The sequence below is a fragment of the Enterobacter cloacae complex sp. P18RS genome (genome assembly GCF_014982105.1).
In the GTDB taxonomy this organism is placed as follows: Bacteria; Pseudomonadota; Gammaproteobacteria; order Enterobacterales; family Enterobacteriaceae; genus Enterobacter; species Enterobacter hormaechei_C.
The window spans coordinates 1-56,832 of sequence record NZ_JADCKV010000014.1; the positions used below are offsets into that span (position 1 = coordinate 1).

Consider the following 56,832-nt stretch of genomic DNA (forward strand, 5'->3'; position numbering starts at 1 on the left):
CAGCCAGTTCGATGATTTTCGCTTCCCACTCTGCGTCACCTTCCAGCGCTTTCAGCGCGGAACCACGAACGATTGGAGTGTCGTCGCCTGGGAAATCGTACTGAGACAGCAGTTCACGAACTTCCATCTCTACCAGTTCCAGCAGCTCTTCGTCATCAACCATGTCGCATTTGTTCAGGAACACGATGATGTAAGGAACGCCTACCTGACGACCCAGCAGGATGTGCTCACGAGTCTGAGGCATAGGGCCGTCAGTCGCAGCAACAACCAGGATCGCGCCGTCCATCTGCGCAGCACCGGTGATCATGTTTTTAACATAGTCGGCGTGGCCTGGGCAGTCTACGTGTGCGTAGTGGCGAGTCGGGGTGTCATACTCAACGTGAGAGGTGTTGATGGTGATACCACGAGCTTTTTCTTCTGGTGCGTTATCGATCTGGTCGAAAGCACGAGCAGCACCGCCGTAGGTTTTAGCCAGTACGGTAGTGATTGCAGCGGTCAGCGTTGTTTTACCATGGTCAACGTGGCCGATAGTACCGACGTTAACGTGCGGTTTTGTACGTTCAAACTTTTCTTTAGACATCGATTGTCCCTCTAAGACACGGATAAATCGGTGATATCACCACATCAACCAGGCGAAAATGCCTGAACTGTTGAATACATTTACATTGAAACAGAGAGAAAGGGAGGGAGAAGTGAAGTGGTGCTGATACCCAGAGTCGAACTGGGGACCTCACCCTTACCAAGGGTGCGCTCTACCAACTGAGCCATATCAGCACGTATTGGAGCGGGCAGCGGGAATCGAACCCGCATCATCAGCTTGGAAGGCTGAGGTAATAGCCATTATACGATGCCCGCATCCTGAAACTCGGCTACCCAGTTCTTTCTGTAACAAAAAAAGAGATTTCTCTCTTTTCTGTTCGAGCTGGTCAATTTTTCCAACCAGCTCCGGCGGCGTTGTCGCTGCCAGAAAGTGGTGGTGGGGGAAGGATTCGAACCTTCGAAGTCTGTGACGGCAGATTTACAGTCTGCTCCCTTTGGCCGCTCGGGAACCCCACCGGACTTGATGGTGCCGACTACCGGAATCGAACTGGTGACCTACTGATTACAAGTCAGTTGCTCTACCTACTGAGCTAAGTCGGCATCAAGTAGCGCGCATTCTATGGAGACCTGCGCAGTCATGCAACTAAAAAATTGCATAAAACGTTCTTTCGCTCACATTTTATTCGAAACCAGGGCTAACCGCTGTAAATTCATCCGCTCACGGTTAAAAATTCAACATGAACGCCTGATTTCGGCACGCTATAGCCCCAGGTGATGCCTGCCCGGTTAAGCATCGCTTTCCCATATTTTTTCTTATTATTCCTCTCATCTGGTGTTAACCTCCTGCCCATTGTCCAAAATTAACTATGTGATGAGCCCGCACCCGCCGTTTCGTGATGGTTCACAGAAGCATGCTTATGAGCAAAAAAGAGCAAACGTTAATGACGCCCTATCTTCAGTTTAACCGTAGCCAGTGGGCAGCCCTGCGTGACTCCGTCCCTATGACACTGACGGAAGGTGAAATCGCACGGCTAAAAGGGATAAACGAAGATCTCTCCCTGGAAGAGGTGGCAGAAATCTATCTCCCCCTTTCTCGCTTGCTTAACTTCTATATCAGCTCCAATTTGCGCCGTCAGGCCGTACTGGAACAGTTCCTCGGCACGAACGGTCAACGTATTCCTTATATCATCAGTATTGCGGGCAGCGTGGCAGTGGGTAAAAGTACCACCGCGCGCGTGCTACAGGCGCTGCTGAGCCGCTGGCCGGAACACCGCAGCGTGGAGCTGATCACCACCGACGGCTTCCTGCATCCCAACGAGGTGTTGAAAGAACGCGGCCTGATGAAAAAGAAGGGCTTCCCGCTCTCTTATGATATGCACCGCCTGGTAAAGTTTGTTTCAGATCTAAAATCGGGCGTACCTCACGTTACCGCGCCGGTTTACTCGCATCTGATCTACGACCGCATCCCGGATGGCGACAAAACGGTTGTGCAGCCCGACATCCTGATTCTGGAAGGCTTAAACGTCCTGCAAAGCGGGATGGATTATCCTCACGATCCGCATCATGTGTTTGTCTCTGACTTTGTCGATTTCTCAATTTATGTCGATGCGCCGGAAGATTTGCTGCAACGCTGGTATATCAACCGCTTCCTGAAGTTCCGCGAAGGCGCGTTCACCGACCCGGATTCCTACTTCCACAACTACGCCCAGCTCTCTGAAGAAGAGGCTATCAGCGTGGCGACCGGGCTGTGGAATGAGATCAACTACGTCAACCTCAAAGAGAACATCCTGCCGACGCGCGAACGCGCAAGCCTGATCCTCACCAAGAGTGAGAAACACGCCGTCGACCAGATTCGTTTACGGAAGTAGACCTCAGACGTAAAAAAACCGGCTTAACGCCGGTTTTTTTATTTATGCCTGCGGCTTTTCGCCGTTTTCATCCTGATCGACCGCGAAGCAGGCCACCAGCTGTCCGCCATAATCCTTCAGCTGTGGCTGCAACTGCGTGCACGGACCGAAGCGGCGACGGCAGCGGGCGTTGAACGCACATCCCGGCGGTGGGTTAAGCGGGCTTGGCAACTCGCCGGTCAGCTTAATGCGCTCCCGGCGGTCATCCGGGTTCAGTCTCGGCGTTGCAGACAGCAGCGCCTGCGTATACGGATGACGCGGGTTAGTAAAGATCTGATCTTTCGTCCCCTTCTCCACGCAGCGTCCCAGATACATCACCATCACCTCATCGGCAATGTGCTCAACCACGGACAGGTCATGGGAGATGAAGACGTACGACAGTCCCAGATCCTGCTGTAAATCCATCATCAGGTTAAGCACCTGCGCACGTACGGACACGTCAAGCGCTGAGACCGGCTCATCGGCAATCACCACGTCCGGGTCAAGCATCAGCCCACGGGCGATGGCAATACGCTGACGCTGACCGCCAGAGAACATATGCGGGTAACGATCGTAATGCTCGGTTTTAAGCCCCACCTTCGCCATCATCGCCAGCGCTTTTTCACGACGCTGCTCTTTGCTCAGATTGCTGTTAATCAGCAGCGGCTCTTCCAGAATCTGCCCCACTTTTTTACGCGGGTTTAAAGAACCGTACGGGTTCTGGAACACAATCTGGATTTTTTGACGACGCAGCTTCTGCGCCTGCGGATCGTGCTTGAGCAGATCCTGGCCCTGATAGTAAAGCTCGCCGCCGGTTGGCGTTTCGATCATCGTCAGCAGACGGCCCAGCGTGGATTTCCCACAGCCCGACTCCCCTACGACCGCCAGCGTTTTACCGCGTTCAAGGCTGAAGGAGACGCCGTCCAGCGCTTTTACCAGGCGCTCGGGGGCAAAAATCCCCTTCTTCACCGGGTAATGTTTTTTCAGGTCGATAGCCTGCAACAGCGGCTGTTGCGTGGTGGCCTCGTGCGTACTCATAGTGTTGGCCTCCCGGCATCATCGAGTGGGTAGTGGCATTTTGACTGCCGACCATCGGCCAGCAGATTCAGCTCTGGCTCCTCGGCGCGGCATTTATCCGTCGCATACGGGCAGCGCGGATTCAGCAGGCAGCCCTGCGGACGGTCATATTTACCCGGAACCACACCCGGCAGTGACGCCAGACGCGCTTTGTCCTGGGCAAACTCCGGCAGCGCGCGCAGTAACGCCTGCGTATACGGGTGACGCGGAGCGCGGAAGATATCGTGCGAACTTCCGGTCTCCACCACCTGACCCGCGTACATCACGATGATTTTGTGTGCCGCTTCCGCCACCAGCGCCAGGTCGTGCGTAATCAGCACCAGCGCCATATTCTCTTTCTGCTGCAACTCCAGCAGCAGCTCGATGATTTGCGCCTGGATGGTCACGTCCAGCGCGGTAGTTGGTTCATCCGCAATCAGCAGTTTTGGTCGACAGGCAATCGCCATGGCGATCATCACGCGCTGGCTCATGCCGCCGGAAAGCTGATGCGGGTAAACGTCCAGACGCGATGCTGGGTCAGGTATCCCCACCAGGTTCAGCAGATCGATAGCACGCTGGCGACGGGTTTTCTTGTTGCCGCCCTGATGCACCTTAATGGCTTCCATAATCTGGAAACCGACGGTGTAGCATGGGTTCAGGCTGGTCATGGGGTCCTGGAAGATCATCGCCACTTCCGCGCCCACCAGCTGGCGGCGCTGTTTTTCGGAAATGCGCTTCAGATCCTGACCGTTGAACTCCAGATTTTCCGCCATCACGCGGCCGGGGTAGTCAATCAGCCCCATAATCGCCAGCGAACTCACTGACTTACCGGAGCCCGACTCTCCTACAATCCCGACCACTTCGCCCTGATTAACGCTGTAGCTGATGCGGTCCACGGCGCGAAACGGTGTGCCTTCGTCGCCAAAGTGCACGGATAATTTATCTACATTTAATAACGCCATCTCGTGCCTCTTACTGCTTCAGTTTGGGATCAAGTGCATCACGCAGACCGTCACCCATCAGGTTAAATGCCAGCACCGTCAGCAGAATCGCCAGACCCGGGAAGGTGACGACCCACCAGGCGCTTTGCGCGAACTGCAACACGTCGGAGAGCATGGTGCCCCACTCCGGTGTTGGCGGCTGCGCACCCATGCCAAGGAAGCCAAGAGCGGCCATATCAAGAATGGCGTTAGAGAAACCGAGCGACGCCTGAACAATCAGCGGCGCAAGGCAGTTTGGGAAGATATTGATAAACATCTGACGCATCGCACCGGCACCCGCCACGCGAGAGGCGGTAACGTAGTCGCGGTTCACTTCCACCAGCACCGCCGCACGGGTCAGACGCACGTAATGCGGTAGCGCAACAAACGTCAGCGCAAGCGCGGCGTTACCAATCGACGGACCAAAGATCGCCACCAGCACCAGCGCCAGCAGCAGGCTTGGCAATGCCAGCATAATGTCGACGACGCGCATGATGATGTTATCAACAATGCCGCCGAAGTAGCCTGCCACCAGGCCGAGTACGATCCCCATGATCAGCGACAGTACGACAACGAGGCAGCCAACCAGCAGCGACAGGCGTGCGCCGTACATCAGGCGCGACAGCACATCGCGGCCCACGTCGTCGGTGCCCAGCAGGTGCGTCAGGCTTCCGCCGTCCTGCCATGCAGGAGGTGCCAGCAGCGCATCGCGGAACTGATCAGCCGGGTTATACGGCGCAAGGAAGTTCGCAAACACCGCAATCAGGATCATGATGGAAACATACACCAGCCCGACGACCGCGCCTTTGTTGCGCTTGAAGTAGTGCCAGAACTCCTGCATCGGCGTCATTGGCACCGGTGCGGTGACCACTTTATTTTGAGTAACTTGTGACATGATGGCCCCTTACTTCTTATGACGAATACGCGGGTTCACCACGCCGTACAGCAAATCGACCAGCAGGTTGACGAGGATAATCATCGTCGCGACCAGCAGTACACCGCCCTGCACAACCGGATAGTCACGGCGTTGCAGCGCATCAATCAGCCAGCGTCCAAGACCCGGCCAGGAGAAGATGGTTTCGGTCAGGATCGCCCCCGCCAGCAGCGTACCGACCTGCAAACCGATAACGGTTACCACCGGCAGCATAGCGTTACGCAGGGCATGAATGATGATGACGCGCATACGGGTCAGGCCTTTAGCGCGGGCAGTACGGATATAATCCTCGCCCAGCACTTCCAGCATGGAGGAACGGGTCATACGCACGATCACCGCCAGAGGGATGGTGCCCAACACCATTGCAGGCAGGATCATGTGCGCAACCGCATCAATGAAGTTGCCCTCTTCGCCCCAGATCGCCGTATCAATCAGCATAAAGCCGGTTAACGGGTTGGTGTCGTCAAGGAAAACCATGTCGCTGACGCGTCCGGAGACCGGCGTCAGGTTCCACTGCACCGAGACCAGCATGATCAGCATCATGCCCCACCAGAAGATAGGCATGGAGTAGCCGGTCAGTGCCAGGCCAACAGCGGTGTGGTCGAAAATAGAGCCACGCTTAACGGCAGCCAGTACGCCAACGGGGATCCCTACCGCGGTCGCGAAGATCATGGCGCAGATACCGAGTTCCAGCGTCGCTTTAAAGCGCGGCACGAACTCGTCCCACACCGGAAGACGGCTTTTCAGTGAAATCCCTAAATCGCCGTGCAACACACCCCAGATATAGTGGAGATACTGCTGCCACATCGGCTTATCAAGGCCGAGTTCAGCCAGCAGTTGCGCATGACGTTCAGGGGAGATACCACGCTCGCCTGCCATAATCATTACCGGGTCACCCGGGATCATATGGACGAAGGCAAAAGTGAGAAGGGTGATACCGATAAACGTCGGGATAACCAGTCCCAGACGTCGGAGGATGAACTGCAACATAACCCGGATTCTCTCTGATGACGCACGCCCAGTGGCGTGACGTCTGTATTGCTCACAAATGTAAATTCCCTCTCCCTGTGGGAGAGGGTTAGGATGAGGGGATGCATGCACGCCCCTCACCCCTGCCCTCTCCCACAGGGAGAGGGAGAACACCCTACTTATTATTCAACAGATACGTTTTCGAAGTGGTGTTTGCCCAGTGGATCAACCACGTAGCCCTTCACTTCTTTACGCACTGGCTCGTACACGGTGGAGTGAGCAACAATCAGCGCCGGGGCCTGATCGTGCATAACAACCTGCGCTTGCTTGTACAGTTCAATACGTTTGTTGTGATCGTCGGTCGCACGCGCCGGCTGGATCAGGTCTTCAAACGGCTTGTAGCACCAGCGAGAGTAGTTAGAACCGTCTTTCGCTGCCGCACAGCTGAACAGGGTCGCGAAGAAGTTGTCCGGATCCCCGTTGTCGCCGGTCCAGCCCATCATGACCGCCTGGTGTTCGCCCGCTTTGGCGCGCTTCAGGTACTCGCCCCACTCGTAGGTCACAATCTTGGCCTGTACGCCAATCTTCGCCCAGTCAGCCTGAACCATTTCCGCCATACGACGTGCGTTCGGGTTGTAAGGACGCTGTACCGGCATCGCCCACAGCTCGACGGTGAAGCCTTTGTCCTGGCCCGCTTCTTTCAGCAGCGCTTTCGCTTTCTCAGGATCGTAGGTGTAGTCCTTAATGTCGTCGTTATAGCCCCACATGGTTGGTGGGATCAGGTTCTTGGCCGCAACGCCCGCGCCCTGGTAAACGGCTTTGATGATCGCTTCTTTGTTCACCGCGTAAGTCAGCGCCTGGCGCACTTTCACGTCATCGAACGGTTTCTTCTCGGTGTTGAAGGAGAGATAACCCACGTTCAGGCCCGCCTGCTCCAGCAGGTTGATATTTTTGTCCTGCTTCATGCGCGCGATGTCAGCCGGGTTTGGATACGGCATCACCTGACATTCGTTTTTCTGCAATTTTGCGTAACGCACGGATGCGTCAGGCGTGATGGAGAAGACCAGACGGTCGATCTGCGGCTTGGTGCCCCAGTAGCCCGGGAAGGCTTTATACAGAATACGGGAATCTTTCTGGTACTGAAGCAGCTGGAACGGGCCGGTACCGATTGGGTTCAGGTCCACTTTTTCCGGCGTGCCGGCTTTCAGCATGTTGTCCGCGTACTCTTTAGAGAGAATCGAGGCGAAGTCCATCGCCAGGTCAGCCAGGAATGGCGCTTCCGGACGCGTCAGCACAAACTGAACGGTTTTATCGTCCACTTTTTTCACTTCAGCGATCAGGTCTGGCAGACCCATCCCTTCGAAGTATTCATAGCTGCCGCCAGACACTTTATGGTACGGGTTCTGGGCATTTTTCTGACGGTCGAAGGAGAACACAACGTCGTCGGCGTTAAAGTCGCGCGTAGGTTTAAATTCTTTGCTGTCCTGCCACTTCACGCCCTGGCGCAGGTGGAAGGTATAGGTTTTACCGTCTTCGCTGACATCCCACTTTTCAGCCAGGCCAGGAATTACTTCCGTGGTGCCGGTTTTAAATTCAACCAGACGGTTATAGATCGGTACAGAGCTTGCGTCGTAAGTCGTACCAGAGGTAAAGAGCTGTGGGTTAAAGCCTTCCGGAGAGCCTTCAGAACAGTAAACCAGGGTTTTTGCCTGTACGCTTGCTGCAACGGTCATGGCCACCAGGCTCAGACCAAGCTTCAGCATCCCTGACTTCTTCAAGGAAATACTCATTATTGTGCTCCAATGTGATGTTTTGCTTTGTTGTGTTACGCCGCCTGACCTTTATTTATTTTTTACCCGGTCCGGTCGGTGATGCCCGAAGGCGTTAAAAGGGATAGAGAATCCTTTCAGAAGAGCGTTTGAGTTGCAGCGCAGATCCTCCCTGAAATGCCCCTCGTGCCCTACAATCTGTCAACAGAATGTGAAAACGTCAATACAGGTGGCGGGGATTTACGTGGAGTGTGAGAAACCGCAAACAAAGATTAAAAAAACCCTGACCGTGAGTTTTCAGCAGAGAAATTTATGCTACTCGCCATGATGCAGCACAATTATCTTCATATTTCGCAACACTCAGTGATTAAGTTTTATTCAGAATGGGTAAATTTTCTTACAGAATGGTGATTATCTGAGCACTAAATACCGCGAACGTTAAAACGCACAGCGAAAAATGCTGAGGTTATCCATAAGCAACGCGAAAAAAGATCAAACTATATATAAAAAAATACAATGGATTATGTCACAAAACCGCAAGCAGGCAGGGGGAAGCAGGGCTAAGGGGTATTTTGAGGACTCGTGCGGGGTAACGCGTTAATGCAAAAAGGGCTAACCTTGCGGTTAGCCCTTTTTAGAATGTGGTCGGCGAGAGAGGATTCGAACCTCCGACCCACTGGTCCCAAACCAGTTGCGCTACCAAGCTGCGCTACTCGCCGAATGCGGAGCGCATCTTACTGCTGAGGTGCGCCCCCGTCAATCCCTTATTTTCAAAAAGCCATTCAACTGGCGATATTCTCGCCAGACCAGCTACTGCGCGGCTTTTGTGGTGTTATCAGGGAGTTTACACCAGTTGTTGTTTTCGTTAATCCCACCGTTCGGTGAGGTATAGCCGAGACAACCCATAATGGTGTCGTACAGCTCAACGTGACGGCGCGGTACCTTGATCTCTGCCTGCTGTTTCAGATGGGCAAACATTTTGGCTTTGTCCGGGTTTTCCAGGTACTTATCCGACATCCACATGATCATCGGCACGCGGAACTGCTCAGGCGGGGCCAGCTTACGCGGCGTGCCGTGTAAATGCTCTTTCTCGTTGATGGACTCGCCGTGGTCGGCCGCGTAAATCACAATCGCTTTCTTATCGCGAAGCTGGTCGATCACCCGGCTGAGGAAGGTATCCACATACAGAATCGAGTTATCATAGGCATTGATCAGCTCCTGCTTGCTACAGTTCTTGTTAATGCCGACGCACTCAGGCGTCCATTTGGCGAAATCGCGCGTGTAACGCTGATAGTAGCTGTAGTGTGAACCTTTGGTATGCAGAACAATAAGGTGCTTACCCTGCGGATGGTTTTTCAGCGACTGTTCCATCTCAGAGAGCAGCAGCATATCATCAACGTTCTTTCCGCGGTTACGCGGCTCGGCGCCAATCTGCTCGCGGTAGGCGATGTTATCCGCCATGGTGTTGGTGTAGAACCACATCTCACTTTGCATGGCGAACAGATCGGAGCTAAATCCAAGCTGCTTCAGAACAGCAAACACGTTTTGCTCTTTGAGAGTGCGCTGAGGATTATCACTCGCACCGCCCTCACGAACAAACATACAGCGCAACGAAAGCTTCGTGGCGGTATCGCAGGAGTAGCCGCGGTATGCCACCAGGTTCTTTTCCTGCGCCAGTTTCGGGGTGGTATCGCGGTCATAACCGAGAATACCCATATGATCCCAGCGCGTCGTTTCTCCGATAACGAAGACCACGTAAGTATCATCCAGTCCGTCAGCCGGAGCCTGGTAGGTGAACTTTTTGGTCGGGTTAATCAGCGATTTCACATCGCTGGATTCGTCCGCCTGAGCCCAGGCATAGAGACCTAACGCCGACAGCCAGTTAGACGGCAGATACGAGTTAGCCACCACGCCGCCGTAGCTTGGCATATCTACGCCTGTCGCTTTTTCGATCCGCTTTTGCTGTTTTTCCATCAGGCGAATAGGCGCCCATACCAGCAGACCTGCCAGAAGAACGACGGCGACGTTGCGGATGCGTTGCCCACGGGTACGCAGCTGGCGTAACAGGGTATAGCGACAGGTATTACTCCAGATAAAGAAGAGCGGGATCAGGCAGGTCAAAATCGTCCACATGATGAACCCTTGCCCCACCACCTCTTTCGAGAGGTCGATGTCCGTGGTCATCACCGAGGCCACAATACCGTAGCCAATGACCACATTCATGAATGTCATGTAATAGCTTGCGGCGGCAGAGATAATCACCACCAGCGAGGCCAGAACCTGCCATGTACGTCTGCCAAAAAGCGAGAGCAGACGTAGCAGGAAGAAGGTTGCCAGAATTGAGCCAAACACTTCAATCGCGGCGAAAATCCCGTTTCTTACGGTGAGGTGTTCAAAATAACCTTCCACTCTTCTGAACAGCACCGCGCCATTCAGAAACAAACCGATATAGACAGCCAGCATCAGACACAATCTTTGCTGGGTAAGAGACCTGATATATTTCATGCAAACAACCCTGGGGGAAGGGGTATAAAGACCCGCCGAATCTCATTGAGAAAGCAGACAGAGTAAGTAGGTGCGAGATAAACCGTTATCAGAAACGTCTACAAGCGCGATAAGTAGACCACAGCGAGGAAGAAAAGTGGCAGCAGAGAATGTGAATCGATGAGAATTTTTACAAAATAACAAGTCCGGAAGTGATATTGCGATAAAAAAAGAGGCCCTGCGGCCCCTTTTTATCGAATCATGCATGCGCTTCTTTATAGACCTCGCGTTGCGGCTGACGAATCGTGGTGGACAGCGCCAGTGAAATAATCAACAAGGCAAATATCACGCAGAATGTCACGTAGAAGCCACCAAACAGCGAGGCAATCAGCGACCCGCAAATACTGCCGATACCGAAGCCGAGATAAATCACACCGTAGTTTTTCGCCAGATTGTTCAGGCCGAAGAACTCGCTCACTAGCGACGGGAAGACGGTAATGGTACCGCCAAAGTTAAAGGCTACGCAGGCTATCGCCGCAAAGAATGTCGCTTCGTTCAGCGGTGCAAACAGCAGCGCCGCCATGCCCACCAGAGAGATGACCTGCCCCAGCGTAATCACGCGGATGCGGGCGATTTTGTCAGACAGGATACCGAGCACCAGACGACCCGAGAGGTTAGCAATGGAGATGACCGTTACCGCGTTCGCCGCCGTCGCCGCGTCCAGTTTCACCATTCCCTGCGCGATATCTTTCGCCACGCCGATGACATACAGACCGCTCATGCAGGCCGTCAGGAACATCACCGCCAGCATCCAGTACTGCGGTTTACGCATGGACTGTGCAAGGGTGAAATCATTCTCCACCACACCGTTAACGGTTTTCACTTCCTGCTGCGGCGCGTCTTTCATCAGCGTTGCGCCGAAGAGGATCATCACCAGCACAATCACGCCCCAGATCATAAAGGTTTTCTCAAGCCCCACCGAGGCCAGCAGATGCGCATCGATGAATTTGAAGCCAAGGCTGCCCAGGCCATATGAACCAATGGCAAACGCGGAGATAAGCCCTTTACGCTCCGGGAACCACTTCACGCAGTTAGACAGCGTCAGCAGGTAACCTGCCCCGTCCGCCAGCCCCACCAGCACCCCGGCGCTCAGCCACAGCATCATCAGGTTGTCGGAATATGCCGTCAGGAAGAAGCCCACGCCCAGCAAGATCCCGGAGGCCATGGTTACACGCTTCACGCCGAAGCGCTCCTGAAGTTTGCCCGCCACGGAAGAGGAAATTGCTAACCCAAGACTCAGCAAGCCGAAGGAGAACGCCACCTGGCTTATCGGCGCGCCGATCTTATCAGACAGGGCGCTGTTAAACAGGCTCCAGGTATAGACCGATCCCAGTGCGAACTGGGTAACGATGGTGCCGAATAGCGTCAGCCAACGCGTGCGGTTATAAGTTGATGTGTTCATGGCAGTGTCCTGCAAGATAAATTAAGGAAATTCGCTGAGGACACGATAAACAAAACCCCATAACACCAGGGGTAAAACGGCATGAAATGCAGGAGAAACGGAATGAAATGCCTGGAAGCGGGAATGAATGACCTTGCCGGAGAAGAAAAAGCTCAAAGGTGAGCGATCACTATCGCTACAGTCCCTGCCGTTATTGTATTAAATATGTTACCGCAGCGTTTAAAAAAGTGACAACCCTTTAAAATTTGGCGCTCAATCCCAGCGTATATAAATATTCTTCTTCAGTTTGCTGGTTATAGCTGATCTTCGCCCAGGGGTGTAAATCACCATACTGCGTATCGACACGCCACCCCAATGAGTTCACGCTGGCATGCCAGAGTGGATCGGTAAGCGACTGCGTGGTGGTTGTATCCTCAAACGCATTCACTGGTGCGGAGGGAGCGCCATCAGTGCGCCACGCCATTACGGGCCCGGTGGTGAAATGTCCCGCCACGGGAAAATTCCAGCCAACGCTCAGAACGGTTTCCGCATCCGAACCGGAGGGATCGTTCAGGGTAAACCCCGCAGCATTCTGCGTACGGTTAATACGCTCCGCGAGAATATCTTCATAACGAGGTTGGTGATCGGCGTCCCATGTATAGCGTTCCATCGTATTACTTTGAGCATCTGAAACGATATATTCCTGTTGCCACGCAAAAGCGGTGTTACAAAAAAGCAGGCAGACTGAAACACCCACCAGGCCAGAAGCAGCATGGCGACCACTGATTTTTTTTATCATCATCAAAGCGACTCCAGAAAGAGCCGAGTTCGGCGATATATGTCATTGTTCGAAGAGGTATTAGGGCGTATAGCCCTGTATTAACTATTGTCTCTTTAGCAGACACGTCAAGCCGGGCAGATTGAAATTTTTGCGTTTACCGTATCAGGAAGGGAGATGACCTATGCAACGTTGCGGCTGGGTAAGCCAGGATCAGCTTTATATCGATTATCACGACAAGGAATGGGGCGTACCGGAAACCGACGGTAAAAAACTGTTTGAAATGATTTGCCTTGAAGGCCAGCAGGCCGGACTGTCGTGGATCACCGTTCTGAAAAAGCGTGAGAACTATCGCAAAGCCTTCCACCAGTTCGATCCGGCTGCGGTTGCCGCCATGACCGACGACGACGTGGAAAGGCTGGTTCTGGATACCGGTATCATCCGCCATCGCGGTAAAATTCAGGCCATTATTGGTAACGCGCGTGCTTATCTGGCGATGGAGCAAAACGGCGAACCCTTCTCAGCATTCGTCTGGTCGTTTGTGGATAACGAGCCGAAGGTGACGCAGGCCGCCACGCTTGCAGAGATCCCAACGTCGACCCCCGCCTCAGATGCCCTGTCGAAAGCGCTGAAAAAACGCGGCTTTAAGTTTGTGGGCACCACCATCTGTTACTCCTTTATGCAGGCCTGCGGGCTGGTCAATGACCACATTACGGGCTGCTTCTGCCATCCGGAGGGCCACCATGATCCGCAAATGGCAAAGTGAGGACACCGCTCCGCTTTTGAGTCTGTGGCTGGAGAGCACCACCGAGGCGCATCCGTTTATCGACGCAAGTTACTGGCAAGCGAATGAAGCGGTAGTGCGGGATGAATACCTTCCCGCCGCCGAGACCTGGGTCTGGGAAGAAAACGGTACCCTGTGCGGTTTTATCAGCGTCATGCAGTTCCAGTTCGTGGGGGCGTTGTTTATCGCCCCGGCGTTCATCGGAAAGGGGATCGGGCGTGCGCTGCTGAACCACGTTCAGCAGCACTATCCGTATTTAACTCTGGAGGTGTATCAGAAAAACGTGCGGGCGGTGAATTTCTATCATGCTCAGGGTTTTCGCATCGAAGACAGCGCCTGGCAGGATGATACCCAACACCCGACGTGGATCATGAGCTGGCAGGCGGATCAAACGCCGTAAGGGTAAGCGCCGGCCCCTCATATTTCTCCACCCATGCCAGCGCCGTATTCCCCGCGCAGCCATTCCCCAGCTTCGAGCTGGGGAGATCTTTGGTCAGCACGTTTACGGCGCCGTTCTTACAAATACCGCCCTCGTCCAGCGCCAGATCCGGCCATGCGCCCTGATGAATGCAGAAAACGCCAGGGCGGATCCCGTCACTCACCACGGCGCCTGCCAGCACCTGCCCGCGCGCGTTCCAGACCCGAACGAGGTCGCCGTGGTTAATCCCCCGCGCCTTTGCGTCATCGCTGTTCAGCGCAATCGGCTCACGACCCGCCACCGCATACTGCTCGCGCAAAGCCGAATAGTTGAGCTGGCTGTGCAGACGATGGGCGGGATGGGCAGACAGCAGCTGAAGCTGCCCCGGCTGCGCATTGCCATGCCATTCGTCCGGCTCCAGCCACGCCGGATGTGGCGGACAGTCCGCGTAGCCAAAGCTGGCGATGCGTTCGCTGTAGATCACAATCTTCCCGCTTTCGGTTTTTAGCGGGTGATTCTCCGGATCGCGACGGAAGTCAGCAAAGCGCACAAACCGCGCATTCTGCTCGCTTTCCGGCATTTCGAAGAGTTGATTCGCCTCCCAGAACTCAGCGAATGGCGGCAGCGTCACGCCCTGCGCAGCCCCGCGCTGGCTGGCAATCTGGTAAAACGTTTCCAGCCATTGCAGATCGGTTTTGCCCTCGGTGAAACGCTCCCGACCGCCCGCTTCCCACATTTCACTCAGGTCGGCAAAGACATCAAAATCATCCCGCGCTTCATCCCGGGGAGCCACGACGCGCTTCATCGGCACCATATGCTGATTGCTGTAATCCCCCGTCATGGTGAGATCGTTACGCTCGAACGAGGTCGTGGCGGGCAAAACGATATCGGCATGTTTCGCTGACGCGGTCCAGAAGCACTCCGAGATCACCACCAGCTCCGGTTTCTGCCAGGCGCGGATCAGGCGGTTAGTATCCTGGTGATGGGTGAAGTTGGCCCCACCCGCCCACCAGACAAACTTAATATCCGGGAAATGCCGATCCTGGCCGTTGTGCTGATAAAACCCGCCTGGGTTCTCCAGGGCTTCAACAATGCGTGCCACCGGAATTTTATCTACCGCGTCCACGCCACCCTGCACTGAGCCCTGCATGGAGGCCAGCACCGCGGCTTTTCGCGTCGGGTTGCCGCCGTTAGCAAAGTGATAGGAAAGCCCAAAACCGCCGCCGGGTGTGCCAATCTGCCCGAGCATCGCGGCGAGCGTCACCAGCATCCAGTGCTTCTGCTCGCCAAACTGCTGGCGCTGCATCCCCCAGCCGGACATGAGCATCGTGACACGGCTATGGAATAACGTCGCCAGTTCGCGGATTTTAACGGCATCAACGCCGCAAATCGCCGCAGCCCACTCTGCGGTTTTGGCGATACCGTCGGTTTGTCCCGTCAGGTAGTCGGCAAATTTATCGAAGCCCGTGGTGCAGCGCGCCAGAAATTCCGTATCGTGCCAGCCGTTCTCCACCAGGGTGTGGGCGATGCCCAGCATCATCGCCACGTCGGTGCCCATATGCGGCGCGATCCACTCGGCGCTGTCGCCGAAGAAATCCAGCGTTTCAGAACGCATCGGATCGATACAGATGATGCGCTTGCCGCTTTTGCGCAGCGCATCAAAGTAGGAAACGCCCTGCTCGTCGGACGCATTCCAGGCAATTTTCAGGGTATTGAGCGGGTTGGCGCTCCAGAGCACCACCACCTCCGCATGCTCCAGCACCAGCGGCCAGCTGGTCTGCTGCTGATAAACCTCATTCCCGCCCACGACATACGGCATGATTGCCTGCGCCGCGCCGGTCGAGTAATCGCCCAGATGGCCGGTGTATCCTCCGGCCAGGCTCATATAGCGTTGCAGCAGGGTTGCGGCCTTATGCAGCACGCCGTTCGAGCGCCAGCCATAGGAGCCGGCAAAAATGGACGACGGGCCATAGCTGTCGCGAATGCGTTTATGCTGGGTATGGATCAGCGCCAGCGCGTCGTCCCAGCTCACGCGTACGAACTCATCCTGCCCACGAATACCCTGCGGCTTATCCGGTGACGCCAGAAAGCCTTTACGCACCATCGGCCAGCGGACGCGGGTTTTACTGTGTACCTGATCGCGAACGACGGTCTGTAAAGAGTTGAGATGGCGCGAAGGCAAAGCCCCGCGAGACGACAGCACAGTGTCGCCATCGGTTTCGACCAGCATCGGCCCCCAGTGGGCGGCGGTCAGAATGGTTTTTGTTGAGGTGCTCAAAGCGTGCGCTCCTGGTTGCGTGCAGGTGTTTCGGCCTTTCATTGAGGCAGTTTATCGTTTGTGACAAATTTCAGAGTTATACACTGAATTTTCTCCGTATCCGGACGTCATAATCCACTGCCACGTCCATCGTGGCAAAGAATAAAAAGGATTAAGGAAATAAGATGAAAAAACGCGTACTCGTTATTGCCGCTCTGGTGAGCGGCGCACTGGCTGTTTCTGGCTGCACAACCAACCCTTACACCGGTGAACGCGAAGCGGGCAAATCCGGCATTGGCGCGGGTATTGGTTCCCTGGTGGGCGCTGGCGTTGGCGCACTCTCCTCCTCCAAGAAAGATCGCGGCAAAGGTGCGCTGATTGGCGCAGCGGCAGGCGCAGCCCTGGGCGGCGGCGTGGGTTATTACATGGACGTGCAGGAAGCAAAACTGCGTGACAAAATGAAAGGTACGGGCGTGAGCGTGACGCGCAGCGGTGACAACATCATCCTGAACATGCCAAACAACGTGACCTTTGACAGCAGCAGCGCGACGCTGAAACCCGCCGGCGCAAACACCCTGACCGGCGTGGCCGCGGTGCTGAAAGAGTACAATAAAACTGCCGTGAACGTGATTGGCTACACCGACAGCACCGGCAGCCAGGATCTGAACATGCGTCTGTCCCAGCAGCGCGCCGATTCCGTGGCCAGCTCGCTGATCGCCCAGGGCGTAGAAGCGAACCGCATCCGCACCAGCGGCATGGGTCCGGCTAACCCGATCGCCAGCAACAGCACGGCGGAAGGAAAAGCGCAGAACCGCCGCGTTGAGATTACGTTAAGCCCGGTGCAGTAGGTAAAAGCAAAACGGCAACCCCGTTGCCGTTTTTAGTGTTTGCGCCCTCTCCCGTGGGAGAGGGTTGGGGTGAGGACATCAGACCGCAACCTCCGGTAAGCGCAGCGCCACCCGGCAAATAGCTTGATTCGCCAGATTTTCCCGCTAAGGTATTCTCACTAAATTCAGGGAAATCAGCGATGATCAAACCAACCCGGGCCACCATCAGCGACGTGGCGAAAGCCGCCAAAACCGGTAAAACCAGCATTTCACGCTACCTCAACGGCGAGAAACACCTGCTTTCCGATGCGCTGCTGGCGCGAATCGAACAGGCCATTGCCGATCTCGACTACCGTCCCAGCCTGATGGCGCGCGGCCTCAAGCGGGGACGCACCCGTCTGATTGGCCTCATCATCGCCGATATCACCAACCCCTACTCCGTAAACGTCCTCAGCGGCATCGAAGCGGCGTGCCGTGAGAAAGGCTTTACCCCGCTGGTCTGTAACACCAATAACGAGGTTGATCAGGAGCTGCATTACCTCGATCTGCTGCGCAGCTATCAGGTGGAAGGGATTGTGGTGAATGCCGTCGGGATGCGAGAAGAGGGGCTAAATCGCCTGCAACAATCCTCTCTGCCAATGGTGCTTATTGACCGAAAAATCCCGGAATTTGCCTGCGATGTGGTCGGGCTGGATAACACCCAGGCGGCCACCACCGCCACTGAGCACCTGATTGAACAGGGCTTCGAAGCCATTTTATTCCTGAGCGAACCGCTGGGCATGGTTAACACCCGCCGCGACCGCCTGGCTGCATTTCGTGCCACGCTGGCGCGATATCCCGGCGTGATCGCCGAGAATGCCGAAATCCCCCTGCATGAAGCCGGGCAGCTGGATAATACCCTGCGCCAGTTCCATACCCGCCATCGGGGAATGCGCAAAGCGGTGATCTCCGCGAACGGGGCGCTGACGCTTCAGGTTGCCCGCTCGCTTAAACGCATTGGCCTGCACTGGGGCAGCGACATCGGCTTACTCGGCTTTGATGAACTGGAGTGGGCAGAACTTGCTGGCGTAGGCATCACCACCCTCAAACAGCCCACCTGGCAGATCGGCTTTGCCGCGGTTGAACAAGTGGTTCGCCGCATTGAAGGCACCCGCGACGCCGTACGCGAGCAGGTTTTTTCCGGCGAGCTGATCGTTCGCGGCTCTACTGCCCGTTAATTCCCCCTTCGTGACAGCGATCATAAATTCAGCATCCCGATCTTTTCTTTGGAACCGGTTCCATCTAGCGTAATACTATCGATTACGCTCTGGAGTCAGGAAATGAGCAGGAAAATTATGGTGGTCACCGCCGCGTATGGTGCGGATCAGGTGCGACAGGCAGGCGGTCAACGGGCAATGCTTCCCGTTATTGCCGGCGCGGGAGCTGATGGCGTTGAAATCCGCCGCGAGCTCTTCAGCAACGACGAGTTAATGGCCCTGCCTGCGCTCGGCGAGTCCATTGAACTGCTGGGTTTACTGGCGTGCTACTCCGCCCCGGCCCCCCTGTTTATGCCCGATGGCACCCTCAACACGGATCTCCCGCGCTACCTTAGCGAAGCCAGCGCCCTGAACGCGCTGTGGCTTAAAGTCTCGCTGGGTCATTTCAGCGACAAACAGCCGCTTGAAGCCCTGCGCACACTGCTGGATGAAAGCGGCATGACGCTGGTGGTGGAAAACGACCAGACCGACTGCGGGCAGCTCGCGCCGATGCAGCGCTTCAAAGCCGCCTGCCGGGTAATGGCGCTGCCGGTCACGCTGACGTTCGATATGGGCAACTGGCTGTGGGTTGGCGACTCCCCGGAAGAGGCTGCACGTCAGCTGGCTCCCGCCGTGAGCTATATTCATGTGAAGTCCGCAGTCCCACATAAGGCGCAGTTCCGCGCCGTCGCACCGGATCAGACCGATTCTCGCTGGCGGGATCTGCTTAATCAACTCCCTGCCGATGCGCCACGCGGTATCGAATTTCCGCTGGAAGGGACGGATCTCACCGCCGTCACCCGCCATTACGTCAACCTGCTGCGCGAGGAGTAAACCATGCACAAGACGCTGGATGTCATCACCATTGGCGAGGCCATGGCGATGTTTGTCGCCACCGAAACGGGCGAGCTGAGCGCAGTGGAGCACTTCATTAAACGCGTGGCAGGTGCCGAGCTGAATGTTGCTACCGGACTTGCGCGGCTGGGGCTGAATGTCGGCTGGGTAAGCCGCGTGGGAAATGACAGCTTTGGCCATTTTATTCTCGACTCACTGAAAAAAGAGGGCATTGATGCCGCAGGCGTGACCCTCGACGGACGCTTTGCGACGGGCTTTCAGCTGAAATCTAAAGTTGAAAATGGAACCGATCCCATCGTGGAGTATTTCCGCAAAGGCTCAGCGGCAAGCCATCTCTCCGTGGATGATTATCACGCCGCGTATTTCTCCTCCGCGCGCCACCTGCACCTGAGCGGCGTGGCGGCGGCGCTCTCGACCAGCTCGTACGATTTACTGGATCACGCGGCTTCGGCAATGAAAGCACAGGGCAAAACGATCTCTTTCGATCCTAACCTGCGCCCGGTGCTGTGGAAAAGCGAAGCGGAGATGGCTGAGAAACTAAACCGACTGGCGTTTCAGGCGGACTGGGTTCTGCCGGGCATAAAAGAGGGAATGATCCTCACTGGCGAAAGCACGCCCGAAGGCATTGCTGATTTTTACCTCAACAGAGGGGTAAAAGCCGTGGTGCTGAAAACCGGTGCCGACGGCGCATGGTTCAAAACTGCCGACGGTGAGCAAGGCGCTGTCGCTGCGGTAAAAGTCGACAACGTGGTCGATACCGTGGGCGCGGGCGATGGGTTTGCCATCGGGGTCATCAGCGCCCTGCTGGAGGGCAAACCGCTGTCGCAGGCCGTGGCGCGAGGCAACAAAATTGGTTCGCTGGCGATTCAGGTGCAGGGCGACAGCGAAGGATTACCAACACGAGCAGAGCTCGGCGTCTAAATTCCCTCTCCCTGTGGGAGAAGGCCTGGGTGAGGGCAGCAATCCGCACCAGATAATTAAGCCACCGTGTACCCTACAGACAACGGCGGCAACAACCTCAACAACAGAGGCAAGCCTATGAACAGTTCGACCAATGCAGTAAAACGCTGGTGGTACATCATGCCAATCGTGTTTATCACGTACAGCCTGGCGTACCTGGATCGTGCCAACTTCAGTTTCGCATCCGCCGCCGGGATCAACGAAGACCTCGGGATCACCAAAGGGGTCTCCTCCCTGCTGGGTGCCCTCTTCTTCCTGGGTTATTTCTTCTTCCAGATCCCCGGCGCGATTTACGCTGAACGCCGCAGCGTGCGAAAGCTCATTTTCATCTGCCTGATCTTATGGGGTGCCTGTGCGTCGCTTACTGGCGTGGTGAATAACATTCCTGCTCTGGCGGCTATTCGCTTTATTCTCGGCGTGGTTGAGGCGGCCGTCATGCCAGCAATGCTGATTTATATCAGCAACTGGTTCACAAAATCTGAGCGTTCACGTGCCAATACGTTCCTGATACTCGGTAACCCGGTCACCGTGCTGTGGATGTCGGTGGTTTCCGGCTACCTGATCCAGTCCTTCGGCTGGCGCGAGATGTTCATCATCGAAGGGGTTCCCGCGATTATCTGGGCCTTCTGCTGGTGGGTGCTGGTGAAAGATAAGCCAGCCCAGGCAAAATGGCTTTCTGAGGACGAAAAAGCCGCGCTCCAGGCGCAGTTGGATAAAGAGCAGCAGGGGCTGAAAGCGGTGCGTAACTACGGTGAAGCCTTCCGCTCCAGGAACGTTATTCTGCTGTGCGCACAGTATTTTACCTGGAGTATTGGCGTGTACGGCTTTGTGCTGTGGCTGCCGTCGATTATCCGCAGCGGCGGTGAAAACCTTGGCATGGTGGAAGTGGGCTGGCTGTCATCGGTGCCTTACCTGGCTGCGACCATCGCGATGATTATCGTCTCCTGGGCATCGGACAAGCTGCAAAACCGTAAGCTGTTCGTCTGGCCACTGCTGCTGATCGCTGCTTTTGCCTTCATTGGCTCCTGGGCCGTGGGCGCAAACCACTTCTGGGCTTCGTATACGCTGCTGGTGATTGCGGGTGCGGCCATGTATGCCCCGTATGGTCCGTTCTTTGCCATCATCCCGGAAATGCTGCCGCGTAACGTCGCTGGGGGCGCGATGGCGTTGATCAACAGTATGGGCGCGCTGGGTTCGTTCTTTGGCTCGTGGTTTGTGGGCTATCTGAACGGCGCCACCGGCAGCCCATCGGCCTCTTACATCTTTATGGGGGTGGCGCTTTTTGCCTCGGTATGGCTTACTCTGATTGTTAAGCCTGCTAATAATCAACAGCTACCCGTCGGCGCACGCCACGCCTGAATCCTTTTAAAATCAACGGAGATTAGCATGAAGCCGTCCGTCATTTTGTACAAAGCACTGCCTGAAGACCTGCAAAAACGCCTGGAAGAACACTTTACCGTTACCCGGGTCAAGAACCTCAGCCCGGAAACCGTGGCACAGCACGCCGACGCGTTTGCCAGCGCCGAGGGCCTGCTGGGTTCGAGCGAAAAGGTGGATGCAGCGCTGCTGGAGAAAATGCCGAAGCTTCGTGCTACCTCAACCGTTTCGGTGGGATACGACAATTTCGACGTGGATGCGCTAAACGCGCGCAATATCCTGCTGATGCACACGCCGCATGCCCTGACGGAAACCGTCGCCGACACGCTGATGGCGCTGGTGCTCAGTACCGCGCGTCGCGTGGTGGAAGTGGCCGAGCGCGTGAAAGCGGGCGAATGGACGAAAAGCATTGGCCCGGACTGGTTCGGCGTGGACGTTCATGGCAAAACGCTGGGGATTGTTGGGATGGGCCGCATCGGTCTGGCACTGGCACAGCGCGCGCATTTCGGCTTCAGCATGCCCATTCTGTATAACGCACGCCGTCACCACACTGAAGCTGAAGAACGTTTCAATGCCCGCTACTGCGAGCTTGATACGCTGTTGCGGGAAGCCGACTTTGTCTGCCTGATCCTGCCGCTGACGGATGAAACGCGTCATCTCATCGGCAAAGCGGCGTTTGAAAAGATGAAGAAATCGGCCATTTTCATCAACGCGGGTCGTGGTCCGGTGGTCGATGAGAAGGCGCTGATTGAGGCACTGCAAAACGGTGAGATCCACGCCGCCGGTCTGGACGTGTTTGAACAGGAGCCGCTGCCGGTGGATTCTCCGCTACTGACCATGCCGAACGTCGTCGCCCTGCCTCACATCGGCTCTGCCACTCATGAAACACGCTACAATATGGCGGCGACCGCCGTGGATAACCTGATTGCCGCGCTCGGCGGTAAAGTGGATAAGAACTGCGTTAACCCACAGATACAACAGTAGAAACGAAAAAACCCGCCAGAAGGCGGGTTTTTGAATTTTGTGCTACTGGGCTGGAAGCTTACAGGCTTACAACGTTACCAGCTGCTGGGCCTTTAGCGCCGCTTTCGATGGTGAAGGAAACTTTCTGACCTTCATCCAGAGATTTGTAGCCATCGTTCTGGATAGCAGAGAAGTGTACGAACACGTCTTTAGAGCCATCGTCAGGAGTGATGAAGCCGAAACCTTTATCAGCGTTGAACCATTTTACCAGACCAGTCATTTTAGCAGACATAGAAATTACCTTATTAACAAATATATTGTGCCTTCCGGCTTGATGGATTGCGTTACAGATTTTTAAGCGATGAAGGAAGGGTCACTACGAAGGGTATCTATGGATAACAATCTGGACTGCTTTACTAAACTGCTTTAGGTCTGTGTAACAAACCGACGGACATAGTTATACCGATGTGGTAGATGAATGACAAGCGTTATTTTCATCAAGCATAAAAAAAACCCCGCCGAAGCGGGGGTTTTTCTTATTCCGTAGCAGCGACCGCTGCGCTCCAGGCCTGGCTAAAGGCCTGGTGCTGGGACGCGAGCGGCCCGATCAGCGCATTGTACTGGCTCGCCTGCTGGGAGGTCGGGAACTGGATACCGTTAGAGACGAAGCTCACCTGCGTACCTTGTTCACTGATAAAGTCACCCACCTGAACCAGCTGCTGAGTAAAGACCTGCGCCGCCGGGATCAGCGGTTGCAAGGCGTTTGACGGCTTGGTCACGACTTTCTCATACACCTGGTCATAGACCGGTTTGAGATCCTCGCCCTGCTTCAACGCGGAACGCGACGCATCAGCCTGCATTTTGGCATTTTGCAGCTGCTGGCTCAGTACCCCAAGCGCGCCATTTGACTGGCGCAGCGGTTCGCGCTGGGTCATATAATCCTGTGGAACGCGAATAGCATTCACGCTATCCACTACCGGGCGAATACCGGAATCCATCGCCTGGCTTACCTGTTGTGAATAGCCATACAGAATGGCGTAATCCGACACGAATGGACCAAACTGTTTTTTCTGATCCGCAGTCAGCGTTGGTAAACGCTCGCCGCTACGCATCACTGTATTCTGTAGAAAATCGATAAACGCTTTGCGCTGATCGCCTTCTTTATCGAAACACCCACTCAGGCTAACAACCATCAACAACGCCGCAATAGGCGCAAACCAGCGAGAGCAGGACTTTCCTGTCGCCATTTTATTACTCCTTTCACCCAAAAAGCGCACACCGGCACACGCGTGCCCAACGCTGACAAGGATAGTCCAGGTCAGCCTTGCAAGATAGAGTTTTCATGCAAAACGGGTATTCCCGTTTTTGTACTGACTATTTACAAAAAAATACCTGTGCATCCCTACATATGACTAATCAGGTAATTAGCATAACTATCCATATAGCTGAAACGCGTAAAGCGATCGTTATCGCACAATTAATCACAGCCGTGACGATCCTGTGTCTGGTTTAGGGACTATTCTTAACAGGCTCTCTGATGTTCATGATCCCGATGTGTGATTTATGAGGAGTTCTCAATGGAATTAAAAGATCCTGAGTTTGAGCTGCTGAGCAGCCTGGAACAGATTATTTTTAAAGATGTACCGCCGACGGTTACCCTGAATCAAAAGTCCAATCCTTTTAGTGAATTTGAGCGTTTACGCAAAGGATCGGGCCTGAAAACAGATGAATTCGCAAGAGCGATGGGTGTCAGCGTAGCGATGGTGCTGGAGTGGGAGTCAAAACGTGAAAAACCTACCCCAGCCGAGCTAAAGCTGATGCGCCTGATCCAGGCAAACCCTGACCTTCGCAAGCAGTTAGCCTGATAAAGTTTGTTTGCCCCCGCCCTTGCGGGGGCTTGTGTTTACAGGCTTTCACATCGCCATCCCGTCTCTTCCCATACCAGTTCATGCGTCAGCTTCAGCCCTGCCAGAAAGGCTTCATCATGCGACACCACCAGCAGCGCGCCGGGGTAATCGGCTAAGGCCGCTTCAATGGCCTGAACAGAGGCCAGATCAAGATGGTTGGTCGGCTCATCCAGAAGCAACAGCTGCGTTGCCGCTTCACGCCACAATACGCAGGCCAGCGCGGCCTTCAGGCGCTCGCCGCCACTCAGTTCGGCCAGTGGGAGTGTCACTTTCTCTGCGCCCAGCTGAAGCTGCGCTAAACGGGTACGCAGCGCCCCCTCTTCGAGCGGCGTATTGCCCAGGCTAAGGTGCGTCATCACCGACTGCGACAGATCCAGCCGGGAAAGATGCTGATCGAGATAAGCACACCTGACGGAGACCTTACAGGTTCCCGTAACAGGGGCGGTTTCGCCCAACATCACTTTCAACAGCGTGGATTTTCCACAGCCGTTCGGCCCGCGTAGCGCCACGCGCATCGGGCCATCCATTCGCCAGTTTATCGGGCAGACAGGCACGTGCGGAAGCACCAGTTCTTCCAGCACCAGCACCTGTTTTCCTTCCGGGATTTCACTGCCCGGCAGGGTAAACATCACCGCGTTATCCTCTTCAACCCGCTCGCGTGCCTGGTTGACCGCAGCGTTCAGAGCATGATTTTGATCGCTATGCTGTTTTTTCCAGGAACCAATACGCTCTTTCGCCGCCCCTTTGTATTTGACCCGTTCAAACGAGGCGATGTTAAGGCTGTCGACCGTGCGAAGCGTTTTGGCTGAACGCCGCAGGCTGTCGTCATGCTCTTTATGCATACGGGCGCGGGTACGCTTGCGCTCGGTGGCAGCATGCTCCAGCGCGGCGCGGGCAGCCAGTTGCTCAGCATCACGCTGGGTTCGATAGTCAGCATAATTCCCCCCGTAGCTGCGCAAGCCCAACGCGCTCAGTTCAAGGATACGCGGTACCTGGGCCAGCAACTCACGGTCGTGAGAGGCCACCAGTACCCCGCCCTGATACCGGGAAAGCTGCTCGTAGAACCACACGCGGCCTTGCCTGTCGAGGTGGTTGGTCGGTTCGTCCAGCAGCAGGTAATCAGCATCTGCGGCGAATGCGCCGCACAGCAAGGCACGAATGCGCTCGCCGCCGCTCAGCTCTGCCGCGCGTTTATTCGGGTCAAAAGGGGGAAGTTTTGCAGTGATAAAAGCCTGGCTCAGCCGTTCAGCCAGATCCCAGTAACCATCGAGCGTGTCGAGATCGTCGGGTTCATAATGACCGCTGTCGATGCGCGTGCGCGCCGCAAAGATCGCGTCGTAACCAAGCAGTCCGGCAAGAGTCGTATCCGCAGAAATATCCTGCTGCTGCGCCACATAGACGTGTGTGCCAAAGCGCTCAATATGACCGCTGGCGGGTTCATCAACCCCTGCCAGCAGCCGCAGAAGACGTGTTTTACCGCTGCCGTTGCGGCCAACCAGCGCGCACACTGACGCATCCAGAGAAAGATTCAGCGGACCAAAAAGGATATCGCCCGTCGCAAACTGACAGGTGACCTGATGCAAAATAAAAGAGGGGGACTGCGCAAAATGAGCCATAAGCACTCCTGAATGAAATCAAAACATCCCCTGCCGACGCGGTGCGTTGAGCAAGGATCGAAATTCATCAGTTGTGTTTGTTCATTTTTGTGGGGCGCTCCTGAGGGCGAAATTTAACGGGAACAAGAATAACGGCAATGCGCCGCCCATTTCAAGGTTAAATTTTCACCAGGCTAATGCCCGAGCGTAAAAAACCCGCCGAAGCGGGTCTCTCAATCAGATAAACGCAAACGCATCGCCAAACAGACGATCTTCCCGCGCGTCACGCTCGTTGCAGAACAGGTCGCGGGCAATTTTTGCCATTTCAAAGCGACCGGCAATATAGATATCGTGCCCGGCCAGCGTCCCATGATCCTGCAATACCGCAGTCAGCACCGTACCGCTGCGCCCGCGCCAGCCCTCTTCAGGCTGCTCGACAACCGGCTCGATGCGCAGGTTTGGATGATTTACGCTCAGCGCTTCCAGCTCAGACAGATCGTAAAGATGCTTCTCTTCACGGCCGCCCCAGTAGATGGTGATATCGCGATTCGGGTTGCGCGCCAGCGCGGTCAGCAGAATAGAGCGGACATAAGAGAAGCCCGTGCCACCGGCAATCAGGATCAGCGGACGGTCTTCGTCTTCACGCAGCCAGGCCTCGCCATGAGGAATATCGACCACGATTTCACGCTCTTTCAGGATGCGGTCCATCACGGCCATCGCGTACAGGTTAAGCTCAGACGCACCAATATGCAGCTCAATAAATTCCTTCTCTGCTGGCGTTGAGGCCATAGAGAAAGGACGCTTATCACGCTCGTCCATCACGACCATCAGGTACTGACCGGCACGGAATGAGAAGGCCGCTTCAGGAACCAAGCGGACGCGATATACGGTGTCGGTAATAGCATCTACCGACGTCACTTTACAGCTTAAGGTTGTCATTCGCTCTCTCTGTCGGGAAGTCTATAGGGCTAAACGGTCTTATTCTGCCTTACCGTTATTCATTATGGCCAGCTCGTCCCAGATCGCGTCAATTCGCGCGGTCACGGCAGGATCTTTTTCGATCGGGCGACCCCATTCACGGTCGGTTTCGCCAGGCCATTTGTTCGTGGCATCCAGTCCCATTTTTGAGCCAAGGCCGGAAACCGGCGAGGCAAAGTCCAGGTAATCAATCGGCGTGTTTTCCACTAACACCGTATCACGCGCCGGATCCATACGCGTGGTGATGGCCCAGATGACGTCATTCCAGTCGCGGGCATTGACGTCATCATCGCAGACAATCACAAACTTGGTATACATAAACTGGCGCAGGAAAGACCATACGCCCATCATCACGCGCTTAGCGTGACCGGCATACTGCTTCTTCATCGTCACCACCGCCAGGCGATACGAACACCCTTCCGGCGGCAGATAAAAATCAACGATTTCCGGGAACTGCTTTTGCAGGATCGGCACAAACACTTCGTTCAGCGCCACGCCAAGCACCGCCGGTTCGTCGGGTGGACGGCCGGTATAGGTGGAGTGATAGATGGCATCTTCACGCTGGGTAATGTGCGTGACGGTGAACACCGGGAAGTTATCCACTTCGTTGTAATAGCCGGTGTGGTCGCCGTACGGCCCTTCGGGCGCCAGCTCGCCCTGTTCAATGTAACCTTCCAGCACAATCTCTGCGCTGGCCGGCACTTCCAGGTCACTGGAGATGCACTTCACCACTTCGGTTTTGGTGCCGCGCAGCAGCCCTGCAAAGGCATATTCAGACAGCGTATCAGGAACAGGCGTCACCGCGCCCAGAATGGTTGCCGGATCGGCACCCAGCGCGACGGAAACCGGGAAGCGTTCGCCCGGATGGGCCGCGCACCACTCCTGGAAATCCAGCGCCCCACCGCGATGGGACAACCAGCGCATGATGAGCTTGTTTTTGCCAATCAGCTGCTGGCGATAAATGCCGAGGTTTTGACGCTCTTTATGCGGCCCACGCGTCACGGTGAGGCCCCAGGTGATCAGCGGTGCGGCATCGTCAGGCCAGCACTGCATGATGGGAATTTTGGTCAGATCCACCGCATCGCCTTCCAGCACTTTTTGCTGGCACGGCGCACCGCGCAGGCGTTTGGTGGGCATGTTCAGCACCTGCTTAAACTGCGGCAGCTTGTCGAACAGGTCGCGGAACCCTTTTGGCGGCTCCGGCTCTTTAAGAAAGGCCAGCAGTTTGCCCACTTCACGTAACGCCGTGACATCTTCCTGTCCCATCCCCAGCGCAACGCGGCGAGGTGTGCCAAACAGATTGCACAGCACCGGCATGGCGTAGCCTTTTGGGTTTTCAAACAGCAACGCCGGGCCGCCCGCGCGCAGGGTGCGGTCAGCGATTTCTGTCATTTCCAGATACGGATCAACAGGAAGCGTAATGCGTTTGAGTTCGCCCTGCTTTTCCAGCAGCGCCAGGAAGTCGCGTAGATCGTGGTATTTCATGCAGTTAATCATGGCCTCTCTGTAAGCGCTTCATTATACGGCGTAAGACCGCGTGATGCTGTAATTTTGTTAAATTAGCGTGAACTTCCACGACTTACTCTCTTTTTCGCCATTATAATCACCTTAGCGATCCCGCCAGGGTTTTGGTATGCTTGCGCCCCGAACAATGGGAAGAGTGATTATGCAGGCCTGGTATTTACTGTATTGCAAACGCGGGCAACTTCAGCGCGCGCAGGAACATCTTGAACGTCAGTCTGTTAACTGCCTGACACCCGTGATCACGCTTGAAAAAATGCAGCGTGGAAGACGCACGACCGTCAGTGAGCCTCTGTTCCCGAACTATCTGTTCGTCGAGTTCGACCCCGAAGTGATCCACACCACGACGATCAGCGCCACGCGCGGCGTCAGCCATTTTGTGCGTTTTGGCGCCCATCCGGCAAGAGTACCGCCATCGGTTATTCATCAGCTTTCTGTCTACCAGCAGCCTGAAGATATTACCGATCCGGAAACCCCTTATGCCGGCGACAGCGTGGTGATCACCGAAGGCGCCTTTGAAGGGTTACAGGCCATCTTCGCTGAGCCGGACGGTGAAGCGCGCTCCATGCTGCTGCTCAACCTGCTGAACAAAGAGGTGTTGCAGAGCGTTAAAAACACCGATTTCCGCAAAGTTTAGAACTGCACGCCGAACAGACGACGCACGTTATCATCGGTTTGTGCTGCCAGCCACTGGGTATCTTCTCCGCGCCAGTGCGCCACTCGCTCAGCAATATGCCCCAGGTAGGCCGGTTCATTACGTCGTGATGGCGGTTTGGGCTGCATATCCCGGGGCAACAGATACGGCGCATCCGTTTCCAGCAGCAAACGATCGGCCGGGATAACGGGTAACAGCTCGCGCAGCTCCAGCCCACGACGCTCATCGCAGACCCAGCCCGTGATACCCAAATACAGCCCGCGGTTCAGGCAGTCCAGCGCTTCCTGACGGGAGCCCGTAAAGCAGTGCAACACCGCGCCCGGTAGTTTCTCCAGCCAGGGTTCCAGAAGCGCCATAAAACGTTCATGCGCATCGCGACAGTGCATAAACACCGGCATCTCCAGCTCTGCTGCCAGCGCGAGCTGGGCGGTAAATGCCTTCTCCTGCTCTTCAGGCGTCGAGAAGTTACGGTTGAAATCAAGCCCGCATTCGCCAATGGCAACCACTTCTGGCGTTTGTGCCAGACGATGAAGCGCCTCAGCGCTTTCATGCGTCCACTGGCTGCTGTCATGAGGATGCACGCCTGCGGTGGACCAGCAGTGTTGATAGCGTTGCGCCAGCTGCCGTGCCTGCTCACTCTCATGCAGATTCGTTCCCGTCAGTAGCAGCCCACCCACGCCGGCGGCAAAGGCGCGCGCCACCACCTCATCGTGGTCTTTCGCAAACTGGGCGCTGGTGAGGTTAAGCCCGATATCAAACATACGTATCCCCATATGACAACCGCCCTGACGGGCGGTTGGTTTTATTCTTTAGTAGTCTCTTCAGACGGCTCGTCTTCTTCGTCCCGGGTACGCCCCTTTCCGACGTAGAAACGAGCGAAGAACACGCCGACTTCAAACAGGCAGTACATAGGTATCGCCAGTAAGGTTTGCGAGAAGACGTCCGGTGGCGTTAACAGCATACCTACGACAAATGCCCCCACCAGGATGTACGGGCGCTTCTTACGCAGATCGTCAGGCGTGGTCACCCCCACCCAGCAGAGCAGGACAATTGCTACGGGCACCTCGAAGGCGACACCAAAGGCCATAAACAGCGCCATCACGAAGCTGAGGTAGCTGGCGATGTCCGTCGACACCTGTACCCCTTCCGGTGCGGTATGCGTCAGGAAGCCGAAGGCCAGCGGGAAGACAACGAAGTAGGCGAACGCCATGCCGATATAAAACAGCAGCGAACTGGACACCAGCAGCGGAATAACCAGCTTGCGTTCATGCTTGTACAGCGCGGGCGCCACAAATGCCCAGACCTGATACAAAATGACCGGCGCAGAGGCAATCAACGACACCCAGAAGGTCAGTTTGATCGGGGTAAAGAACGGTGAAGCAACGTCTGTTGCAATCATCGTCGCGCCCAGAGGCATCTGTTTAATCAGCGGCGCGGAAACCACCTGATAGATATCGTTGGCAAAATAGACCAGACATAAAAAAATGAGGAAAACCGCAATAATGCAGTTTAACAGGCGCTTACGCAGCTCAATGAGGTGCGTAATAAGCGGTTGAGTATCATCTACTGCCATGTTTACGCTTTATCACTCGACGAGGGGGATGATTCGGAAACGGGCGCGGCGGGTTTTACCTCAGCCGTTTTGACCACGGGCTCTTCCGGCGGCACCTGCTTTTTCACTTCGGGCTCCTGCGGCGATTGCTCTGGCGAAGCAGCCTGATGCTCCGCGCTGGAAGGCGTTACACCCTCGCGCTGCTCTTCGCTACCCTTCACCACCGGATTGTGGATGGTGTTTGCTTCATCGCTCGCCTTCTCAGGATCGTTAATACTGTAAGAACGCTTCATGGATTCAGCCGCTTCGCGCAACTCATCCATTGATGCTTTCAGCTCCGGCGTCAGGTTGTCCATACTCGCCTTTTCAACCTTTTTCAGGCTGTCCTGAAATTCCTGAAGCTTCAGCTCCTGCGCCAGTTCGTTCTGCACGGTAGTTGCCAGCGAGCGAAGCGCCCGCACCCAGCCCACGACGGTTTTCACCGCAACGGGTAAACGCTGCGGCCCCAACACAATCAGACCAATCACAAAGACCAGCAGTAACTCACCAAAACCAATGTCGAACACGAATTACACCTGCTCTTTATCGTGACGTTTAGCCTCTTCCTTTTTGGCTTCGTCCTGCTTATCGGCGATGGATTTAGCGGTAAAATCAGCATCCTGACTGGTTTTTTCCTGCTTATTCTCATCATCGCTCATGGCTTTCTTGAAGCCTTTGATTGACGCGCCCAGGTCGGAACCAATCGATCCGAGTTTTTTCGTGCCAAACAGCAGCACAACGATGACGGCAATGATCACTAACTGCCAGATACTGATACCACCCATGCGTGTTCCCCAGTGATAGATGATTAATTAGTCAGATCGCATTATACGTATGCAATCTCTCGATAGCGACGCTAATTCAGCGCGTTTTTCGCCAGCCAGCAAGCCAGACAACCACACCGGCAGCCATAATCCAGGCTGGCATCATTTCCCAGTCCGGACGATTGATCAACAGCAACGTGCCGCTTATCAGCAGCGTCGCGCCAATTCCGAAGAGATAGCGGGACTGCCCCTGACGCACGCGACTGGATTGAAGCTCGTGCGCGATTTTATCCATGCTGTGCTGAAGGTTCTTGCTCTGACGCAAACTGTCGTATACCAGTTCAGGAATTTCAGGCATTTTTTCAATCCAGAACGGGCCTTTCTCTTTAAGCGAGCGAACCAGGGCTGGAATACCGACCTGATCCTTAATCCAGGATTCGAGGAACGGTTTCGCGGTTTTCCACAAGTCTAACTGAGGATAGAGCTGGCGGCCTACGCCCTCAACGTAAAGTAATGTTTTCTGAAGTAAAACTAATTGTGGCTGCACTTCCATATTGAAACGGCGTGCGGTGTTGAACAGGTTGAGCAGGACGTGTCCGAAAGAGATCTCCGAGAGCGGCTTTTCAAAAATCGGCTCACAGACGGTGCGGATCGCAAATTCAAACTCTTCCACGTTGGTATCTGGCGGAACCCAGCCTGAATCCACGTGCAGCTCGGCCACCTTACGGTAGTCGCGATTGAAGAAAGCGATAAAGTTCTCTGCGAGGTAGCGCTTATCCTCTTTATTTAGCGAGCCGACAATACCGCAGTCGATGCCGATGTATTTCGGATCTTCCGGGTGCTCATAGCTGACGAAGATGTTGCCCGGATGCATGTCTGCATGGAAGAAGCTGTCGCGGAAAACCTGAGTAAAGAAGACCTGCACGCCACGCTCGGCCAGCAGCTTCATGTTGGTGCCCTGTTTTTCCAGCGCCGCCACGTCCGAGACCGGAATACCGTAGATACGTTCCATTACCATCATGTTCTGACTGCAATAGTCAGAATAGACTTCAGGAACATACAGCATCGGGCTGTCTTCAAAGTTTCGACGCAGCTGAATGGCGTTCGCCGATTCACGCAGCAGGTTAAGCTCGTCAATCAGCGTTTTTTCGTATTCCCGAACCACTTCCAGCGGACGCAGACGGCGACCATCCGGCAACAGACGCGGCACCCAGCGAGCCAGGCGATAAATCAGCTTCATGTCTGCTTTGATAACCGGCAGGATATCCGGACGAATCACTTTGATGACCACCTCTTTGCCATTTTCCTTCAGGCGCGCGGTGTGAACCTGCGCAATAGAGGCAGAGGCCAGGGGCTGAATATCGAAATCATCAAACCAGGTCTCGATGGGGATATTGCCCATCGCTTCTTCGATTTGTTTCTTCGCTCTCTCTCCGTCAAACGGAGCAACGCGGTCCTGCAATAGCGCGAGCTGATCGGCAATCTGCGGTGGGAAAAGGTCGCGACGTGTTGAGAGCATCTGCCCAAACTTGATCCAGACCGGGCCCAGCTCCTGTAACGCAAGACGCAGGCGTGCGCCCAGCTCCTGATCCTTATGGCGATTCGGCATCCAGAACAGAGTGCGACGCCAAAGCCGAAGCGGCAGGGTGATACGCATTCTGGGGATAAGCTCGTCGAGCCCGTAGCTCAAAAAGGTGCGAACGATAAAATAGAGGCGCCGAATTTCACCAGGCGTCATTTGCCCTCCAGTTTTTCCAGCCGTTTGGTTAACGCATCAACTGCGCGCTCAACTGCCGCGGTCTCTTCTGCAAACCAGGCGACTTCTAAAGGCCCCGGCGCCATACGCCACTCTTCGGTCAGCACCTCGGCAGCGTAGCGCTGTTGACGGAGCAGACCTTTACGCAGGAAAGCGGAACCCGTGCGCAGCGTTTTGCTTATACCTTCAGCCGCGATGTCGCCGATATAGGGCGCCATCAGTTCCGCCGGGTCGAATTCAGCCTGATCGCTGAGTGCAACGAAGTTCTGTACCACCTGAATATCGCCTTCGACCTCCAGCTCACCGCTGCGAATAAGCGCCGTCATCTGCTGACGGTCACGCAGTTTTGGCAATACGCTCATGTGCGTAATCACCGAGCAGTCAGCCTCGCCTTCCCACTCACCCAGAACGTCAAGCTGGCGTTCGCTGAAGACCAACACAAGCGGCGTCGAGAACTCCTTTAAAACGATGCGCAGCACCTTTCCGTTAAGCCGCTGACGTGCGGTTTTCAGCGCCGGAGCGCGATACAGAAAGGCATTCAGCACATTCTCGATGCCAGCGGTGACTAAGGGTTTAATGGGCACGGGAAACCTCCACTCAGAACTTGTAACCACGATGCAGCGCGACGACACCCGCCGTCATATTGAAGTATTCCACGTTTTCAAACTCCGCATCCTGCATCATCGCTTTCAGCGTGTCCTGATCCGGGTGCATTCGGATGGACTCGGCCAGATAACGGTAACTTTCTGCATCGTTTGCCACCAGCTCGCCGATGCGCGGCAGAACGTGGAAGGAATAGGCATCGTAAGCTTTGCTCAGCGGGTCGATAATCGGTTTAGAAAACTCGAGTACCAGCAGTCGACCGCCCGGCTTAAGCACGCGGTACATGGAGCGCAGCGCTTTATCTTTATCGGTCACGTTACGCAGACCGAAAGAGATGGTGATGCAGTCGAACGTATTATCCGGGAACGGCAGCGCTTCGGCGTTGGCCTGAACATATTCAACGTTGCCTACCACGCCGATGTTACGCAGCTTTTCGCGTCCCATTTTCAGCATGGAGTCGTTGATATCCGCCAGCACCACGCGGCCGGTTTCGCCAACCAGACGGGAGAATTTAGCGGTCAGATCCCCTGTGCCTCCGGCTAAATCCAGCACCGTTTGTCCACGGCGCACGCCGCTGCAATCAATAGTGAAGCGCTTCCACAAGCGATGAATGCCAAATGACATCAAATCATTCATCACATCGTACTTCGCCGCCACGGAATGAAATACGTGGGCCACCATGTCAGCTTTCTGCGCTTTGGCGACAGTCTGAAAGCCAAAGTGCGTTGTGTCTTGTGAATCGTCAACCATCTCAGAGCCTGCTAATCAGTCAAATGTTCGTGAAGTGTAACAGATTGGGCGCATTTGCCCTACGTTTCAACCACCGTGAAAGAAACGCGCCGGCTGCGCTTCGGGGGATAAACTCGCCGCTAAATCGTTGTCTTCATTGCGGCTATTTTGCTTACCGTCGCCTTCACGCAGACGAAACTCTTCGTCCTGAGCGGTAGCCTGCTCCACCAGTTCCGGATTAATCTCGCGTTTAACTTCCACCCCCAGGCTGCGAAACGCCTCCGCCTGCGCCAGCAAATTGCCACGCCCGGAGGAGAGTTTTTTCATCGCCTGGCGGTAGTTATCCTGCGCGCGATCCAGGCTTTGCCCCACCGAGGACATATCGTCCACAAACAGCCGCATTTTGTCGTACAGCTTGCTGGCGCGATCGGCAATCTGCTGCGCGTTACGGCTTTGGTGCTCATAGCGCCACAGGTTGGCAATGGTACGTAACGCCACCAGTAGCGTGGTGGGGCTGACCAGCATAATGTTATTTTTCAGCGCTTCGGTGATCAGTTCGGGCTGTCTGTCGAGCGCCAGCAGGAACGCAGGCTCGACCGGAATGAACATCAGCACATAATCCAGCGATCGCAGCCCCGGCAACTGCTGATAATCTTTTCTGCCCAACAGACGGATATGGTTACGCACGGAGGCGATGTGCTCCTGCAACGCTGTTTCGCGGGTGTAGTCATCCTCAGCGTTGAAGTAGCGCTCATAGGCCACCAGCGTCATTTTGGCGTCGATAACCACATCTTTGCCCTGTGGCAGACGAACAATGACATCCGGCTGCATCCGCGAGCGCGCATCGTTCTCAATGCTGACCTGCGTTTCGTATTCGTATCCTTCGCGCAGGCCAGAGGCCTCCAGCACGCGCGTCATGACCACTTCGCCCCAGTTTCCCTGCGCTTTGTTATCACCTTTCAGTGCGCGCGTCAGGTTAACCGCCTCCTGCGCCATCTGCGCATTCAGCTGCTGGAGATTACGAATTTCATGCGCCAGCGTGTGGCGTTCGCGGGCTTCCTGACCAAAGCTGTCCTGTACCTGACGGCGAAAGCCATCCAGCTGTTCACGCAGCGGCGTCAGCAGGCTGTTCAGGCTCTGGCGGTTCTGCTCATCCACGCGGCGATTGCTGTGCTCAAAAATGCGGTTCGCGAGGTTCTCAAACTGCTCGCTAAGACGCTGCTCGCTGTTGATCATCTGACGGATTTTGTCTTCGGCGTGCAGTTGGGTGGACTCAAGACGGGTGGTCACTTCACGGAGATCGGCCTCCAGCGAGGTATTGATATCACGCAGATTGCGCAGTTCGTTATTGAGCAGTTCGCATTCGTCGCGCCAGTGGTCACTCAGCGCAAGCTGTTGTTTCGTCGCGCTAAGTTCAGCGACGATCTCTTCGCGCTCTGCCAGCTGTTCGGCTTTCTGCTGCGCATGCTGGTAGCCGGAAATGAGCCAGCCAATCCCCACGCTCACCAGCGCAATCACTGCATAAATAAGGATTGAGATATCCACAATGCCCCCTGCATCAACGTATTACCGCACAAAATAGAATTGTGCTGTATAAACGTCCAGTTTGAAAGGGTTTTCCTGCGAGGCGTTACGCAAAAAGAAAAGGCCGAGCATGTCGGCCTTTCAGCACTGAAGAGAGAATTAGATCAGGCGGCGCGCCGCTTCAACCACGATTTTCACCGCATGGCTTTCAGTCTGCTTCATGGTTTCAGCGTTCGGGATCTCCTGCTGGGTACGGTTGACGATAACGCCCGCCACCATACCGGCACGCAGACCCTGGCTTGCGCACATGGTCAGCAGCGTCGCAGATTCCATTTCGTAGTTCATGACGCCCATCGACTGCCACTCTTCCATGGAGCCTTTGAAACGGCTCACCACGCGACCAGAGAAGGTGTCGTAACGCTCCTGGCCCGGGTAGAAGGTATCGGAAGAGGCAGTTACGCCCACGTGGGTGGTTGCGCCCACGGACTTCGCGGCTTCAACCAGCGCGGTGGTGCATTCGAAATCGGCCACTGCCGGGAATTCCATCGGTGCAAAGTGCAGGCTTGCCCCGTCCAGACGCACGGATGCGGTGGTAACCAGCACGTCGCCCACGTTGATGTGCGGCTGAATGGCGCCTGTGGTGCCGATGCGCAGGAAAGTACGAATGCCCAGCTGCGCCAGCTCTTCAACGGCGATAGAGGTAGACGGGCCACCAATACCGGTAGAGCACACGATCACCGCTTTACCGTCCAGCTCTGCGCGCCAGGTGGTGAATTCGCGATGCGCTGCCAGCTTAACCGGCTTATCCATCAGCGCGGCGATCTTTTCCACACGCTCAGGATCGCCAGGGACGATAGCAAGCGTAGCCCCTTGTAAATCGTTTTTAGTGAGGCCGAGATGAAAAACATCAGACTTAGACATAGGTGACTCCTCTGTGGGTCGGTTTGTCAGAAGAAGTAAAACGGTACTTTACAGAAGCAATGTGCATTATTTCGTGACACACCTCACCATGAATGAAAATGATTGCAGTTAATTTCCATAAAATGGTGATTCACATCACATTAACAAGTTATATCGCCGGGTGCTGCACAAAAGATAGACGCTATAAGGCACTGTGGATTGTTAACCTGGTGTCTATATTTATCTTTGCGCTAATCCATTCATTGGTACGGAGAATGCCATGACTGAAAAAACCGGTTTTGCACCTGCTGCGGCCCCGCATGCTTCAACCATCGTCTCAACCCCTGAAGAGGCCATTACCGCAGGCGAGACCTCCATTCCCTCCCAGGGAGAGAACATGCCAGCGTACCACGCGCGGCCAAAATCCGCCGATGGCCCGCTGCCCATCGTGATCGTGGTGCAGGAAATATTTGGCGTTCATGAACATATTCGCGACCTCTGCCGCCGTCTGGCGCTGGAAGGTTACCTGGCCGTTGCGCCGGAACTCTACTTCCGTCAGGGCGATCCGAATGATTACAGCGACATCCCGACGCTGTTCAGCAACCTGGTCAGCAAAGTGCCGGACGCGCAGGTGCTGGCCGATCTCGACCACGTTGCCAGCTGGGCGGCGCGCAACGGTGGCGACCCGCACCGTCTGATGGTGACCGGCTTCTGCTGGGGCGGACGCATTAGCTGGCTGTATGCCGCGCACAATCCGCAGCTGAAAGCCGCTGTGGCCTGGTATGGTAAACTGGTGGGTGAAAAGACCCTGAACTCGCCGAAACATCCAGTTGATATCGCCACCGATTTAAATGCCCCGGTGCTAGGGCTGTATGGCGGCCAGGATACCGGCATTCCGCTTGATACCGTCGAGACCATGCGCCACGCGCTGCGGGCGGCAAACGCGAAGGCCGAAATCGTGGTGTACCCGGATGCGGGACACGCGTTTAATGCCGATTATCGTCCGAGCTATCACGCAGAATCGGCGAAAGATGGCTGGCAGAGAATGCTGGCGTGGTTCAGCCAGTACGGCGGGAAGAAAGCGTAATACAAAAAGCCCGGTGGCGGCTGCGCCAACCGGGCAATCCAGCCCCACTACGCCTGACGCAAATTCTGCGCCGCCTGCACCATGTTCGCCAGCGCCGCGCGGGTTTCAGGCCAGCCGCGAGTTTTCAGGCCGCAGTCCGGGTTTACCCACAGGCGTTCCGCCGGAATGCGCTGGGCGGCTTTTTGCAGCAGCGATTCAATCCACTCCACGCTCGGCACGTTAGGGGAGTGAATGTCATACACGCCCGGCCCGATTTCGTTCGGGTAGTCGAACTCTTCGAACGACTCCAGCAGCTCCATGTCTGAACGCGAGGTCTCGATGGTGATCACATCGGCGTCAAGCGCGGCAATGGAGTCCATGATGTCGTTAAATTCGCAGTAACACATGTGGGTGTGGATCTGCGTGTCGTCCTTCGCGACGGCCGCGTTGAGGCGGAACGCCTCCACGCCCCACGTCAGATAAGCATCCCAGTCGCTGCGACGCAGCGGCAAGCCTTCACGCAGCGCCGGTTCGTCGATCTGAATGATGCCAATCCCCGCCGCTTCCAGATCCGCCACTTCATCACGCAGCGCCAGGGCGATCTGTTTGGCGATGGTTTCCCGGGATACATCTTCACGCGGGAACGACCAGCAGAGAATGGTCACCGGCCCCGTCAGCATGCCTTTTACCGGTTTGTCGGTCAGAGACTGGGCATACTTCGCCCACTCCACGGTGATCGCTTCCGGGCGGCTGACGTCACCGATCACCACCGGCGGCTTCACGCAGCGGGAGCCGTAGCTTTGCACCCAGCCGTTCTGGGTAAAGACAAAGCCGTCCAGGTGTTCACCGAAGTATTCCACCATATCGTTACGCTCGGCCTCGCCGTGCACCAGCACGTCCAGACCCAGACGTTCCTGCTCGACGATCGCCTGTTTGATGTGCTCCGCAATGCCGGTGCGGTAGTGATTCGCATCCAGATTGCCCTTTTTGAAGTCCAGGCGCAGGCCGCGGATCTCGGTAGTCTGCGGGAAGGAGCCGATGGTTGTGGTCGGCCACGCGGGCAGGTTAAAGCGCGCACGCTGGGCTTCGGCGCGCACTTCATACGGGCTCTGGCGCTGGCTGTCCCGGGCAGTGATGGCCGCCAGACGTTTTTCCACCGCCGGGTTATGCACGCGCGTCGAGTGACGGCGCGCCTGGATCGGGGCGCTCCAGTCGGTAATCGCTGCCGTGTCGCCGCTGTTCAACGCGTCGCGCAGCAGAGCCAGCTCCTCACACTTTTGCAGGGCAAAGGCAAACCAGCTTTTCACCTCAGGGTCGAGTCGGGTCTCCACGCTCAGGTCGATCGGGCTGTGCAGCAGGGAACAGGAAGAGGCTACCCACAATTCACGTTTACCGACAATGTCCTTGATTTGTGCATATTTCCCGGTGAGATCGGCACGCCAGACGTTACGACCATTCACCAGACCGGCAGAGAGCAGCCACTCCGCAGGCAGACGCTTGTGCAACTCTGCCACATCGTCTTTGCCGTGAACGAGATCAACGTGCAGACCCTGAACCGGCAGCGCGGTAATGGTGTCGAGGTTCGGCGTTACGCCCTCGAAATAGGTGGTCAGCAGCAGCTTCACCTGGCCCGTGAGCGCGTCATACGCCGGTTTGAAGGCATCCAGCCACGCCTGCGGCAGCTCAAGCACCAGCGCCGGTTCATCGATTTGCACCCACTGAATACCGCGCTTACCCAGCTCAATCAGCACCTGCTTATAAACCGGCAGAATATCGTTCAGCAGGCTGAGGCGGTCGAACTGCTCACCTTTCACTTTGCCCAGCCACAGGTAGGTGACCGGCCCCAGCAGCACGGGTTTCACCTGGTGACCCAGCGCCAGCGCTTCGTCCACTTCATCCAGAAGCTGGGTCCAGGTCAGTTTGAACTGCTGGTCCTTAACGAACTCCGGCACCATATAGTGATAGTTAGTGTTAAACCACTTGGTCATTTCCGCCGCTGCCGCTGGCTCACCCGTTGGCGCGCGGCCACGGCCGATGCGGAACAGGGTATCGATATCCACCGATCCATCGTTGTTCTGATGACGAGCCGGCACGTTGCCAAGCAGCAGGCTGGTGGTCAGAACATGGTCGTACCAGGCGAAATCGCCCACCGGCAGCAGGTCTACGCCCGCCTGTTTTTGCTGATCCCAGTGACGCGCGCGCAGCTCGCGCCCCACCGCCAGCAGTTCTTCGCGGGTGGCGTTACCCGCCCAGTAGCTTTCTTGCGCTTTTTTCAGCTCGCGACGCAGACCAACGCGAGGGAAACCGAGAGTGTGAGTGCGGATTGTCATGGCATACCCCTTGTAGAAATTCGTTATTTAGACGTCCAGATGTTTACACTTCTATAATTGGCAGGTACTGTATATTCCTCAAGCGCAAAATGTTCATGGCGAAGTGAAGGACTTTCATGATCGAGATAAAACACCTGAAAACGCTACAAGCGTTGCGGAACTGCGGTTCTCTTGCGGCGGCAGCGGCCACGCTGCACCAGACTCAGTCTGCCCTTTCTCACCAGTTCAGCGATCTGGAACAACGCCTCGGCTTTCGTCTTTTTGTGCGTAAGAGCCAGCCTTTGCGCTTTACGCCGCAGGGCGAAATTTTGCTTCAGCTGGCGAACCAGGTGCTGCCGCAGATTGCCAGCGCGTTGCAGTCATGCAACGAGCCGCAGCAGACCACCCTGCGCATCGCCATTGAGTGTCACAGCTGTATTCAGTGGCTGACCCCCGCGCTTGAGAACTTCCGCCAGAAGTGGCCGCAGGTGGAGATGGACTTCAAATCCGGCGTCACGTTTGATCCGCAGCCGTCGCTTCAGCAGGGTGAGCTGGATCTGGTGATGACCTCAGATATTCTGCCGCGCAGCGGTCTGCACTATTCGCCAATGTTTGATTTTGAGGTGCGTCTGGTGCTGGCCCCGGACCATCCGCTGGCCGCTAAAACGCGTATCACGCCGGAAGATCTGGCAACGGAGACGCTGCTGATTTACCCGGTACAGCGCAGTCGTCTGGATATCTGGCGCCATTTCCTGCAACCCGCGGGCATCAGCCCACAGCTGAAAAGCGTGGATAACACGCTGCTGTTAATTCAGATGGTGGCGGCCAGAATGGGGATTGCGGCGCTGCCGCACTGGGTGGTCGAGACGGTTGAACGCCAGGGTCTGGTGGTCACCAAAACCCTGGGTGAAGGACTGTGGAGCCGGCTGTACGCCGCCGTGCGCGACGGCGAGCAGCGTCAGCCGATTACGGAAGCGTTTATTCGCTCAGCGCGGAACCACGCGTGCGACCATCTTCCGTTTGTGCGGAGCGCGGAGCGACCCAGCGGCGATGTACCCACAGCGAAGCCAGGATCACCGTTCCCCCAATAAGGAAACTCGGCCAGTGCGGCTGCTCCTGCCAGATGGCGAGGTTCACCAGTAGCCCCGCCGGCACGTGCACATTGTTCATGATCCCCAGCGTCCCGGCGTCTACCTGCGTAGCGCCGTAGTTCCACATAAAATAGCCCAGCCCCGACGCCACCACGCCCAGCCAGACCAGAACGCTCCACTGCACGGAGGTAGTCGGCAGCTTTTGCGGATTGCCGAGCAGAAACCACGCCGCTACCGCGACAATCGCCGCGCCCATATAGAACCACGCAAACGCGTTATGCTGCGGCATCGGGCGGGTCTCCATCAGACGTTTGTAACCCACCATCCCGATGGCAAAGCTGATATTAGCGAGCTGGACGAACATCAGCCCGGTCCAGAAGTGATCGCTTACCTTGTCATAGCGAATAATCGCCGCGCCAATGACTGCCAGCGCAGCGCTCAGCAGATATCCCCAGCGCAAACGGCGCCTGCTGAGCAAGTCATAAATCAGCGTGATGTAGAGCGGCGTCAGCACGGTGAAGAGCAGAAATTCCGAGACGGACAGGTAAACGTAGGCCCGGAAGCTGAACAGGTACATGATGCCGAGCTGCAACGCGCCTACCAGCATGTACAGCAGTATCGTTTTTAGCGACTGCCCGCGGGTACGCAGGAACGGCAGGAACACCAGCGCCGCCAGCCCCACGCGCATCAGTACCGAGAAGTAGCTGTCGACCGATCCGGCAAGGTATTCGCCAATCAGACTAAAGGAGAAGGCCCACAGGATAGTGGTGATAATGAGTAGCGCCACAATGCTTGTCTCTCAGAAAGAAGGAGAGGCATTGTAGCGAACTCTTTAGTTAACATCTGAACAATAAACAATCAATTGAAGATTATTCAAGGAACAGTTTGCGCAGATACTTAGGCACGGCGTTATCGCCGTTGGTGCCGATCACTTCCAGCTCCGGGTGCAGATCTTTCAGGCGCTGGTGCGCGTTCTGCATGATGCAGCCTTTACCCGCCATGGAGAGCATCTCGGCATCGTTCATGCCATCGCCAAAGGCGATACAGTCTTTCAGATCAAAGCCCAGCCGTTTCGCTACCGCTTCCAGCGCGTGACCTTTGGACACCCCGCCCGCCATCACTTCCAGACAGGTCAGCGTGGAGAAGCTCACGTTCACGCGGTCGCCCCAGCGGGCGTTGATCGCCTGCTCCAGCGGCAGTAACTCCTCATGATTTACACAGGTGAAGAATACCTTGCTGATCCCTTCCGGCTCCAGCAGACCCGGCTCGTACAGTGAGTACTGGAATACGGCTTCCTTGAAGAAGCGCATCTCTTCCGGGCGATGGCGGTTCATAAACCACTCGTCGTCGCGGTAAACGTTAGTCACGATATCCGGGTTGTTATGCACAATGCCGAACAAATCGGTGGCGATGTCACGATCGAGATTATGGGTAAAAATCAGGTTGCCGTCCGTGTCATGTACGCGCGCACCGTTAGAGGTGATCATGTACGACTTGATCTCCAGGTTATCGCGGATCTGTCCCACGTCCACGTGGTGGCGACCGGTGGCGAACACAAAGTTCACGCCACGGGCAGTCAGGAGTTTTAGGGTCTCTTTCGCATAAGGCGACAGGGTGTGGTCGGGGGAAAGCAGCGTGCCATCTAAATCAGATGCAACAACCTGGTACATAGGGATTTCAACCTCTGGTGGAAAACAATAATCAGTTATGCCTGTTGAAAAATTCAACAATGGCGTTGAGCGCGACTGAGCGCATAGCGTCCTTTTCAAAAAGGATCTCATGGTACGCACCGTTGATGACCAGCGGTTTACCCCCTTCACAGGGATGGCCCGCAGCGGCGCGAAGTTCACAATAGCGGTCATGCATGCGGTTATCCACCACACGCTCTTCTTCCGCCTGGATCAGGAGCGTCGGCGTGTCATCATCGCCTACGCCCGCCAGCACCTGCTCACCAGCATGAATACCTTCCCGCACCCAGTGCCAGGTGGGGCCGCCGACCCGCAGACGCGGTTCATCGGCATAAAAACGCAGGTTGCGGCGATAACGCTGCCGGCTGTGGGTTAACACGTTGATGGCAAACGGCAATGCCCGCCAGCGTCCTGTTCCGATGGCATAGCCTTCTCGAATGCGCTGATGGCCCTCAGCCCAGTCGAGAAGATGGCGCACCATCCAGTCAGGAAAACGTATCACAATGCCGTACATCGGCGCGGTCAGCGCAATGGCGTCACACTGGTGCTTATGGCGCTGCAAAAACAACGTCGAGATCGCCCCCCCCATGGAGTGGGCAAGAATATAACGCTTGCGCCACGGTCCGGGCTGCACTTCCTGCTGCCAGAACGCGGCCAGATCGTCGACGTAATCGCTGAAGTTATCCACGTGGCCGCGATGGGTATCCGGCAACATCCTGCCAGAAAGCCCCTGCCCGCGATGGTCGATAATTAACACATCAAAGCCCAGATGGAACAGGTCATACGCCAGCTCGGCATATTTGATATAGCTTTCGATGCGCCCGGGGCAGACCACAATCACCCGGTCATTTTTTTCATCACGGAAACGAACGAAGCGTACCGGGATTTCCCCGACGCCCATAAACTCATCTTCCTCACGCTGGCGCCAGAAATCGGTCAGCGGCCCCATGGAGAAAGCAGCAAATGCGTTTTCTCGTGTTTCCCAGTCCTTTTTCTGCTGAAACATTGGGTTTCCACCCCCCGTAATTCAGGGAATATCGTTTTTTTCGTCACCGGTCACAAAATGACTCAACAATAGCGTATTGTGGCATAAAAACAGACGATCCGGGAGTTTCAAATGACCTTCGAATGGTGGTTCGCCTACCTGCTGACATCCATCATCCTCAGCCTTTCACCTGGCTCGGGCGCAATCAACACCATGACCACCTCCATTAATCACGGCTATCGCGGCGCGGCGGCGTCAATCGCCGGTTTACAGACCGGGCTTGGCATTCATATTGTGCTGGTGGGGATTGGTCTGGGCACGCTGTTCTCCCGTTCGGTGCTGGCCTTCGAGGTGTTGAAATGGGCTGGCGCAGCGTATCTTATCTGGCTGGGTATTCAGCAGTGGCGCGCCGCAGGCTCGATTGATCTGCATACGCTCTCCCGGACGCAAACACGCGGCCACCTGTTTAAACGCGCGGTGTTCGTTAACCTGACCAACCCGAAAAGCATCGTGTTCCTCGCCGCCCTGTTCCCGCAGTTTATCGTGCCGCATCAGCCACAGGTGATGCAGTACGTGGTGCTGGGCGCGACCACCATTATTGTCGATATCATTGTGATGATTGGTTACGCGACGCTGGCGCAGCGAATTGCGGCGTGGATCAAAGGGCCTAAACAGATGAAGGCCCTGAACAAAGTCTTTGGTTCGCTGTTTATGCTGGTTGGCGCGCTGCTTGCGTCAGCGCGTCATGCTTAGCGAGAAATGATGAGATGAATGCCGAAGCCGGCGAACAGCGCGCCGGCAAAGCCGTCGATCCACTTCGCGATGCGCTGGTAGCCGCGACGCATCGCCGGTAAGGCAAACAGGCTTGCCACAACGGTAAACCAGGCGAACGTCTCAACAACGATCAGCAAGAAGATCCCCCAGCGCGCGCCCGCGCCGACGTTATCCCCTACAAACAGCGAGAACACAGAGCCGAAGTAGATAATCGCTTTCGGGTTCGCCAGGTTGGTCAGCAGCCCTTTCACAAAGCTACGGCCGCCCGTTGCCAGCTCAACCTTTGGCTCTTCCGGCTTTTTCTCTTCTTTCTTCAGCGCCCCGCGCAGCATCTGGTAGCCCATCCAGCACAGGTACAGACCGCCGCCGACCATGATGATGTTATGCAGCCACGCCATTTTCGCCAGGATCAGGTTCAGACCGAGCAGCGCAACCGCCGCCCAGACCATGACACCCATGGTAATACCGAGCACACCCATCATTGCCTCTTTGCGGGAGCGGCTGACGGCCGTTTGTGACACGAAGAAAAAGTCAGGGCCAGGGCTCATCAGCGCCACGATGTGCACTAACGCCACGGTGAGAAATAGCATTAACATAATTAGCTCGCGGGGAAATAATGTAGTGAGTCACCATCCTGGCACTTTTTCGCCCGGCTGACTACTCCTCATCATCACCATCAGCGTGGGAACGGATGAGCGCCATAAACTCTTTACCGAAGCGCTCCAGCTTACGCGTGCCAACGCCGTTGACGCTGAGCATCTCGCTGGCGCTGAGCGGCATTTGCTCGGCCATCTCGATAAGCGTCGCGTCGTTGAACACCACGTATGGCGGGATGTTCTCTTCATCCGCAATGGCTTTACGCAGCTTACGCAGCTTGGCGAACAGCTTGCGATCGTAGTTACCGCCGTAGGATTTCTGCATCACGCGCGGCTTCAGGGCGACGACGCGCGGAACGGCGAGCTTCAGTTCAACCTCGCCACGCAGGACCGGTCGCGCCGCTTCGGTCAGCTGAAGCGCAGAATGCTGGGCAATGTTCTGCGTGGCAAAGCCGAGATGGATCAGCTGGCGGATGATACTCACCCAGTGCTCGTGGCTCTGGTCTTTCCCGATGCCATAAACCGGCAGCTTGTCGTGACCCATATCGCGGATACGCTGGTTGTTAGCCCCGCGCAGCACTTCAACGACGTAGCCCATCCCGAAGCGCTGGTTCACGCGTCCGATAGTCGAGAGCGCTTTGCGCGCGTCCATCAGGCCATCGTACTGCTTCGGCGGGTCGAGGCAGATATCGCAGTTGCCGCACGGTGCCTGACGCCCTTCACCAAAGTAGTTGAGCAGCACCAGACGGCGGCAGGTTTGCGCTTCGGCGAAGGCCCCCATCGCGTTAAGCTTGTGCCGTTCGATATCCTGCAACTGCCCCTGCGGTTTCTCCTCGAGACAGCGGCGCAGCCACGCCATATCCGCCGGATCGTAAAACAGCATCGCTTCCGCAGGCAGGCCGTCACGCCCGGCGCGGCCGGTTTCCTGATAGTAGGATTCGATATTGCGCGGAATGTCGAAATGCACCACAAAGCGCACGTTGGGCTTGTTGATCCCCATCCCGAACGCCACCGTTGCGACCACGATTTGCAGGTCGTCGCGCTGGAATTTCTCCTGCACGTCGGCGCGGATATGGTTCTCCAGCCCGGCGTGATAGGCCGCGGCGCTAAAGCCACGGTTTTGCAGACGCGCGGCGGTGTCTTCCACCTTCGCCCGGCTGTTGCAGTAGATGATGCCGGACTTTCCGCGCTGCTCCTGCACGTAGCGTAAGAGCTGATCCAGCGGCTTGAACTTCTCCATCAGCATATAGCGGATGTTCGGGCGGTCGAAGCTGCTGACCTGAATATACGGGTCGTTCAGCCCCAGCAGGCGAACGATGTCCTGACGCGTGGTGTCGTCCGCCGTGGCGGTAAGCGCCATAAACGGCAGCTCGGGGAAGCGCTGACGAAGCTGGCCAAGAGCGGCGTATTCCGGGCGGAAATCGTGCCCCCACTGGGAGATACAGTGCGCTTCATCCACTGCCAGCAGCACCGGATTCCAGTGCGCCAGATGATCGAGGAAGTTGTCCAGCATCAGGCGTTCTGGCGCGATATACAGCAGGCGGATCTGCCCGGTGCGGCACCCGGCCATTACCTCTTGCTGTTGCTCGCGGGTCTGCGTCGAGTTCAGACAGGCCGCCGCCACGCCGTTGGCAAGCAGCTGGTCGACCTGGTCTTTCATCAGGGAAATAAGGGGCGATACCACGACCGTCAGGCCATTAAGCACCAGCGCGGGCACCTGATAGCAGAGCGATTTTCCGCCGCCGGTCGGCATGACCACCAGGCAATCGCGGCCTTCCAGCACGGTTTCAATGATGGTTTCCTGGCCAGGGCGGAACTGCTGGTAGCCAAAGGTTTCCTGCAAAACCTGTTTAGCCAGCGATTCCTGATTCAATACTTCCGCCTGCGCCACGTTAACCCCATATGCCAGAAATGAAACAGGCGCTATTTTCAGCGCCTGAGAGAGAAACTTCAACGTTTAACGCAAAAACATTCGAGCAGCTTAGAAAATATCGTTCAGCATGACGCCCACACCGACGCGGGTCTGATTGAAATTGTAGTCGATCAGCGATTCGCCATACCCGCTATACACCTGAGTATAAAGACGAACGTGTTTCGTTACCGGGTAGCTCAGGCCCAGCTCTGCACCGCCGTAGCCGGTATTCCAGTTGTACTGGCCTTTGGCGCTCAGCACCGCGTCACCCAGCTGATAGCCCACTTTAAGCTGATAGTAGCCCATATATTTGGTGATATCCGGGTTGTCATCGGTGCTGCCCACCACGTACCACGGCTTCACTTCCACCATGAAATTGCCGTTCTGCGCCATCAGACGCGTATAGATGCGGTTCCAGCTGCGTGAGGTTGGGTCGGAACGACCGTTGGAATCGTGGTTATAGCCCACCTCCACGTCTCGCAGCGTCCAGCCTGCAAACTCATAATCGGTGGCGAAACCGAGGAACAGCTGCGGTTCATAGTTGGTTTCGCGGAACGGTGAAGATTCCCCGCTGTTGGAGAGCTGCCACCATGACTTCTGCGTGTAAGACGCGCCAAGCACCGAGTTCGGCCCCAGGATGCCGCGCCAGAACGGGAAGGCGAGGCTGAGCTGGAACTTCACCTCATCTTTACGCGCATTATCAGACCAGTTATAGGAGCTTATAGCCTCTTTGTTGAGATCGCTGGTCTGGGTGTAGATCACGTAGTTTGTATCATAAGGGTACAGCGTGAACGGATTGTCATGCTCCTGAAGCATATTGGCGATGATGCTGCCCTTAACGGCAGGTTTATCATGCACCTCTTTGATCGTCGCTTCCTGCGCATATGCTGTGAGGGGCAGCGCAACCGCCGCCAGTAACCAACCCAGATACGTCCGCATCGGTGGTGTTCTCCTGAAATGGTGACATTTAATGAATAGTTTTGTCCGGGCATTCTACAGACTTCTGCGATAACTTCCGCTTCCTCGTTTCTTAAAGTGGCATTCCTTTATCCCGAAGCATAAAATCAACATTTTGTTAACAACAAGGATGCCACGTCAGATGTCAGCCACACTCACCGCCGAAGAAACCTTAAAGCTCGTGGGCGAGATTTTTGTGTACCACATGCCGTTCAACCGTGCACTGGGTCTTGAGCTGGAGCGATACGAAAAAGACTTCGCTCAGCTGAGTTTCAATAATCAGCCAATGATGGTCGGTAACTGGGCGCAAAGCATTTTGCACGGCGGGGTCATTGCCTCCGCGCTGGACGTGGCGGCCGGTCTGGTGTGCGTGGGTAGCACGCTGACGCGCCATGACACCATCAACGAAGATGAGTTACGCCAGCGCCTGTCGCGCATGGGCACCATCGATTTACGCGTCGACTACCTGCGTCCGGGACGCGGAAACCGCTTCACCTGCACCAGCAGTCTGCTGCGCGCCGGGAATAAAGTTGCCGTCGCCCGCGTTGAGCTGCATAACGAGGAGCAGGTTTATATCGCCAGCGCAACCGCCACTTATATGGTGGGTTGAGACGGCAAATTCGGGTAAAATTACTTCACTTTTTTGTAACGGATTTTACCGATGGATGCTAAACAGACGCGGCAGGGCGTTTTACTCGCCCTTGCCGCTTATTTTATTTGGGGTATCGCACCGGCGTACTTCAAACTTATCGCCTATGTCCCGGCGGACGAGATCCTCACTCACCGCGTCATCTGGTCCTTTTTCTTCATGATTGCGCTGATGAGTATCAGCCGTCAGTGGTCAGGCGTCAAAACGCTGCTGAAAACCCCGAAGAAGGTCTTCCTGCTCGCTCTCTCTGCGGTGCTGATTGGCGGAAACTGGCTGCTGTTTATCTGGGCGGTGAATAACCATCACATGCTCGAAGCCAGCCTGGGCTACTTTATTAACCCGCTGGTCAATATTTTGCTGGGGATGATTTTCCTTGGTGAGCGCTTTCGCCGGATGCAGTGGGTGGCGGTGATTCTGGCCTTCTGCGGCGTGCTGGTACAGCTGTGGACCTTCGGCTCACTGCCGGTTATCGCCCTGGGGCTGGCGTTCAGCTTTGCCTTCTACGGCCTGGTGCGTAAAAAAATTGCCGTGGAAGCGCAGACGGGAATGCTATTTGAAACCCTGTGGCTGCTGCCTGTCGCCGCGATCTACCTGTTCGGTATTGCCGACAGCGCCACCAGCCACATGGACAGCAATCCATGGTCGCTGAACCTGATGCTGATGGCCGCGGGCGTGGTCACGACGATCCCCCTGCTGTGCTTTACCGGCGCGGCAACGCGTCTGCGCCTCTCCACGCTGGGCTTCTTCCAGTACATTGGCCCGACGCTGATGTTCCTGCTGGCGGTGGTGTTTTACGGCGAGGTGCCGGGTGCGGATAAGATGGTGACGTTCGCCTTTATCTGGGTGGCGCTGGCCATCTTTGTTGCGGATGCGATTTATACCCAGCGCAGGGTGCGCAAAGGGTTGTGATGTTGCCCTCACCCTAACCCTCTCCCACAGGGGAGAGGGTTCCCCAGTAATTTGAAAGCAAAAGCGATAACGTTGCCTCAGAATAACTGAGGGCTTTACAGGGATGTTACCTCCGCCCGTCCCCGATAAGCCGGAAGGAATAAGCCGAAGGCACCGCGAAGCGGCGATTTTCCGCCGGAAGCCCGGGTCGCCAGGGTGGTGGCGACTGAGCCACCCTGGCACGTTCACCGGTCATGTCGTGACAGAGTAGCAAGGAACATAAAGTGAACGGAATGACCACCAGAGCCGTATGTTCCCCCTCACCCCAGCCCTCTCCCTCAAGGGAGAGGGCTGGGGTGCAGGCATTATTTTGTGGGGAACCCTCTCCCACAGGGAGAGGGAATTCGATCGTAGGGCGGGTAAGCGCAGCGCCACCCGCCAGATTTTTACAGCCAGTTCTTCCGCTTAAAGTACAGATACGGCGCCAGCCCGGCGAGGATCATAAAGATAATCGCCCCCGGGTAGCCAAAGCTCCACTTCAGTTCCGGCATAAACTCGAAGTTCATCCCGTAGCTGGACGCCACCAGCGTCGGCGGCAGGAACACCACGGACACCACCGAGAAGATCTTGATGATGCGGTTCTGCTCGATGTTGATAAAGCCCATCGCCGCCTGCATCAGGAAGTTGACCTTCTGGAACAGGGATTCGTTGTGCGGCAGCAGGGATTCGATATCGCGTAAGATCTCACGCGCCTGCTCCAGCTGACCGCCCGGCAGACGCGCCTTGCGCACCAGGAAGTTCAGCGCGCGCTGGGTATCCATCAGACACAAACGTACCTTCCAGCCGATATCTTCCAGCTCAGCCAGCGTGGACAACGCTTCGTCGTACTCATCGCCCTGATGGCCTTCCATGATCACGCGGCTCAGCTTTTCCAGGTCGCTGTAGATGTTTTCGATTTCATCCGCCAGCTGTTCGATTTTGGTTTCGAACAGATCCAGCAGCAGCTCATAAGCGTTGCCGTCCATCATCGCCTGGCTGCGGGCACGCATACGGTAGAGACGAAACGCAGGCAGTTCGCGCTCGCGCAGGGTGAACAGGCGGCCATCGCGGATGGTAAACGCCACGGTGGAGTTCCCCGCGTGGTCTTCGGCATCTTCGAAAAAGAAGAAGGAGTGAATGTGCAGGCCGTCTTCGTCTTCAAAAAAACGGGCGGATGCTTCGATGTCTTCCAGTTCCGGGCGTGTCGCCAGGCTTTGCCCCAGTTCAGATTGTACGCGAAGGCGCTCATCGTCGTCCGGCTCGACCAGATCCACCCATACGGCATCAATGAGGGGCTGTGACTCTTCGGCTTCAAGCCGAGTCAGTCGGTTATTTTCGAGTTGAAATGCGCTCAACATGACCGGGACTCCCAATGCAAAAAATATCGGACAGTTCGGTGGGCACACAGAAACAAATTGGGTTTCAGACCATTAAACAGCCTGACTCAGCGCGACGGGAATGATGCAGTCGCTGACAACCACTAAGGCCATCAGCAAGAGGAGATAGCCTTAGGAGTTGTTCCTGGATGACAGGGAATTGAGCCAGTATCTACTGGGTGTGTCCAAGGCGAATGTCCTCTTAGCGTAATCGTGCGCGCATGTTACGCCAGCAATAACTGTGGCGTCAACACGCAACGGAACGCTGAAGGGCATTAATTGACCTTCAACGTATAAGGCTAGCAGATTATTACAAAATAGTGATATTTTTCTGAAAGTTACACACTTTCCAGCTTGGCATAGGCTGCCACCAGCCATTTGATCCCCTGCCCCTGGAACGCTACCTGCAAACGGCTGTGCTCGCCGCTGCCTTCCAGGTTGACGATGGTGCCTTCGCCAAACTTCGAGTGGCGCACGCGCTGGCCCAGCTTGTAACCGGTGTCGGTTTCAGAGATCGGCGAGCCCATACGCTGATGGCTGACCGGACGGCTGATGCTGGCGCGCAGGCGCACCTCTTCCACACACTCTTCCGGCAGTTCGCCGATAAAGCGCGACGGACGGTGATACACCTCTTTCCCGTACAGGCGGCGAGTTTCCGCGTAGGTCAGGGTCAGTTTCTGCATCGCACGGGTCACGCCCACGTAGGCCAGACGACGCTCCTCTTCCAGACGCCCGCCTTCATCCAGCGACATCTGGCTCGGGAACATCCCCTCTTCCATCCCGACGATGAACACCTGCGGGAACTCCAGACCTTTTGCGGAGTGCAGGGTCATCAGCTGAACCGCATCCTGCCAGGTATCGGCCTGCCCTTCACCCGCCTCCAGCGCGGCGTGAGAGAGGAATGCCTGCAACGGCATCAGGTCTTCGTCTTCTTCGTTGTAGCTGAACTGGCGCGTTGCCGTCACCAGTTCCTCTAAGTTCTCAATACGGGTCTGGCCCTTCTCGCCTTTTTCCTGCTCGTACATGGTGCGCAAGCCGGAATCTTTGATCACCCGGTCGGTCTGGACGTGCAGCGGCATGTCGGCCGTTTCCTGCGCCAGCGCGTCGATTAACTCCAGGAAGCGCTGCAATGCGCTGGCGGCGCGCCCGGCAAGGGCTTTTTCCTGTAACAGCTCGCGGCACGCCTGCCACAACGTGAGCTGACGATCGCGCGAGGCCTGACGCACCACGTCCAGCGTACGATCGCCGATGCCGCGCGTCGGCGTGTTCACCACGCGCTCAAACGCCGCATCGTCGTTACGGTTGGCAATCAGACGCAAATACGAGAGCGCATCTTTGATCTCCTGACGTTCGAAGAAGCGCATACCGCCATAAATGCGGTACGGCATGCTCACCTGCAACAGCGCCTCTTCCAGCACGCGCGACTGGGCGTTGCTGCGATAGAGAATGGCACACTGCTCCAGCGCGCCGCCGTTCTCCTGCCAGGTTTTAATGCGGTTAACCACGAAGCGGGCTTCGTCGAGCTCGTTGAAGGCGCAGTAAATCGAAATCGGTTCGCCGTCGACGCCATCGGTCCACAGCTTTTTACCCAGGCGCCCGTTGTTGTTCTCAATCAGGGCGTTGGCCGCGCTCAGAATGTTGCTGGTAGAACGGTAGTTCTGCTCCAGACGGATGGTTTGCGCGCCGGGGAAATCGTTGAGGAAGCGCTGGATGTTCTCCACCTGCGCGCCGCGCCAGCCGTAGATAGACTGATCGTCATCGCCTACGATCATCACCTTGCCGGTATCCCCGGCCAGCAGGCGGATCCAGGCGTACTGGATGTTGTTGGTATCCTGGAATTCGTCCACCAGGATGTTGGTAAAGCGTTCACGGTAGTGTTGCAGGATATGCGGTTTGTTCAGCCACAGCTCGTGGGCGCGCAGCAGCAGCTCGGCGAAATCCACCAGACCGGCGCGATCGCACGCTTCCTGATAGGCCTTGTAGACGTTCTGCCAGGTCTGCTCGACCGGGTTACCGAAGCTCTGAATATGATGCGGACGCAGCCCTTCGTCTTTCTGACCGTTGATGTACCACATCGCCTGACGCGGCGGCCACTGCTTCTCGTCGAGGTTCATCGCCTTGATCAGGCGTTTCAGCAAGCGCAGCTGATCTTCGCTGTCGAGGATCTGGAAATCCTGCGGCAGGTTAGCGTCCATATGGTGCGCGCGCAGCAGACGGTGCGCCAGGCCGTGGAAGGTGCCAACCCACATACCGCCCTGGCTGGTGCCCATCAGCTGCGCGATACGGTGGCGCATCTCCGCCGCCGCCTTGTTGGTGAACGTCACGGCCATAATCGAGTACGGCGAGCAGTTCTCCACGCTCTGTAGCCAGGCGATACGGTGAACCAGCACGCGCGTCTTACCACTGCCCGCTCCAGCCAGTACCAGCAGGTTTGTACGCGAGGCGGCAACCGCGTCACGCTGTTTATCATTAAGGCTGTCGAGCAGGTAAGAAACGTCCATTGGCACCGTCACGTCATGTCGGGCAGGCAAATGTTTCCATTCGCCAAAACCCTGTTAATTTATACAGAACAATTGATGATTATATCAGCGTCGTGAGGGATGCCAACCGTGAAATTTCCACGTGCGGCAGAAGACGGCTATCCGGGGTAGTCATCAGATCGGCATTTTCCGGCTTGATCCAGCAGGCCTGCATGCCGCAGCGGATCGCCCCGGCGACGTCCGTGGTCAGGTCGTCGCCCACGTGCAGGATCTCACCGAGCGGCAAATCCAGTTTTTCCGCTGCCAGATGATACATATCGTTGAACGGCTTCGAGCGTCCGTGCGGGCCCGCGCGCAGCACGAACTGAAAATAGTTCCCCAGACCAAACAGTTCAGGCTGAGCGTTGCCGTTGGTGATGGCCACCAGCGGCCACTTTTCGGCGAGCTTCGCCAGCGTGTCGTGGGTCTCCTGCGGCACGTCGATCCGACTGCGCCATTTGGCGAAGTTTTCCATGGCCGCTTCGGCCCCCGTGGCCGCATCCTGCGCGCTCAGGCCGGCGTTGAGCATCGCCTGCTCAACCGCACGGCGGCGCCATTCGGTCACGTCGTGGTAAATCTCCGGTTCGGTTTCCCGCAGGGACTGACGCAGCTGCTGGAAGTCTTTGTTCTGCATCGCTTTCAGCGCAGGATGGTAGTTCTGCACAAACGCCAGCGACTCCTGCTCGGTACGCAGGATCACCGGGCGGTTATCGTAAAGAGTGTCATCAAGGTCAAACGTCAGGGCTGATATCTGACCGAGTGGGCGGTAAAAACGCATTATTTCCCCCGTTTGGCGCGTGGATGCGCCGCGTCATACACCGAGGCAAGGTGTTGGAAGTCTAAGTGGGTATAGATTTGGGTGGTCGACAGATTCGCATGACCAAGCAGCTCCTGTACGCCGCGCAGGTCGCCGCTTGATTCCAGCATGTGCGTCGCAAAGGAGTGGCGCAGCTTGTGGGGGTGAACGTGGCTGTTCAGCCCCTGCTTAATGCCCCACTCCGCAAAGCGCTTCTGCACGTTACGCGCCGAGATCCGCTTGCCGAGTTTCGACAGGAACAGCGCATCTTCGTCGGCGCCAAACAGCCCGCGAAGGTCCAGCCAGTGCTCAATCCAGGAGACCGCATTGCGGCCGATCGGCAGGCGGCGCTCTTTGCTGCCCTTGCCCATTACCCACACCTCGCCGGACTCCAGATCGAGGTGCTTTAAATCGAGGTTCACCAGCTCAGAGAGACGCAGGCCAGCGCCGTACATCACCTCCAGCATCGCGCGGTCGCGCACGGCCAGCGGATCGTTAAGATCGATATCCAGCAGGCGGTTTACGTCGTCGACGTCGATATTTTTCGGCAGATGACGCGGGGCTTTCGGCGTGGCGATGCCTTTTGCCGGGTTGGCTTTCAGACAGCCCTGACTGACCAGCCAGTCGAAGAAACTGCGCAGGGCAGAGAGCCGGAGCGCCAGGCTCGCCGGGCTGAGATTTTTTTTACGGCTACGCACGACGAACCCGCGTACCGTGGCGGCGTCACATTGTTGCCAGCTTTTCAGGCCGATTTCATCGGCAATCTGCATGATGGCATCAAGCTGACGCTGATAGTTGAGCAGCGTAATAGGGCTGAGCTGGCGTTCCACGCCCAGATAGCGCAGAAAGCGGGTGACGTCAGTGGCGAGCAGTCCGTCCGTCATACGCGTTCAATCCAGCGCTCCAGCAGCTCAGGCAGCATCAGGGCGATCTCCTGCAACAGTTGCGTGCCCTGCCCCTGTTCATAATGATGCGCGTCGCGGCTGGTAAATAACATCACGCCCAGGTCACCATCGCGCCCCATCAGCGACATCGCCACCGAGCCGATAGCTTTGGCTTCCGGCAGCACCACCAGCAGTTCTGGCCCGTTAAGCGGCCCCAGATAGTGGTGCTCATGGCCCAGACGCTGAATACGCAGCGGCTCAAACGCCTGACGGCTCAGCGCCAGATGGGTAAACCCGGACGGCGCGCCAATGCGCCAGCGGTCAGGGAAGAGACGGATCGTCGCGCCTGCCAGCCCCAGATCGCGCGCCCAGCGGTGGAAGCGGTTGAGGAACTCTTCGAGACTGTGCGCGGAAGCCAGACGCGCCTGAAGGTGCAGTAGACGGTAGAACAGGCTTTCGTTATTGCTGGCCTGCTCCATCAGCAGCGTCATGTTCTCTTCGAGCTGATTGATGTGGTTGCGCGAGCGCGCCATGTGCCATTCAACCAGCGACACGGTCTCGCGAACCGGATGCGGCACGCGCATCCGTTCGACGACGCGTGCATTGCGGATAAAAAACTCAGGATTGTGCAGCAGGTAATCCACAACAGCGCTGTCGTCCAGCTCCGTTACAGGTTCCCGCAGTTCTTCCCCTGGTTGCTTCATAGATGGATAAACCCGTCATAAACATGTGTCGCCGGGCCAGTCATGTACAGTGGATGACCCGCTCCTTTCCAGGCGATATCAAGACGTCCGCCCGGTAATTCCACGCGAACCTCTTCTGCCAGTAACCCCTGTGAGATACCGACGGCCACCGCCGCACAGGCACCGCTTCCGCAGGCCTGGGTTTCGCCCGCGCCGCGCTCGTAAACCCGCAGGCGAATGTGTTCACGCTTCACCACCTGCATGAAACCGATGTTCGCCCGCTCCGGGAAGCGCTCGTGGCTTTCCAGCACCGGGCCGAGCGTTTCAACCGCCGCGGTTTGCACATCATCCACCTGAATCACGCAGTGCGGGTTACCCATTGAGACGACGCCGCACAATACTGTCTGCTCGGCGGCACGCATAATATAGGTCTTTTCCGCTTTGTTGGCGCGAAACGGCACGGCAGAGGGGTCGAAGTTCGGCTCGCCCATGTTCACGCGCACCAGTTCGTCGTCGGTGACGCTGAGCACCATCCGGCCGTTGGCGGTGCTGACGCGGATATCGCGCTTGTTGGTCAGCCCTTT

General features: G+C 56.3%; 54 protein-coding genes and 5 tRNA genes (1 of these 59 only partly in view). 16 read left to right on the plus strand and 43 right to left on the minus strand.

Annotated features, from left to right (window positions below; all coding sequences use genetic code 11):
• The 5 genes from INF61_RS10440 to INF61_RS10460 all read right to left on the minus strand — a co-directional run.
• The coding region (locus INF61_RS10440; protein WP_072099712.1) for a GTP-binding protein at positions 1-580 on the minus strand (580 nt) is incomplete at its 3' end.
• A gap of 118 nt (positions 581-698) precedes the next feature.
• A tRNA-Thr gene (locus INF61_RS10445) sits at positions 699-774 on the minus strand.
• A gap of 6 nt (positions 775-780) precedes the next feature.
• A tRNA-Gly gene (locus INF61_RS10450) sits at positions 781-855 on the minus strand.
• Positions 856-971: 116 nt separating this feature from the next.
• Positions 972-1,056 (minus strand) — tRNA-Tyr (locus INF61_RS10455).
• Positions 1,057-1,064: 8 nt separating this feature from the next.
• Positions 1,065-1,140, minus strand: a tRNA-Thr gene (locus INF61_RS10460).
• 317 nt (positions 1,141-1,457) lie between these two features.
• On the opposite strand from INF61_RS10460, the gene coaA reads away from it, so the two are divergent.
• Entirely contained in the window at positions 1,458-2,408 is a 951-nt protein-coding gene (gene coaA / locus INF61_RS10465; protein WP_015569977.1) for a type I pantothenate kinase, read from the plus strand.
• Between the two features lie 42 nt (positions 2,409-2,450).
• Here coaA and dppF read toward each other — a convergent pair whose 3' ends face one another.
• The 9 genes from dppF to INF61_RS10510 all read right to left on the minus strand — a co-directional run bounded on the left by dppF (position 2,451) and on the right by INF61_RS10510 (position 12,861).
• Positions 2,451-3,464: a dipeptide ABC transporter ATP-binding subunit DppF gene (gene dppF, locus INF61_RS10470; RefSeq protein ID WP_017383568.1), complete on the minus strand. Its 1,014-nt coding sequence runs from the start codon at positions 3,462-3,464 to the stop codon at positions 2,451-2,453.
• Entirely contained in the window at positions 3,461-4,444 is a 984-nt protein-coding gene (dppD, locus tag INF61_RS10475) for a dipeptide ABC transporter ATP-binding protein (protein WP_015569978.1), read from the minus strand. The genes dppF and dppD overlap by 4 nt, the downstream gene beginning before the upstream one ends.
• Before the next feature lie 10 nt (positions 4,445-4,454).
• On the minus strand, positions 4,455-5,357 hold the full coding sequence (gene dppC, locus INF61_RS10480; RefSeq protein ID WP_017383569.1) for a dipeptide ABC transporter permease DppC: 903 nt from the start codon (positions 5,355-5,357) through the stop codon (positions 4,455-4,457).
• 9 nt (positions 5,358-5,366) lie between these two features.
• A complete protein-coding gene (gene dppB / locus INF61_RS10485; RefSeq protein WP_006810536.1) occupies positions 5,367-6,386 on the minus strand; it encodes a dipeptide ABC transporter permease DppB in 1,020 nt (339 codons plus the stop codon).
• 161 nt (positions 6,387-6,547) lie between these two features.
• A complete protein-coding gene (gene dppA, locus INF61_RS10490; RefSeq protein WP_006177809.1) occupies positions 6,548-8,155 on the minus strand; it encodes a dipeptide ABC transporter periplasmic-binding protein DppA in 1,608 nt (535 codons plus the stop codon).
• A 621-nt stretch (positions 8,156-8,776) separates the two neighbouring features.
• A tRNA-Pro gene (locus tag INF61_RS10495) sits at positions 8,777-8,853 on the minus strand.
• 91 nt (positions 8,854-8,944) lie between these two features.
• Positions 8,945-10,639, minus strand: coding sequence for a kdo(2)-lipid A phosphoethanolamine 7''-transferase (gene eptB, locus INF61_RS10500; RefSeq protein ID WP_017383570.1), 1,695 nt, complete (start codon positions 10,637-10,639; stop codon positions 8,945-8,947).
• A 238-nt stretch (positions 10,640-10,877) separates the two neighbouring features.
• Positions 10,878-12,080: an MFS transporter gene (locus tag INF61_RS10505; RefSeq protein WP_015569982.1), complete on the minus strand. Its 1,203-nt coding sequence runs from the start codon at positions 12,078-12,080 to the stop codon at positions 10,878-10,880.
• 238 nt (positions 12,081-12,318) lie between these two features.
• A complete protein-coding gene (locus INF61_RS10510) occupies positions 12,319-12,861 on the minus strand; it encodes a hypothetical protein (protein WP_015569983.1) in 543 nt (180 codons plus the stop codon).
• Positions 12,862-13,021: 160 nt separating this feature from the next.
• Between INF61_RS10510 and tag the strand changes: the two genes are divergently transcribed.
• Positions 13,022-13,603, plus strand: a complete 582-nt coding sequence (gene tag / locus INF61_RS10515) for a DNA-3-methyladenine glycosylase I (protein ID WP_017383572.1) — start codon at positions 13,022-13,024, stop codon at positions 13,601-13,603.
• Complete coding sequence (locus INF61_RS10520) at positions 13,581-14,021, plus strand: N-acetyltransferase (RefSeq protein WP_015569985.1); 441 nt, start codon at positions 13,581-13,583, stop codon at positions 14,019-14,021. The genes tag and INF61_RS10520 overlap by 23 nt, the downstream gene beginning before the upstream one ends.
• Here the strand turns inward: INF61_RS10520 and INF61_RS10525 are convergent.
• Positions 13,990-16,359 (minus strand): molybdopterin guanine dinucleotide-containing S/N-oxide reductase, encoded by a 2,370-nt coding sequence (locus INF61_RS10525; protein ID WP_044488942.1) that lies wholly within the window; start codon positions 16,357-16,359, stop codon positions 13,990-13,992. The genes INF61_RS10520 and INF61_RS10525 overlap by 32 nt on opposite strands.
• Before the next feature lie 122 nt (positions 16,360-16,481).
• Between INF61_RS10525 and INF61_RS10530 the strand changes: the two genes are divergently transcribed.
• The 6 genes from INF61_RS10530 (at position 16,482) to ghrB (ending at position 22,534) form a co-directional block, all read left to right on the plus strand.
• A complete protein-coding gene (locus tag INF61_RS10530; protein WP_015569987.1) occupies positions 16,482-17,144 on the plus strand; it encodes an OmpA family lipoprotein in 663 nt (220 codons plus the stop codon).
• A gap of 179 nt (positions 17,145-17,323) precedes the next feature.
• Entirely contained in the window at positions 17,324-18,340 is a 1,017-nt protein-coding gene (locus tag INF61_RS10535) for a LacI family DNA-binding transcriptional regulator (RefSeq protein WP_040117076.1), read from the plus strand.
• A 102-nt stretch (positions 18,341-18,442) separates the two neighbouring features.
• The gene (locus tag INF61_RS10540) at positions 18,443-19,192 is read left to right on the plus strand and encodes a sugar phosphate isomerase/epimerase (RefSeq protein WP_193547758.1); all 750 of its coding nucleotides are present in this window, start codon (positions 18,443-18,445) and stop codon (positions 19,190-19,192) included.
• 3 nt (positions 19,193-19,195) lie between these two features.
• Positions 19,196-20,134, plus strand: coding sequence for a sugar kinase (locus INF61_RS10545; protein ID WP_193547759.1), 939 nt, complete (start codon positions 19,196-19,198; stop codon positions 20,132-20,134).
• Positions 20,135-20,251: 117 nt separating this feature from the next.
• On the plus strand, positions 20,252-21,532 hold the full coding sequence (locus INF61_RS10550; protein ID WP_001089079.1) for an MFS transporter: 1,281 nt from the start codon (positions 20,252-20,254) through the stop codon (positions 21,530-21,532).
• Between the two features lie 27 nt (positions 21,533-21,559).
• Positions 21,560-22,534 (plus strand): glyoxylate/hydroxypyruvate reductase GhrB, encoded by a 975-nt coding sequence (ghrB, locus tag INF61_RS10555; protein WP_032673092.1) that lies wholly within the window; start codon positions 21,560-21,562, stop codon positions 22,532-22,534.
• A 58-nt stretch (positions 22,535-22,592) separates the two neighbouring features.
• Here the strand turns inward: ghrB and cspA are convergent, their stop codons facing one another.
• Both cspA and INF61_RS10565 read right to left on the minus strand, forming a co-directional pair.
• Positions 22,593-22,805: an RNA chaperone/antiterminator CspA gene (cspA, locus tag INF61_RS10560; protein WP_003860775.1), complete on the minus strand. Its 213-nt coding sequence runs from the start codon at positions 22,803-22,805 to the stop codon at positions 22,593-22,595.
• Between the two features lie 244 nt (positions 22,806-23,049).
• Positions 23,050-23,760, minus strand: a complete 711-nt coding sequence (locus INF61_RS10565; protein WP_017383576.1) for a DUF3053 domain-containing protein — start codon at positions 23,758-23,760, stop codon at positions 23,050-23,052.
• A gap of 330 nt (positions 23,761-24,090) precedes the next feature.
• Between INF61_RS10565 and INF61_RS10570 the strand changes: the two genes are divergently transcribed.
• Complete coding sequence (locus INF61_RS10570; RefSeq protein ID WP_003860776.1) at positions 24,091-24,378, plus strand: HTH-type transcriptional regulator; 288 nt, start codon at positions 24,091-24,093, stop codon at positions 24,376-24,378.
• Positions 24,379-24,416: 38 nt separating this feature from the next.
• Here the strand turns inward: INF61_RS10570 and INF61_RS10575 are convergent, their stop codons facing one another.
• The 3 genes from INF61_RS10575 to ubiD form a co-directional block, all read right to left on the minus strand.
• A complete protein-coding gene (locus INF61_RS10575; RefSeq protein WP_193547760.1) occupies positions 24,417-26,036 on the minus strand; it encodes an ABC-F family ATP-binding cassette domain-containing protein in 1,620 nt (539 codons plus the stop codon).
• A gap of 216 nt (positions 26,037-26,252) precedes the next feature.
• Positions 26,253-26,954, minus strand: a complete 702-nt coding sequence (gene fre / locus INF61_RS10580; RefSeq protein WP_003860778.1) for an NAD(P)H-flavin reductase — start codon at positions 26,952-26,954, stop codon at positions 26,253-26,255.
• A gap of 39 nt (positions 26,955-26,993) precedes the next feature.
• Positions 26,994-28,490: a 4-hydroxy-3-polyprenylbenzoate decarboxylase gene (gene ubiD, locus INF61_RS10585; protein ID WP_032652159.1), complete on the minus strand. Its 1,497-nt coding sequence runs from the start codon at positions 28,488-28,490 to the stop codon at positions 26,994-26,996.
• A gap of 169 nt (positions 28,491-28,659) precedes the next feature.
• Between ubiD and rfaH the strand changes: the two genes are divergently transcribed.
• Positions 28,660-29,151, plus strand: coding sequence for a transcription/translation regulatory transformer protein RfaH (gene rfaH / locus INF61_RS10590; RefSeq protein WP_058688724.1), 492 nt, complete (start codon positions 28,660-28,662; stop codon positions 29,149-29,151).
• Here the strand turns inward: rfaH and tatD are convergent.
• The 9 genes from tatD to udp form a co-directional block, all read right to left on the minus strand.
• Positions 29,148-29,930, minus strand: a complete 783-nt coding sequence (tatD, locus tag INF61_RS10595; protein WP_058688723.1) for a 3'-5' ssDNA/RNA exonuclease TatD — start codon at positions 29,928-29,930, stop codon at positions 29,148-29,150. The two genes, rfaH and tatD, sit on opposite strands and share 4 nt — an antisense overlap.
• A gap of 41 nt (positions 29,931-29,971) precedes the next feature.
• Positions 29,972-30,742, minus strand: coding sequence for a Sec-independent protein translocase subunit TatC (gene tatC, locus INF61_RS10600; protein ID WP_015569997.1), 771 nt, complete (start codon positions 30,740-30,742; stop codon positions 29,972-29,974).
• A gap of 2 nt (positions 30,743-30,744) precedes the next feature.
• Entirely contained in the window at positions 30,745-31,287 is a 543-nt protein-coding gene (tatB, locus tag INF61_RS10605; protein ID WP_003860783.1) for a Sec-independent protein translocase protein TatB, read from the minus strand.
• Between the two features lie 3 nt (positions 31,288-31,290).
• Positions 31,291-31,545, minus strand: a complete 255-nt coding sequence (gene tatA, locus INF61_RS10610) for a Sec-independent protein translocase subunit TatA (protein WP_003860787.1) — start codon at positions 31,543-31,545, stop codon at positions 31,291-31,293.
• A 76-nt stretch (positions 31,546-31,621) separates the two neighbouring features.
• Entirely contained in the window at positions 31,622-33,262 is a 1,641-nt protein-coding gene (gene ubiB / locus INF61_RS10615; RefSeq protein WP_017694740.1) for a ubiquinone biosynthesis regulatory protein kinase UbiB, read from the minus strand.
• Entirely contained in the window at positions 33,259-33,864 is a 606-nt protein-coding gene (locus INF61_RS10620; protein WP_023295740.1) for an SCP2 domain-containing protein, read from the minus strand. Before INF61_RS10620 ends, ubiB begins: the two co-directional genes overlap by 4 nt.
• A gap of 13 nt (positions 33,865-33,877) precedes the next feature.
• Positions 33,878-34,633 carry a bifunctional demethylmenaquinone methyltransferase/2-methoxy-6-polyprenyl-1,4-benzoquinol methylase UbiE gene (gene ubiE, locus INF61_RS10625; protein ID WP_003860790.1) on the minus strand — a complete coding sequence of 252 codons (756 nt, stop codon included), beginning with the start codon at positions 34,631-34,633 and terminating at the stop codon, positions 33,878-33,880.
• A 66-nt stretch (positions 34,634-34,699) separates the two neighbouring features.
• A complete protein-coding gene (rmuC, locus tag INF61_RS10630) occupies positions 34,700-36,157 on the minus strand; it encodes a DNA recombination protein RmuC (protein WP_017383581.1) in 1,458 nt (485 codons plus the stop codon).
• Between the two features lie 138 nt (positions 36,158-36,295).
• The gene (gene udp, locus INF61_RS10635) at positions 36,296-37,057 is read right to left on the minus strand and encodes a uridine phosphorylase (RefSeq protein WP_003860792.1); all 762 of its coding nucleotides are present in this window, start codon (positions 37,055-37,057) and stop codon (positions 36,296-36,298) included.
• A gap of 259 nt (positions 37,058-37,316) precedes the next feature.
• On the opposite strand from udp, the gene INF61_RS10640 reads away from it, so the two are divergent.
• Positions 37,317-38,123, plus strand: a complete 807-nt coding sequence (locus tag INF61_RS10640) for a dienelactone hydrolase family protein (protein ID WP_003860793.1) — start codon at positions 37,317-37,319, stop codon at positions 38,121-38,123.
• Positions 38,124-38,170: 47 nt separating this feature from the next.
• Here the strand turns inward: INF61_RS10640 and metE are convergent, their stop codons facing one another.
• On the minus strand, positions 38,171-40,432 hold the full coding sequence (metE, locus tag INF61_RS10645) for a 5-methyltetrahydropteroyltriglutamate--homocysteine S-methyltransferase (protein WP_032672136.1): 2,262 nt from the start codon (positions 40,430-40,432) through the stop codon (positions 38,171-38,173).
• Between the two features lie 116 nt (positions 40,433-40,548).
• On the opposite strand from metE, the gene metR reads away from it, so the two are divergent.
• Positions 40,549-41,502: an HTH-type transcriptional regulator MetR gene (gene metR / locus INF61_RS10650; RefSeq protein WP_015570000.1), complete on the plus strand. Its 954-nt coding sequence runs from the start codon at positions 40,549-40,551 to the stop codon at positions 41,500-41,502.
• Here the strand turns inward: metR and INF61_RS10655 are convergent.
• The 3 genes from INF61_RS10655 to pldB form a co-directional block, all read right to left on the minus strand.
• Positions 41,390-42,289, minus strand: coding sequence for a carboxylate/amino acid/amine transporter (locus tag INF61_RS10655; protein WP_047731276.1), 900 nt, complete (start codon positions 42,287-42,289; stop codon positions 41,390-41,392). The two genes, metR and INF61_RS10655, sit on opposite strands and share 113 nt — an antisense overlap.
• Positions 42,290-42,371: 82 nt before the next feature.
• On the minus strand, positions 42,372-43,172 hold the full coding sequence (gene yigL / locus INF61_RS10660) for a sugar/pyridoxal phosphate phosphatase YigL (RefSeq protein WP_015570001.1): 801 nt from the start codon (positions 43,170-43,172) through the stop codon (positions 42,372-42,374).
• A 31-nt stretch (positions 43,173-43,203) separates the two neighbouring features.
• Positions 43,204-44,196 (minus strand): lysophospholipase L2, encoded by a 993-nt coding sequence (gene pldB, locus INF61_RS10665; RefSeq protein WP_015570002.1) that lies wholly within the window; start codon positions 44,194-44,196, stop codon positions 43,204-43,206.
• Positions 44,197-44,307: 111 nt separating this feature from the next.
• Here pldB and rhtB point away from each other — a divergent pair, with 111 nt between their 5' ends.
• Positions 44,308-44,928 (plus strand): homoserine/homoserine lactone efflux protein, encoded by a 621-nt coding sequence (gene rhtB / locus INF61_RS10670; RefSeq protein ID WP_006812363.1) that lies wholly within the window; start codon positions 44,308-44,310, stop codon positions 44,926-44,928.
• On the opposite strand, the gene rhtC is transcribed toward rhtB, so the two are convergent.
• From rhtC to pldA, 3 genes are all read right to left on the minus strand, one after another.
• A complete protein-coding gene (gene rhtC / locus INF61_RS10675) occupies positions 44,925-45,545 on the minus strand; it encodes a threonine export protein RhtC (protein WP_006179256.1) in 621 nt (206 codons plus the stop codon). The two genes, rhtB and rhtC, sit on opposite strands and share 4 nt — an antisense overlap.
• A gap of 61 nt (positions 45,546-45,606) precedes the next feature.
• Positions 45,607-47,436 (minus strand): ATP-dependent DNA helicase RecQ, encoded by a 1,830-nt coding sequence (gene recQ, locus INF61_RS10680; RefSeq protein WP_017383584.1) that lies wholly within the window; start codon positions 47,434-47,436, stop codon positions 45,607-45,609.
• Positions 47,437-47,526: 90 nt separating this feature from the next.
• Complete coding sequence (pldA, locus tag INF61_RS10685) at positions 47,527-48,396, minus strand: phospholipase A (RefSeq protein ID WP_003860803.1); 870 nt, start codon at positions 48,394-48,396, stop codon at positions 47,527-47,529.
• Between the two features lie 160 nt (positions 48,397-48,556).
• Between pldA and yigI the strand changes: the two genes are divergently transcribed.
• Together yigI and rarD are read left to right on the plus strand one after the other, a co-directional pair.
• A complete protein-coding gene (gene yigI / locus INF61_RS10690; RefSeq protein ID WP_006812366.1) occupies positions 48,557-49,024 on the plus strand; it encodes an acyl-CoA thioesterase YigI in 468 nt (155 codons plus the stop codon).
• Positions 49,025-49,075: 51 nt separating this feature from the next.
• Positions 49,076-49,972, plus strand: coding sequence for an EamA family transporter RarD (gene rarD / locus INF61_RS10695; RefSeq protein ID WP_086626238.1), 897 nt, complete (start codon positions 49,076-49,078; stop codon positions 49,970-49,972).
• 425 nt (positions 49,973-50,397) lie between these two features.
• Here the strand turns inward: rarD and corA are convergent, their stop codons facing one another.
• The 7 genes from corA to dapF form a co-directional block, all read right to left on the minus strand.
• A complete protein-coding gene (gene corA / locus INF61_RS10700; protein WP_003860807.1) occupies positions 50,398-51,348 on the minus strand; it encodes a magnesium/cobalt transporter CorA in 951 nt (316 codons plus the stop codon).
• Positions 51,349-51,498: 150 nt separating this feature from the next.
• Complete coding sequence (ysgD, locus tag INF61_RS22885) at positions 51,499-51,555, minus strand: YsgD/CorL family protein (RefSeq protein WP_212743980.1); 57 nt, start codon at positions 51,553-51,555, stop codon at positions 51,499-51,501.
• A gap of 149 nt (positions 51,556-51,704) precedes the next feature.
• Positions 51,705-53,867: a DNA helicase II gene (gene uvrD, locus INF61_RS10705; protein WP_017383586.1), complete on the minus strand. Its 2,163-nt coding sequence runs from the start codon at positions 53,865-53,867 to the stop codon at positions 51,705-51,707.
• A 79-nt stretch (positions 53,868-53,946) separates the two neighbouring features.
• Positions 53,947-54,663: a 5-amino-6-(5-phospho-D-ribitylamino)uracil phosphatase YigB gene (gene yigB, locus INF61_RS10710; protein WP_017383587.1), complete on the minus strand. Its 717-nt coding sequence runs from the start codon at positions 54,661-54,663 to the stop codon at positions 53,947-53,949.
• Entirely contained in the window at positions 54,663-55,565 is a 903-nt protein-coding gene (xerC, locus tag INF61_RS10715) for a tyrosine recombinase XerC (protein ID WP_193547761.1), read from the minus strand. Before xerC ends, yigB begins: the two co-directional genes overlap by 1 nt.
• On the minus strand, positions 55,562-56,269 hold the full coding sequence (locus tag INF61_RS10720) for a DUF484 domain-containing protein (RefSeq protein WP_032672141.1): 708 nt from the start codon (positions 56,267-56,269) through the stop codon (positions 55,562-55,564). The genes xerC and INF61_RS10720 overlap by 4 nt, the downstream gene beginning before the upstream one ends.
• Positions 56,266-56,832: the 3' portion of a diaminopimelate epimerase gene (dapF, locus tag INF61_RS10725; RefSeq protein ID WP_017383590.1), read on the minus strand. Its footprint extends 258 nt past the window's final position; the window shows 567 of its 825 coding nt (coding positions 259-825); the start codon falls outside the window, past its right edge — the gene reads right to left on this strand; its stop codon occupies positions 56,266-56,268. Before dapF ends, INF61_RS10720 begins: the two co-directional genes overlap by 4 nt.

Coding starts and splice junctions, on each gene's coding strand:
- coaA (WP_015569977.1), top strand. CDS start 1,458: ATGAGCAAAAAAGAGCAAACGTTAATGACGCCCTATCTTCAGTTTAAC.
- dppF (WP_017383568.1), bottom strand. CDS start 3,464: ATGAGTACGCACGAGGCCACCACGCAACAGCCGCTGTTGCAGGCTATC.
- dppD (WP_015569978.1), bottom strand. CDS start 4,444: ATGGCGTTATTAAATGTAGATAAATTATCCGTGCACTTTGGCGACGAA.
- dppC (WP_017383569.1), bottom strand. CDS start 5,357: ATGTCACAAGTTACTCAAAATAAAGTGGTCACCGCACCGGTGCCAATG.
- dppB (WP_006810536.1), bottom strand. CDS start 6,386: ATGTTGCAGTTCATCCTCCGACGTCTGGGACTGGTTATCCCGACGTTT.
- dppA (WP_006177809.1), bottom strand. CDS start 8,155: ATGAGTATTTCCTTGAAGAAGTCAGGGATGCTGAAGCTTGGTCTGAGC.
- eptB (WP_017383570.1), bottom strand. CDS start 10,639: ATGAAATATATCAGGTCTCTTACCCAGCAAAGATTGTGTCTGATGCTG.
- INF61_RS10505 (WP_015569982.1), bottom strand. CDS start 12,080: ATGAACACATCAACTTATAACCGCACGCGTTGGCTGACGCTATTCGGC.
- INF61_RS10510 (WP_015569983.1), bottom strand. CDS start 12,861: ATGATGATAAAAAAAATCAGTGGTCGCCATGCTGCTTCTGGCCTGGTG.
- tag (WP_017383572.1), top strand. CDS start 13,022: ATGCAACGTTGCGGCTGGGTAAGCCAGGATCAGCTTTATATCGATTAT.
- INF61_RS10520 (WP_015569985.1), top strand. CDS start 13,581: ATGATCCGCAAATGGCAAAGTGAGGACACCGCTCCGCTTTTGAGTCTG.
- INF61_RS10525 (WP_044488942.1), bottom strand. CDS start 16,359: ATGAAAGGCCGAAACACCTGCACGCAACCAGGAGCGCACGCTTTGAGC.
- INF61_RS10530 (WP_015569987.1), top strand. CDS start 16,482: ATGAAAAAACGCGTACTCGTTATTGCCGCTCTGGTGAGCGGCGCACTG.
- INF61_RS10535 (WP_040117076.1), top strand. CDS start 17,324: ATGATCAAACCAACCCGGGCCACCATCAGCGACGTGGCGAAAGCCGCC.
- INF61_RS10540 (WP_193547758.1), top strand. CDS start 18,443: ATGAGCAGGAAAATTATGGTGGTCACCGCCGCGTATGGTGCGGATCAG.
- INF61_RS10545 (WP_193547759.1), top strand. CDS start 19,196: ATGCACAAGACGCTGGATGTCATCACCATTGGCGAGGCCATGGCGATG.
- INF61_RS10550 (WP_001089079.1), top strand. CDS start 20,252: ATGAACAGTTCGACCAATGCAGTAAAACGCTGGTGGTACATCATGCCA.
- ghrB (WP_032673092.1), top strand. CDS start 21,560: ATGAAGCCGTCCGTCATTTTGTACAAAGCACTGCCTGAAGACCTGCAA.
- cspA (WP_003860775.1), bottom strand. CDS start 22,805: ATGTCTGCTAAAATGACTGGTCTGGTAAAATGGTTCAACGCTGATAAA.
- INF61_RS10565 (WP_017383576.1), bottom strand. CDS start 23,760: ATGGCGACAGGAAAGTCCTGCTCTCGCTGGTTTGCGCCTATTGCGGCG.
- INF61_RS10570 (WP_003860776.1), top strand. CDS start 24,091: ATGGAATTAAAAGATCCTGAGTTTGAGCTGCTGAGCAGCCTGGAACAG.
- INF61_RS10575 (WP_193547760.1), bottom strand. CDS start 26,036: ATGGCTCATTTTGCGCAGTCCCCCTCTTTTATTTTGCATCAGGTCACC.
- fre (WP_003860778.1), bottom strand. CDS start 26,954: ATGACAACCTTAAGCTGTAAAGTGACGTCGGTAGATGCTATTACCGAC.
- ubiD (WP_032652159.1), bottom strand. CDS start 28,490: ATGATTAACTGCATGAAATACCACGATCTACGCGACTTCCTGGCGCTG.
- rfaH (WP_058688724.1), top strand. CDS start 28,660: ATGCAGGCCTGGTATTTACTGTATTGCAAACGCGGGCAACTTCAGCGC.
- tatD (WP_058688723.1), bottom strand. CDS start 29,930: ATGTTTGATATCGGGCTTAACCTCACCAGCGCCCAGTTTGCGAAAGAC.
- tatC (WP_015569997.1), bottom strand. CDS start 30,742: ATGGCAGTAGATGATACTCAACCGCTTATTACGCACCTCATTGAGCTG.
- tatA (WP_003860787.1), bottom strand. CDS start 31,545: ATGGGTGGTATCAGTATCTGGCAGTTAGTGATCATTGCCGTCATCGTT.
- ubiB (WP_017694740.1), bottom strand. CDS start 33,262: ATGACGCCTGGTGAAATTCGGCGCCTCTATTTTATCGTTCGCACCTTT.
- ubiE (WP_003860790.1), bottom strand. CDS start 34,633: ATGGTTGACGATTCACAAGACACAACGCACTTTGGCTTTCAGACTGTC.
- udp (WP_003860792.1), bottom strand. CDS start 37,057: ATGTCTAAGTCTGATGTTTTTCATCTCGGCCTCACTAAAAACGATTTA.
- INF61_RS10640 (WP_003860793.1), top strand. CDS start 37,317: ATGACTGAAAAAACCGGTTTTGCACCTGCTGCGGCCCCGCATGCTTCA.
- metE (WP_032672136.1), bottom strand. CDS start 40,432: ATGACAATCCGCACTCACACTCTCGGTTTCCCTCGCGTTGGTCTGCGT.
- metR (WP_015570000.1), top strand. CDS start 40,549: ATGATCGAGATAAAACACCTGAAAACGCTACAAGCGTTGCGGAACTGC.
- yigL (WP_015570001.1), bottom strand. CDS start 43,172: ATGTACCAGGTTGTTGCATCTGATTTAGATGGCACGCTGCTTTCCCCC.
- pldB (WP_015570002.1), bottom strand. CDS start 44,196: ATGTTTCAGCAGAAAAAGGACTGGGAAACACGAGAAAACGCATTTGCT.
- rhtB (WP_006812363.1), top strand. CDS start 44,308: ATGACCTTCGAATGGTGGTTCGCCTACCTGCTGACATCCATCATCCTC.
- rhtC (WP_006179256.1), bottom strand. CDS start 45,545: ATGTTAATGCTATTTCTCACCGTGGCGTTAGTGCACATCGTGGCGCTG.
- pldA (WP_003860803.1), bottom strand. CDS start 48,396: ATGCGGACGTATCTGGGTTGGTTACTGGCGGCGGTTGCGCTGCCCCTC.
- yigI (WP_006812366.1), top strand. CDS start 48,557: ATGTCAGCCACACTCACCGCCGAAGAAACCTTAAAGCTCGTGGGCGAG.
- rarD (WP_086626238.1), top strand. CDS start 49,076: ATGGATGCTAAACAGACGCGGCAGGGCGTTTTACTCGCCCTTGCCGCT.
- corA (WP_003860807.1), bottom strand. CDS start 51,348: ATGTTGAGCGCATTTCAACTCGAAAATAACCGACTGACTCGGCTTGAA.
- uvrD (WP_017383586.1), bottom strand. CDS start 53,867: ATGGACGTTTCTTACCTGCTCGACAGCCTTAATGATAAACAGCGTGAC.
- yigB (WP_017383587.1), bottom strand. CDS start 54,663: ATGCGTTTTTACCGCCCACTCGGTCAGATATCAGCCCTGACGTTTGAC.
- xerC (WP_193547761.1), bottom strand. CDS start 55,565: ATGACGGACGGACTGCTCGCCACTGACGTCACCCGCTTTCTGCGCTAT.
- INF61_RS10720 (WP_032672141.1), bottom strand. CDS start 56,269: ATGAAGCAACCAGGGGAAGAACTGCGGGAACCTGTAACGGAGCTGGAC.